This is a genomic window from Sphingobacterium suaedae (assembly GCF_042684625.1).
GTDB lineage: Bacteria > Bacteroidota > Bacteroidia > Sphingobacteriales > Sphingobacteriaceae > Sphingobacterium > Sphingobacterium suaedae.
This window is the reverse complement of sequence record NZ_JBHULR010000005.1, coordinates 1-57,671: the sequence shown is the minus strand read 5'-3', so window position 1 is coordinate 57,671 and position 57,671 is coordinate 1. Positions and strand designations below refer to the sequence as shown.

54 protein-coding genes (1 of these 54 running past the window's edge) are annotated in these 57,671 nt (G+C 41.4%); 26 read left to right on the top strand and 28 right to left on the bottom strand.

Translation table 11 applies throughout. The annotated features are described in order from the left end of the window. Both proC and ACFSR5_RS13035 read left to right on the top strand, forming a co-directional pair. On the top strand, positions 1-80 hold the 3' end of the coding sequence (gene proC / locus ACFSR5_RS13040) for a pyrroline-5-carboxylate reductase (RefSeq protein ID WP_380904473.1). 721 nt of this gene lie to the left of the window's left edge; the window shows 80 of its 801 coding nt (coding positions 722-801); the start codon falls outside the window, past its left edge; its stop codon occupies positions 78-80. After that, positions 73-1,140, top strand: a complete 1,068-nt coding sequence (locus ACFSR5_RS13035; RefSeq protein WP_380904471.1) for a M20 family metallo-hydrolase — start codon at positions 73-75, stop codon at positions 1,138-1,140. Before proC ends, ACFSR5_RS13035 begins: the two co-directional genes overlap by 8 nt. A 42-nt stretch (positions 1,141-1,182) precedes the next feature. On the opposite strand, the gene ACFSR5_RS13030 is transcribed toward ACFSR5_RS13035, so the two are convergent. Next, positions 1,183-1,653: an Lrp/AsnC ligand binding domain-containing protein gene (locus tag ACFSR5_RS13030; RefSeq protein ID WP_380904469.1), complete on the bottom strand. Its 471-nt coding sequence runs from the start codon at positions 1,651-1,653 to the stop codon at positions 1,183-1,185. 412 nt (positions 1,654-2,065) lie between these two features. On the opposite strand from ACFSR5_RS13030, the gene ACFSR5_RS13025 reads away from it, so the two are divergent. Further along, positions 2,066-3,112, top strand: coding sequence for a hypothetical protein (locus ACFSR5_RS13025; protein ID WP_380904467.1), 1,047 nt, complete (start codon positions 2,066-2,068; stop codon positions 3,110-3,112). Here ACFSR5_RS13025 and ruvC read toward each other — a convergent pair. After that, positions 3,109-3,672, bottom strand: a complete 564-nt coding sequence (gene ruvC / locus ACFSR5_RS13020) for a crossover junction endodeoxyribonuclease RuvC (protein WP_380904465.1) — start codon at positions 3,670-3,672, stop codon at positions 3,109-3,111. The two genes, ACFSR5_RS13025 and ruvC, sit on opposite strands and share 4 nt — an antisense overlap. 208 nt (positions 3,673-3,880) lie before the next feature. On the opposite strand from ruvC, the gene ACFSR5_RS13015 reads away from it, so the two are divergent. Further along, positions 3,881-4,855 carry a hypothetical protein gene (locus tag ACFSR5_RS13015; protein WP_380904463.1) on the top strand — a complete coding sequence of 325 codons (975 nt, stop codon included), beginning with the start codon at positions 3,881-3,883 and terminating at the stop codon, positions 4,853-4,855. A 16-nt stretch (positions 4,856-4,871) separates the two neighbouring features. Then, positions 4,872-5,972 carry a glycosyltransferase gene (locus ACFSR5_RS13010; protein WP_380904839.1) on the top strand — a complete coding sequence of 367 codons (1,101 nt, stop codon included), beginning with the start codon at positions 4,872-4,874 and terminating at the stop codon, positions 5,970-5,972. Here the strand turns inward: ACFSR5_RS13010 and ACFSR5_RS13005 are convergent, their stop codons facing one another. Beyond that, on the bottom strand, positions 5,973-6,710 hold the full coding sequence (locus tag ACFSR5_RS13005; protein WP_380904461.1) for a lysophospholipid acyltransferase family protein: 738 nt from the start codon (positions 6,708-6,710) through the stop codon (positions 5,973-5,975). Positions 6,711-6,897: 187 nt separating this feature from the next. On the opposite strand from ACFSR5_RS13005, the gene ACFSR5_RS13000 reads away from it, so the two are divergent. Further along, positions 6,898-8,262 carry an alpha/beta hydrolase family protein gene (locus tag ACFSR5_RS13000; protein ID WP_380904459.1) on the top strand — a complete coding sequence of 455 codons (1,365 nt, stop codon included), beginning with the start codon at positions 6,898-6,900 and terminating at the stop codon, positions 8,260-8,262. A gap of 40 nt (positions 8,263-8,302) precedes the next feature. Here ACFSR5_RS13000 and ACFSR5_RS12995 read toward each other — a convergent pair whose 3' ends face one another. From ACFSR5_RS12995 to ACFSR5_RS12985, 3 genes are read right to left on the bottom strand one after another with little or no spacing between them, the layout of a single operon-like run. Next, positions 8,303-9,013 carry an SDR family NAD(P)-dependent oxidoreductase gene (locus ACFSR5_RS12995; RefSeq protein WP_380904457.1) on the bottom strand — a complete coding sequence of 237 codons (711 nt, stop codon included), beginning with the start codon at positions 9,011-9,013 and terminating at the stop codon, positions 8,303-8,305. Positions 9,014-9,017: 4 nt separating this feature from the next. Beyond that, complete coding sequence (locus ACFSR5_RS12990; protein ID WP_380904455.1) at positions 9,018-9,932, bottom strand: lysylphosphatidylglycerol synthase transmembrane domain-containing protein; 915 nt, start codon at positions 9,930-9,932, stop codon at positions 9,018-9,020. 50 nt (positions 9,933-9,982) lie between these two features. Next, a complete protein-coding gene (locus ACFSR5_RS12985; RefSeq protein WP_380904453.1) occupies positions 9,983-10,297 on the bottom strand; it encodes a hypothetical protein in 315 nt (104 codons plus the stop codon). A 57-nt stretch (positions 10,298-10,354) separates the two neighbouring features. Here ACFSR5_RS12985 and ACFSR5_RS12980 point away from each other — a divergent pair, with 57 nt between their 5' ends. The 3 genes from ACFSR5_RS12980 (at position 10,355) to ACFSR5_RS12970 (ending at position 13,241) form a co-directional block, all read left to right on the top strand. After that, complete coding sequence (locus ACFSR5_RS12980) at positions 10,355-10,921, top strand: hypothetical protein (protein ID WP_380904451.1); 567 nt, start codon at positions 10,355-10,357, stop codon at positions 10,919-10,921. Positions 10,922-11,037: 116 nt separating this feature from the next. Continuing rightward, a complete protein-coding gene (gmd, locus tag ACFSR5_RS12975) occupies positions 11,038-12,189 on the top strand; it encodes a GDP-mannose 4,6-dehydratase (RefSeq protein ID WP_380904449.1) in 1,152 nt (383 codons plus the stop codon). Between the two features lie 98 nt (positions 12,190-12,287). Then, positions 12,288-13,241 (top strand): hypothetical protein, encoded by a 954-nt coding sequence (locus ACFSR5_RS12970; protein WP_380904447.1) that lies wholly within the window; start codon positions 12,288-12,290, stop codon positions 13,239-13,241. 77 nt (positions 13,242-13,318) lie between these two features. On the opposite strand, the gene ACFSR5_RS12965 is transcribed toward ACFSR5_RS12970, so the two are convergent. The 5 genes from ACFSR5_RS12965 to ACFSR5_RS12945 form a co-directional block, all read right to left on the bottom strand. After that, positions 13,319-17,065 carry an ATP-binding protein gene (locus tag ACFSR5_RS12965; RefSeq protein ID WP_380904445.1) on the bottom strand — a complete coding sequence of 1,249 codons (3,747 nt, stop codon included), beginning with the start codon at positions 17,063-17,065 and terminating at the stop codon, positions 13,319-13,321. A 166-nt stretch (positions 17,066-17,231) separates the two neighbouring features. Further along, a complete protein-coding gene (locus ACFSR5_RS12960; protein WP_380904837.1) occupies positions 17,232-18,011 on the bottom strand; it encodes a succinate dehydrogenase/fumarate reductase iron-sulfur subunit in 780 nt (259 codons plus the stop codon). Between the two features lie 54 nt (positions 18,012-18,065). Next, positions 18,066-20,000, bottom strand: a complete 1,935-nt coding sequence (locus ACFSR5_RS12955; protein ID WP_380904443.1) for a fumarate reductase/succinate dehydrogenase flavoprotein subunit — start codon at positions 19,998-20,000, stop codon at positions 18,066-18,068. A 48-nt stretch (positions 20,001-20,048) separates the two neighbouring features. Then, entirely contained in the window at positions 20,049-20,822 is a 774-nt protein-coding gene (locus ACFSR5_RS12950; RefSeq protein WP_380904441.1) for a succinate dehydrogenase cytochrome b subunit, read from the bottom strand. Between the two features lie 183 nt (positions 20,823-21,005). Beyond that, positions 21,006-21,596: a porin family protein gene (locus tag ACFSR5_RS12945; RefSeq protein WP_380904439.1), complete on the bottom strand. Its 591-nt coding sequence runs from the start codon at positions 21,594-21,596 to the stop codon at positions 21,006-21,008. Between the two features lie 65 nt (positions 21,597-21,661). Here ACFSR5_RS12945 and ACFSR5_RS12940 point away from each other — a divergent pair, with 65 nt between their 5' ends. The 5 genes from ACFSR5_RS12940 to msrA all read left to right on the top strand — a co-directional run bounded on the left by ACFSR5_RS12940 (position 21,662) and on the right by msrA (position 24,128). After that, positions 21,662-21,877 (top strand): hypothetical protein, encoded by a 216-nt coding sequence (locus ACFSR5_RS12940; protein ID WP_380904437.1) that lies wholly within the window; start codon positions 21,662-21,664, stop codon positions 21,875-21,877. Positions 21,878-21,879: 2 nt separating this feature from the next. Then, on the top strand, positions 21,880-22,221 hold the full coding sequence (locus ACFSR5_RS12935) for a tRNA-binding protein (protein WP_380904435.1): 342 nt from the start codon (positions 21,880-21,882) through the stop codon (positions 22,219-22,221). Between the two features lies 1 nt (position 22,222). Next, complete coding sequence (locus ACFSR5_RS12930; RefSeq protein ID WP_380904433.1) at positions 22,223-22,699, top strand: nucleoside deaminase; 477 nt, start codon at positions 22,223-22,225, stop codon at positions 22,697-22,699. Between the two features lie 94 nt (positions 22,700-22,793). Further along, positions 22,794-23,402: a superoxide dismutase gene (locus ACFSR5_RS12925; RefSeq protein WP_380904431.1), complete on the top strand. Its 609-nt coding sequence runs from the start codon at positions 22,794-22,796 to the stop codon at positions 23,400-23,402. Positions 23,403-23,468: 66 nt separating this feature from the next. Continuing rightward, the gene (gene msrA / locus ACFSR5_RS12920) at positions 23,469-24,128 is read left to right on the top strand and encodes a peptide-methionine (S)-S-oxide reductase MsrA (protein ID WP_380904429.1); all 660 of its coding nucleotides are present in this window, start codon (positions 23,469-23,471) and stop codon (positions 24,126-24,128) included. Between the two features lie 119 nt (positions 24,129-24,247). On the opposite strand, the gene recA is transcribed toward msrA, so the two are convergent. The 3 genes from recA to ACFSR5_RS12905 all read right to left on the bottom strand — a co-directional run bounded on the left by recA (position 24,248) and on the right by ACFSR5_RS12905 (position 27,951). Further along, positions 24,248-25,273, bottom strand: a complete 1,026-nt coding sequence (recA, locus tag ACFSR5_RS12915) for a recombinase RecA (RefSeq protein ID WP_380904427.1) — start codon at positions 25,271-25,273, stop codon at positions 24,248-24,250. 75 nt (positions 25,274-25,348) lie between these two features. Next, entirely contained in the window at positions 25,349-26,002 is a 654-nt protein-coding gene (gene nth / locus ACFSR5_RS12910; protein WP_380904425.1) for an endonuclease III, read from the bottom strand. Positions 26,003-26,328: 326 nt separating this feature from the next. After that, positions 26,329-27,951, bottom strand: a complete 1,623-nt coding sequence (locus tag ACFSR5_RS12905; RefSeq protein ID WP_380904423.1) for a S8 family peptidase — start codon at positions 27,949-27,951, stop codon at positions 26,329-26,331. Between the two features lie 113 nt (positions 27,952-28,064). Here ACFSR5_RS12905 and ACFSR5_RS12900 point away from each other — a divergent pair, with 113 nt between their 5' ends. Next, positions 28,065-30,215 carry a S9 family peptidase gene (locus ACFSR5_RS12900; protein ID WP_380904421.1) on the top strand — a complete coding sequence of 717 codons (2,151 nt, stop codon included), beginning with the start codon at positions 28,065-28,067 and terminating at the stop codon, positions 30,213-30,215. Between the two features lie 37 nt (positions 30,216-30,252). On the opposite strand, the gene ACFSR5_RS12895 is transcribed toward ACFSR5_RS12900, so the two are convergent. Beyond that, positions 30,253-30,501 (bottom strand): hypothetical protein, encoded by a 249-nt coding sequence (locus ACFSR5_RS12895; RefSeq protein ID WP_380904419.1) that lies wholly within the window; start codon positions 30,499-30,501, stop codon positions 30,253-30,255. Positions 30,502-30,993: 492 nt separating this feature from the next. Here ACFSR5_RS12895 and ACFSR5_RS12890 point away from each other — a divergent pair, with 492 nt between their 5' ends. From ACFSR5_RS12890 to argC, 4 genes are all read left to right on the top strand, one after another. Beyond that, positions 30,994-31,710 carry a GNAT family N-acetyltransferase gene (locus ACFSR5_RS12890; RefSeq protein ID WP_380904417.1) on the top strand — a complete coding sequence of 239 codons (717 nt, stop codon included), beginning with the start codon at positions 30,994-30,996 and terminating at the stop codon, positions 31,708-31,710. A 36-nt stretch (positions 31,711-31,746) separates the two neighbouring features. Continuing rightward, positions 31,747-32,937 carry an argininosuccinate synthase gene (argG, locus tag ACFSR5_RS12885; RefSeq protein WP_380904415.1) on the top strand — a complete coding sequence of 397 codons (1,191 nt, stop codon included), beginning with the start codon at positions 31,747-31,749 and terminating at the stop codon, positions 32,935-32,937. After that, complete coding sequence (locus ACFSR5_RS12880) at positions 32,934-33,380, top strand: GNAT family N-acetyltransferase (RefSeq protein WP_380904413.1); 447 nt, start codon at positions 32,934-32,936, stop codon at positions 33,378-33,380. Before argG ends, ACFSR5_RS12880 begins: the two co-directional genes overlap by 4 nt. Positions 33,381-33,461: 81 nt before the next feature. Beyond that, entirely contained in the window at positions 33,462-34,481 is a 1,020-nt protein-coding gene (argC, locus tag ACFSR5_RS12875; RefSeq protein WP_380904411.1) for an N-acetyl-gamma-glutamyl-phosphate reductase, read from the top strand. Positions 34,482-34,541: 60 nt separating this feature from the next. Here the strand turns inward: argC and ACFSR5_RS12870 are convergent, their stop codons facing one another. The 5 genes from ACFSR5_RS12870 to hemA all read right to left on the bottom strand — a co-directional run bounded on the left by ACFSR5_RS12870 (position 34,542) and on the right by hemA (position 40,837). Then, positions 34,542-35,360 (bottom strand): hypothetical protein, encoded by an 819-nt coding sequence (locus tag ACFSR5_RS12870; protein ID WP_380904409.1) that lies wholly within the window; start codon positions 35,358-35,360, stop codon positions 34,542-34,544. A gap of 71 nt (positions 35,361-35,431) precedes the next feature. After that, positions 35,432-36,742, bottom strand: coding sequence for a glutamate-1-semialdehyde 2,1-aminomutase (gene hemL, locus ACFSR5_RS12865; protein WP_380904407.1), 1,311 nt, complete (start codon positions 36,740-36,742; stop codon positions 35,432-35,434). 129 nt (positions 36,743-36,871) lie between these two features. Continuing rightward, entirely contained in the window at positions 36,872-37,849 is a 978-nt protein-coding gene (gene hemB, locus ACFSR5_RS12860; RefSeq protein ID WP_380904405.1) for a porphobilinogen synthase, read from the bottom strand. A gap of 51 nt (positions 37,850-37,900) precedes the next feature. Beyond that, on the bottom strand, positions 37,901-39,490 hold the full coding sequence (gene hemC, locus ACFSR5_RS12855; RefSeq protein ID WP_380904403.1) for a hydroxymethylbilane synthase: 1,590 nt from the start codon (positions 39,488-39,490) through the stop codon (positions 37,901-37,903). A gap of 105 nt (positions 39,491-39,595) precedes the next feature. Then, positions 39,596-40,837 carry a glutamyl-tRNA reductase gene (gene hemA, locus ACFSR5_RS12850; protein ID WP_380904401.1) on the bottom strand — a complete coding sequence of 414 codons (1,242 nt, stop codon included), beginning with the start codon at positions 40,835-40,837 and terminating at the stop codon, positions 39,596-39,598. Positions 40,838-41,127: 290 nt separating this feature from the next. Here hemA and ACFSR5_RS12845 point away from each other — a divergent pair, with 290 nt between their 5' ends. Continuing rightward, positions 41,128-41,556: a hypothetical protein gene (locus ACFSR5_RS12845; protein ID WP_380904399.1), complete on the top strand. Its 429-nt coding sequence runs from the start codon at positions 41,128-41,130 to the stop codon at positions 41,554-41,556. A 56-nt stretch (positions 41,557-41,612) separates the two neighbouring features. On the opposite strand, the gene ACFSR5_RS12840 is transcribed toward ACFSR5_RS12845, so the two are convergent. The 4 genes from ACFSR5_RS12840 to rbfA are packed head-to-tail and all read right to left on the bottom strand — an operon-like array spanning position 41,613 to position 44,394. After that, the gene (locus ACFSR5_RS12840; RefSeq protein ID WP_380904397.1) at positions 41,613-42,260 is read right to left on the bottom strand and encodes a hypothetical protein; all 648 of its coding nucleotides are present in this window, start codon (positions 42,258-42,260) and stop codon (positions 41,613-41,615) included. Continuing rightward, on the bottom strand, positions 42,250-43,350 hold the full coding sequence (locus ACFSR5_RS12835) for an aminotransferase class V-fold PLP-dependent enzyme (RefSeq protein ID WP_380904395.1): 1,101 nt from the start codon (positions 43,348-43,350) through the stop codon (positions 42,250-42,252). The genes ACFSR5_RS12840 and ACFSR5_RS12835 overlap by 11 nt, the downstream gene beginning before the upstream one ends. Beyond that, positions 43,328-43,996 (bottom strand): leucyl/phenylalanyl-tRNA--protein transferase, encoded by a 669-nt coding sequence (gene aat / locus ACFSR5_RS12830; RefSeq protein ID WP_380904393.1) that lies wholly within the window; start codon positions 43,994-43,996, stop codon positions 43,328-43,330. The genes ACFSR5_RS12835 and aat overlap by 23 nt, the downstream gene beginning before the upstream one ends. Before the next feature lie 26 nt (positions 43,997-44,022). Continuing rightward, positions 44,023-44,394 (bottom strand): 30S ribosome-binding factor RbfA, encoded by a 372-nt coding sequence (gene rbfA, locus ACFSR5_RS12825; protein WP_380904391.1) that lies wholly within the window; start codon positions 44,392-44,394, stop codon positions 44,023-44,025. A gap of 512 nt (positions 44,395-44,906) precedes the next feature. On the opposite strand from rbfA, the gene argH reads away from it, so the two are divergent. Next, a complete protein-coding gene (gene argH, locus ACFSR5_RS12820) occupies positions 44,907-46,238 on the top strand; it encodes an argininosuccinate lyase (protein ID WP_380904389.1) in 1,332 nt (443 codons plus the stop codon). A gap of 35 nt (positions 46,239-46,273) precedes the next feature. On the opposite strand, the gene ACFSR5_RS12815 is transcribed toward argH, so the two are convergent. Beyond that, positions 46,274-47,338 carry an aldose epimerase family protein gene (locus tag ACFSR5_RS12815; RefSeq protein ID WP_380904387.1) on the bottom strand — a complete coding sequence of 355 codons (1,065 nt, stop codon included), beginning with the start codon at positions 47,336-47,338 and terminating at the stop codon, positions 46,274-46,276. A 241-nt stretch (positions 47,339-47,579) separates the two neighbouring features. Between ACFSR5_RS12815 and ACFSR5_RS12810 the strand changes: the two genes are divergently transcribed. The 4 genes from ACFSR5_RS12810 to ACFSR5_RS12795 are packed head-to-tail and all read left to right on the top strand — an operon-like array spanning position 47,580 to position 52,605. After that, complete coding sequence (locus ACFSR5_RS12810) at positions 47,580-48,926, top strand: deoxyguanosinetriphosphate triphosphohydrolase (RefSeq protein WP_380904385.1); 1,347 nt, start codon at positions 47,580-47,582, stop codon at positions 48,924-48,926. Between the two features lie 53 nt (positions 48,927-48,979). Next, on the top strand, positions 48,980-51,103 hold the full coding sequence (locus tag ACFSR5_RS12805) for a type IA DNA topoisomerase (RefSeq protein ID WP_380904383.1): 2,124 nt from the start codon (positions 48,980-48,982) through the stop codon (positions 51,101-51,103). Between the two features lie 58 nt (positions 51,104-51,161). Further along, the gene (locus ACFSR5_RS12800; protein ID WP_380904381.1) at positions 51,162-52,145 is read left to right on the top strand and encodes a hypothetical protein; all 984 of its coding nucleotides are present in this window, start codon (positions 51,162-51,164) and stop codon (positions 52,143-52,145) included. 40 nt (positions 52,146-52,185) lie between these two features. After that, entirely contained in the window at positions 52,186-52,605 is a 420-nt protein-coding gene (locus tag ACFSR5_RS12795) for an energy transducer TonB (RefSeq protein ID WP_380904379.1), read from the top strand. Between the two features lie 72 nt (positions 52,606-52,677). On the opposite strand, the gene lat is transcribed toward ACFSR5_RS12795, so the two are convergent. Beyond that, entirely contained in the window at positions 52,678-53,964 is a 1,287-nt protein-coding gene (gene lat / locus ACFSR5_RS12790; RefSeq protein WP_380904377.1) for an L-lysine 6-transaminase, read from the bottom strand. Positions 53,965-54,028: 64 nt separating this feature from the next. Next, complete coding sequence (gene amaB / locus ACFSR5_RS12785; RefSeq protein ID WP_380904375.1) at positions 54,029-55,558, bottom strand: L-piperidine-6-carboxylate dehydrogenase; 1,530 nt, start codon at positions 55,556-55,558, stop codon at positions 54,029-54,031. Positions 55,559-55,657: 99 nt separating this feature from the next. Here amaB and ACFSR5_RS12780 point away from each other — a divergent pair, with 99 nt between their 5' ends. Continuing rightward, the gene (locus ACFSR5_RS12780; protein ID WP_380904373.1) at positions 55,658-56,836 is read left to right on the top strand and encodes an acyl-CoA dehydrogenase family protein; all 1,179 of its coding nucleotides are present in this window, start codon (positions 55,658-55,660) and stop codon (positions 56,834-56,836) included. Between the two features lie 647 nt (positions 56,837-57,483). On the opposite strand, the gene ACFSR5_RS12775 is transcribed toward ACFSR5_RS12780, so the two are convergent. After that, positions 57,484-57,671 (bottom strand): hypothetical protein (locus tag ACFSR5_RS12775; RefSeq protein ID WP_380904371.1); only part of this gene is annotated, 188 nt, incomplete at its 5' end.

Sequence of the window (57,671 nt, the reverse complement as noted above, 5' to 3'; positions counted from 1 at the left end):
AGCACAATGGATTCAGCTCTGCCTTCATAAAAGGTATCAAATTGTCCGCAAAAAAAGCTGGAGGATTGTACAATGATTAGAGACATCGGCAGTTTATATGCAGACGCATTGGAGCTGTTGAAACAATTGATTGCTATACCTTCGTTTAGTAAGGGAGAGAGTGACACAGCAGATTTGTTGTGTCATTTTTTTGAAAAGCGGGAGATCCCATATCAGCGTATTGGAAATAATATCTGGGCCTATAATAAACATTTCATTGAAGGAAAACCGACTATTTTACTGAATTCTCACCATGATACTGTCAAACCGAATGCTGGTTATACGCGCGATCCGTTCTTACCCACGGAGCAAGAAGGAAAGCTTTTTGGACTAGGAAGCAATGATGCTGGCGGCTGTTTGGTATCCTTAATTGCTGCCTTTTTGTTTTATTATGATGAGGATCATCTAGCGTACAATATTTGTCTGTTAGCCTCAGCCGAAGAGGAAATTTCGGGAAAGAATGGGGTAGAAAAGGCTTACCCACAGTTAAGGACAGTCGATTTTGCGATAGTAGGAGAGCCTACTTTACTGGATCTAGCTATTGCTGAAAAAGGTCTTATGGTATTGGATTGCAAAGCTCATGGTTTAGCGGGACATGCGGCTCGGGAGGAGGGGGAGAATGCCATCTATAAAGCGCTTGAGGCTATTGAGTGGTTCAAAACATTCCGTTTTCCAAAAGAATCTGCGTTTTTGGGGCCTGTTAAAATGTCTGTGACGCTTATTCATTCGGGATCGCAACATAATGTAGTTCCGGCGTCATGTACATTTGTGGTCGACGTGCGCACCACTGATGCGTATACGAACCAGCAGGTGCTTGACGTGATTCGACAGCATGTGCAAGTCGACGTTTTTCCAAGATCGACGCGACTTAATCCATCGGTTATTTCGATAGACCACCCTGTTGTACAAGCTGGAATATCGTTGGGAGCGAAAATATACGGAAGTCCGACAATGAGCGACCAGGCTCTATTGCCTATTCCGTCTTTGAAAGTGGGGCCTGGCGATTCAGCACGATCTCATTCAGCAGACGAATTTATATACCTACATGAAATACAGGATGGAATCCGATTTTATGTAGACCTCCTTGGCAAGATTCTTTAAAAAAACAAGAAAGGCGATAATATTATCGCCTTTCTTGTTTTTTTAAAGTGTTATTTGTCGTTTTATACTTTCTTCTAACGATATAATCGTTTCTGTACGTTGTATTCCTGTTAAAGCTTGTATATCTTCGTTCAAAACTTTGCGAAGATGTGCCGTATCACGGCATACAATTTTGGCAAACATACTATATTGTCCGGTACAATAGTGCAATTCGACTACTTCTTTTATTTCCTGTAGTTGTTTTACGGCGTCGGAATATTGTGATCCCTTCTCGAGATAGATTCCTAGGAAGGCAGTAATATCAAATCCGACCCTTTGGGGGTTTATAATTAACTCAGAACCTTTGATTATTCCTAATTCTTCCATTTTTTTCATGCGAACATGAATGGTTCCTCCTGAAACTATTAGTTTTTTTGCTATTTCTGTGTATGGAATTGATGCGTTTTCCATTAAAATAGACAAAATTTGAATGTCTAAATTGTCTAAATCGTAATTTGAATACTTTTTATCCATAAAAATGGTGTTTTGTGTTTAATTTTCTTGCTATTTTTTGTAAAATAAATAAAAATCAAATAAAATTTGCAGTTTTTTTATAATATATATATGTTTGTATTAACAAAACGGGGTAAAAAATGAAAGTTTTGTTAAAATTAGCATGTTACTTCCCTCAAAATAACATAGGTTTATAATTGGTTAGCGTAGAAGCTCCTCGCCCGGGGAGCTTCTTCCTTTTTATGGCTTTCCAATATCCAACCAGCGTCCATGCAAAATTTATTTTTTTTGTAAAATTACTAAGTATTTTTGGAATATGATTTTACGATTTGTAATAAATAATCTATTTATTGTAAATGTTTCATTTTTGATACAGTAGCTGAACGGCGTTTTGTGAAATTGGAATTTGATTACCTTTATGCGAGGAGGAATTATGGAAAAGATTGACGATGTAACGATCTCAAGGAAAAAACCTATTTATCCGGTAGGAACCGGGTTGAGCAAATATTTGCGTATTTATCAACGAGATGCTAAATTACCCGTGAGGTATGGCGATCTACTTGAATTTACGGAGACTGTACCTGTAATGGACAAGAATGGAAATGATACTTTTTGGGAAACTCCGCTCTATCCTCCCCACCTGTTAGACCAGTTGTATGAGGGGCTGAAGGTGGTTTATGCCATCCTAAAGGCATCAGGGAATACTCGCATTGTGGAGCACAAGATTATCGATCGTATTGAATATTGCGCCTTTGGTAATACCAAACCCTTTCGTGTACGCATCATTAATAGATTGAATGATGTATACGATTATTTTTATATCAAACAGGCGGATGCTTCTCGGATTTATGGTTTGGAGTTGGAAGAAATCTTATCGCCCAATCAGGTTAATTATTTAGTAGATCGCGATACGTTAGTGGAAGAGCATATCGTCGGTATCCCAGGAGACGTGTTTAGTAAAGGTGGGATCTCAAATCCTGACTATAATCAGACACGTATAGCAAAAGAATTTGTGAAGTTTAACGAGCGGTGTATTATATCGTTGTTAGGAGATATGCGTTCCTATAACTTCGTGATGCAGATTACACCTGATTTCGACGATTTTCAATTTCGGATCCGAGCTATCGATTTTGATCAGCAATTTTATGAGGGGAACCCGAAGGTGTATATGCCACAATATTTTAAAGAGAATTTGCCTTATGTTAAACTTGCCATGGGGCATTTAAATGAAAAAACAGTGCTCCAATACCAACAGGAGGAACGATCATCCATTGTGCATCGTGTACGAAGCGAACGCCATCGGATCAAAGATTTGCGGGATGCTTCCCAGTTGCAGGCACTATCTACTGCCGAAAATATTGATCGACTACGCGACGGATATGCCCGCTTCTATGAAAACGAAGCATACTACCGTTGTAAGACCATGACGGATATCGTGGAATTAAATGTAAAAAATGTAATTCGACAAGTAAAGCTTTAGCGGATACGTTTCTGGTTGTCTTTTACGAATGCTTCCCAGCCGGAATAACTCTTGCTATTTGTCGATGTATTTTGTTGGAAGGCATGACACACAGCTACGGCAAGGCCATCAGTAGCGTCGAGAAATTCAGGGGTCTCGTTAAATTGTAGTATGGTTTTTAACATGGCAGCGACTTGCTCTTTGCTTGCATTTCCACTGCCTGTGACGGATTGTTTAATCTTCCGTGGTGAATATTCGAATATAGGGATGTCTAAACTCAACGCTGCGGCCATTGCAACCCCCTGAGCTCGGCCTAATTTTAGCATGACCTGAACGTTTTTACCGTAAAATGGGGATTCTAACGCTACGCAGTCTGGCTTGTACTCATCCATCAGAGCCGCTGTTTTTTTAAAGATGCGCTGCAGCTTCAAGGCATGATCATCTAGGTGACCCATCTTTACTACACCAAGAGAAATCAGTGTTAGTTTTTGTCCAACCTGCTTCACAAGACCATAGCCTAAAATGACTGTTCCAGGGTCTATTCCTAAAATAATCCGCTCTTTCGACTTTTCACGCTGCATACTGCAATATTACGATTTTAAGACGGGAATATCATGAAAGAGCACTGGTGCGGCATTCGCATATTTGTCGTTACATTATCATACTTTAGCGCGAGCCGGTTTTCGTTATATATGGAGATAAGTCAATTGAGAAAGGCAGAGATTATAGACCTTTTCGCCGTTAAGATTTCGTTAAAAATTAGTAACATTGTGCTTTTATTTTACATAATTGACAAAGCAGCAAAAGAAATATTTGAATCTCGGAATCAAACTAGCCATCGTTGGACTGGCGATGTGGTTCATTTTTTCGAAAGTCAATAATCAGAAGAATCTACTAGAGTTTAAGTCTCTTATTCAAGCTATCCAACCCTGGGTTGTGCGCGCTACATTGTCGGCTGTAGTGCTGATGATGTTACTGAATTGGGCGGTGGAGGTTATAAAATGGAAATATCTGAGTAAACGTATTGAGCAAATTAGTTGGTGGACAGCAATACGGTCGGTTTTTTGCGGTTTGACATGGGCTATTTTTACTCCAAATCGCATTGGAGAGTATGGAGGAAGGGTGCTGCTATTGAAGCCGCATAACAGGGCATCAGGCGCGGTAGCCATGGGGGTAGGACTTTTCGCCCAGTTAGTGTTGACGAGCGTCTTTGGCGCACTCAGTATTGCTTGGTTTGTAGCTACGTTTCTTCCCACGCCGGCTGCGGTTAAATTTGGCATCTGGCTCTTGGCAATCATTTATGCTTTCGCTTTTCTTATTCTTTATTTTAATGTGCAATGGGTGGACTATCTCGTTGGAAGATTTCGTTTTCTGCAAAAGATTCGACCTTTTTTTACCATTTTAGAGGACTTTACAGCACAGGAACTCTTCCATGTATTAATGTTATCTTTGGCACGCTTTGCGATTTTTACGTCACAGTATATCCTTTTAATGATAGTGTTTCTTCCAGAAATGCCGTTCTTATCTATGGTTTTAATGATTTTCATATTATTTTTTGTTCAATCTGCTGTACCATCCTTAGATATTTTTGATTTTAGCGTCCGAAGTTTCGTTGCGAGCAATTTATACAGTTATATTACAACGCAGGATATTGCAGTAATGGCTATCGTCTCTTGTATCTGGTTTGTTAATCTTATTTTACCTGCTATCGTTGGTTCTGTTTTCGTTTTTAATGTAAATTATGTCGGTGGTAATAAGTCTTAACATTTTTTTGATTGTGATGATGCTCGTGTATATTGTGCTCGTTTTGTATATGCGAAACGGCTGGTATAAGATTAAGTCATTTGACAGGATGCAACATGCGGTGCATACGAGAGTGTCCGTGCTGATTGCAGCAAGAAACGAAGGAGACAATATCGGCAGAACACTGGATTGCATTATAGAACAGAACTTTCCCAAGGACTTGCTGGAAATCATTGTTGTCGATGATCATTCGACAGATGATACAGCAGCTGTAGTCCGCGCGTATGCGGATAAAGGAGTGGCACTGTTGCAGCTTAGTGAGGGGGATAAACTGAATTCGTATAAGAAACTCGCCATTACAAAGGCGATAGCGAGGGCCACGGGGGAGCTGATCGTGACTACGGATGCCGATTGTCGGATGGGGAAAGAATGGTTGGGTACCGTGGTGTCTTACTTTGAAAAAACAGACGCATACATGGTGTCTTCACCGGTAGTTTATTCAGAAGAAAGTAAATGGTTTGAACGCCTACAAACGTTGGAATTTCTGTACCTCATTGGACTTGGTGCCGCTGGTATAGGAAATGCCAGTCCAACAACTTGTAATGGGGCAAATCTCGCCTATCGTCGCGATATTTTTTTTGAGATGGGGGGATTTAACGGCATTGATAATCTAGCGTCAGGAGATGATGAATTATTTCTGCACAAGGTTGCGCAGCGATTCTCGAGTAGGATCAAATTCTGTAAGTCCAAAGCCGCCATCATTTATACGGATGCAAAACCAACGCTTGCTTCCTTTATCAGTCAACGCCGACGGTGGGCCTCAAAAAGCACCAAATACAAGGATAAGCGCGTTGTTTGGTTAGGTATCAGTATCTGGTTGTTTAATGTCGCGCTGCTTAGTGGTTTGGTTATTTTTTTCGTCGATTTGCCAGACGTACATCAATTGTTTTTAACAGCTTTAACGTTGAAAATAATTGCAGAATATATTTTTATACGTCCGTTGTGTGTGTTTGCGGGACGAAAAGAGTTGTTATGGAATCTTCCTTTACTGTCACTGGCTCATGCCATATATCTGGTGTATATTGGCGTGGCTGGCAATGTGGGCAAATACGATTGGAAAGGAAGAAAGGTAAACTGATTACCCTTCGACTCTCTGTTTAATCACTTCTTCTGCATATTTAACAATTTCCTCGACATTCAATCCCGATGTGTTTATCGGATCTAATACCTCCCAGCTCATGGAAGTAAACGGACGCAAGGGGAACATCCCATATCGTACCATGAGATAAGACCCCTTGATAGCTATTGGAACGACTAGCGCCTCCGGATTTTTCTTCAGTAACGTGGCTATACCGCCAACAGAAAACGGTTTCATCTTACCTGTTTTCGTTCTTGTACCTTCTGGAAAGATAAATGCTGACCAATTTTTGGTTTTCATGTTGTTTGCCAGTTTTAATATCTCAGCAATGGATTGTTTCGCATCTTTGCGGTCGATATTGGCTGCACCGCCGTGTACGAGGTTAAACGATATGCTAGGGATGCCAGCTTTTGCCAATTCAATTTTTGAAATAAATTTGCCGTGATATCGCCGTAAAAAATAGATCATCGGAGGGATATCGAAAGTACTTTGATGGTTTGCCACGAAGATGATTGGCCGGCCGGCGGGAATGTTTTTGTTGTCAATGAATTGTGTACGGTTAAATAGGGTATAATTGCAAGCGACTAAAAAACCATTGAGGAGATCTACGCTCTTCTTGTGCGCCTTATAGCCCCCAAGCTTGAGACAGAGCCATTGTAAGGGATGAAAAAGCAGAAGCGACAGCGAAAAACATATGTAAAAAATGGGCGATAAGATAAAGCCAATAAGTTTTCTCATATTTTAAAATTTGGCAAATATACGATTTATGAAATTATGGTTCTAGTCTTTACAGGCAGGTGAGCCACCTTTTGTTTTATTGTTGTCTTTCATAAAGATAGGCAGTTTTAATGAAACCTTGGCATAGGTGGACAAAACATCTGTACTTATTGGTATTAGTTTTGTATAATACTGAATAAAAGATAAAATGACGTATATAAAGGGGGCGTTCGTTTTTGTGTTCGCATTATTTCAATCGTGTTGGGGATACGGGCAATTGTTAAACGAAAGCTGGAAAGGACATATTAACGTGCAACAAACACAATTACCATTGATTTTTCATCTAAAGCAGAACCAAGGCCGGTGGAGCGGTACGTTAGTGAGCCCTGCGCAGTCTTCTGGTCATATAGCGTTGGATGATGTTTGGGTAGAGGGGGATTCGATCCGTCTGACGGTACGAAAACTTGGCTTATCATTTACAGGGAGACGTACAAAGGAAGCAACGATCGAAGGTGTTTTTTCCCAAGGCGCATTGCGTAGCACCTTGATATTGGATCGCTTCATCGAGAAAAAACGGCTGCGCCCCCAAACCCCCGAGCCACCATATAGCTACGACACGATTAATGTGCAGTTTAAAAATAAGTTTGATGAGACACGACTAGCCGGTACTATCTCTAAACCGAAGGGTAGAGGTGTTTTCCCTGCTGTTGTTTTGGTTACCGGAAGCGGGCCGCAGGATCGCGACGAAACAATTGAGGGGCACAAGCCGTTTAAAGTGATTGCGGATTACCTGACCAAGCGTGATATTGTCGTTTTGCGTTATGACGAACGGGGGGTGGGACAATCGGACGGTAACTACACACTGGCAACTATTGGCGACTTTAGCAAAGATGCAATGGCGGCTGTAGAATTTCTTCGTAAACGGAAAGAGGTAGATGCCTCAAGAGTGGGTATTGTAGGGCATAGCGAAGGCGGACTTATAGCATTGCTTATTGCGGGACAATCTTCCGTTAAAGTAGATTTTATAGGTCTTCTGGCGGCACCAACAATCCCCATCGATTCATTAATGCTGCTGCAAGCCTATGAGATTGGCCGAGCATCGGGAATGTCTAGGGCCGAATTGAACCGCGCAAAAGTAATTAATAGACGAAATTTTACAACGGTAAAAAGTAATTTAAACGACCAGCAGGCATATGAACAAATTTTGGACAATATGTCGTCGATTTTTCCAGAACCATCGCAACATCAAAGGAATGAGTTTAAGATGCTTGTTTTACCTTCCTATCGCTACTTTATGCGTATTGATCCAGTGCCTTTTATCCAAAAAATTAGGATACCTGTATTTGCTGCTTTTGGAACGAGAGATGTACAGGTACCGTTTGCTCCAAATTCAGAAAGTTTAACGGATAACTTGCCTGAGGGAACTGCAAAAGAGCTTAAGGTATATACGGGATTGAATCACCTTTTTCAGCATGCACAATCGGGGTCAGTCAATGAGTATGCAGAACTAGAAGAAACATTTGATACCGATGTCCTGGAGGATCTGGGAAGATGGATCCATACATTAAATTAGGAAATGCCTCCGGTACCGTTAGATAGAGAGGCATCTTAAATTAGGGCGTCGTGTTTGCTACAGGTAAAATCTTACCGTTATAATATTTGTGTCCATTCTGAGCAAACTCAGCAACATAACGCCCCATCTCAAATGCAAGCGTTCCTGCTTCTACGCCTGGAAAAGCTTCTTCAAACATTTCGGTTTGTGACGATCCGAGCGCAAGACAATTCACGCTGATGTTCAAATCACGGAATTCTTCGGCAAGGCATTCGGTTAAAGTGGCTAATGCACCTTTGCTTGCCGAATATGCAGCTAGTCCCGGGAATTTCGCTGAACCTTGAAAACCACCCATACTTCCGATATTAACAATATGCCCACCATTTTTCATCAAAGGTACAATATGTTTTATCATGTTGACTTGCCCTAGAAGGTTTGTTTGAAATACTTCTGCAAAATCTTCTAGTGTTGTTTCTAGGAAAGGTTTATTGATTAACATGCCGGCGTTATTGATCAAGATATCTACGGTTTCAAATTTGGATTGAATGAACGGAACAAGTGAATCTGCATAATTATCGTAAAAAATATCGAATTGTGCTGGATAGAGGGTTCCCCCTTCTGGATTTAGTGAGGTTGAGATTTCATGAAGCTTTCGCAATTTGTCTGCCGAGCGAGCGAGCGCGATCACGTTATTCTCTTTTTTTGCGGTCAGATCTAAGACGCTTTCGAAGCCTATGCCGCTGCTTGCGCCGGTAATGATAATATTTGCCATGGATTTATTCTTCTTTTTCTAGTTCTTCTTCTACTTCTGTAGCGGAGGGCAACTTGTCTGTGCCTAGTCGCTGCGGCCTGATTATATAATAAACGCCGGACGACGCCACTAGTAGAGAAATCACATAAAATGTTATGCTAACAAGTACAGCTAGATGGGCATCGAGTTGAAAATATGTCGCGCCGAATGTCATCATCGATTCGCGTAAGCCCACACCTCCCAAAATGGAGGGGACAATTGCTACTAAAGATGATAACAGGAATATTAATAGATACGGTGAGAATTTTCCTTCGAAATTTAGCGCGTATAAAATGGATATGGCACTTAACGTTTGAAAGCTCTGAACAGCCAAGGCTTTAATATGTGTGCGAATAAACTTCGTGATAAACTCCCTAAAAAACAGGCGTAAAAAGTAAAGGTAAGAGGCGGTGCCAACAAGCAGTATACCGATGGTGACCGTATTGGGTATGGCTAGTCGCGGCATAAAAATAATCAAGCAGCCGGTTATCATGGCTAGCGCCCAAAGTCCACTCAGCCTATCAAAAAAGACGGCACTCAGAACCCGCCTACCCTTAACGGGATAGTTCTTTTTTAGGAAGTAAATTTTATATCCATCACCGCCTATGCCACCTGGCAAAAAAAAGTTATAAAGTAGTCCCAACTGATATAGTCGAAGATTATAGCGCTCAGATAGGTTCAGGCCAATAACATTCAGAAAGCTGTTTAAACGCGAAGAAGCTATAACTTGAGAGATCATGTAGCACAGCATGGCCAATAAGAGATACATTGGGTTGGAAGTTTGCCAAGCTTCTTTCAATTCGTGGAGAGAGATCTTTTGGGAAACCCAGTACAACGCGCCACAGGTGATTATAATCTTGAGTGCGTGTTTTAGGATTGACCAATATTTATTTTTTTTCATGATGTTGTAATGGTACGGCAAAATTTTCTGTCAGCAAAAATCAATGAAGGCTAAAAAATCGATAGAACGCGGGTGTAAAATAGGATCAAGTAAAGACAGACAAATAAGCCTGATAAGGTCAGCAGCCAGTTGTACTCGATTTTTGTATACCTGTTTTTGAGGACTACAACCAGTAGTACTAGAAATGTCAAAAGAAGGAGAAGTGGGGCAGCGATTGCCCAAGGCGAAGAGAATGAAACCTGCTTGCTCATGATGGCAGAATTTGTAAAATAAATAATAATGGGTAGAGCAAGGAGAATAATGGTGATCCTAAAGACGGCCTTGGCGACAATTTTGCTTATGGTATGATTTTTGGATGGACTCATCAACGCAAAGTTTTATATTTGCGAATATACTCAAAATCGAAAACTAAATTTTACATTATGCGAAAACATATCTTATCCGTATGCACACTGTTTGCTTTGGTCATGTTACTGGCTTCTTGTGGAGCTCAGAAAAAATCGGGAATGGGAACGAATAGTAGCGGATCAACTTCAGCCGGCACAGATGGGCCATCTGCCTCTCAATGGAGAAGCGGCTTAAAAGGGAAATGGGTGTTGAATTCCGTGGATAGAGAGGATATTCCGGCAGCTTATACCATAAAAAACATCTTTGATGAAGCTCCTGTAGATTGTTTTCTGGGTAGTGTGTGGACGCTTCCGGGAGGTAACTACCGCGGTAATATAACGTTTAACGCTGCAGGGACACTTTGTGCGGATGGGGCTGTAAGAACGATCGTATGGTCTGTTTACGATTCAAAAGCAAATGATCAGCATCCCCAATTCCAATTTAAAAAGATCTACTCGGGCGAGAAAGCTGCAAATGTAACAAGTGGTTACCGATTGAATCTTTCTTATTCTGATGGACAATCGTTGGTTATGCGAATGCCGATACCCCTTGATAATGGTACAGGTAATTTAGTGTTTAACTTTACGCGCGTGCAGGAGTAATTATCAGAATATAGTCTAACGAAAGCTACGGTAACGTAGCTTTTTTTGTTTTGCGGTACCGCAGATAATTGCGCCAAAAAACTTAAATATTTCTAAATTTGCCTAATATTGAAAATATGGACACAAACAAACCGAAAATAGCGTTCGTAACAGGTATTACCGGGCAAGATGGTGCTTATCTGGCAGAATTCCTCTTAAGAAAAGGGTACATCGTGCATGGTCTGAAAAGACGCTCATCTTTGTTCAATACGGACAGAATAGATCATTTGTACCAAGATCCGCACCTCAGCCATCGTAATTTTATTTTGCACTATGGTGATTTAACCGATTCAAGTAATCTGATTCGCATCATCCAAGAAATACAACCAGATGAAATTTACAATCTAGCGGCTCAATCACATGTTAAAGTGAGTTTCGATACACCTGAATACACAGCAAATGCAGATGGTATTGGTACTTTACGCATTTTAGATGCGGTTCGTCTACTTGGGTTAGCGAAGAGAACGAGAATTTATCAAGCATCGACATCGGAGCTGTATGGACTGGTTCAGGCGGTGCCACAAACTGAGACGACCCCGTTTTATCCCCGTAGCCCCTATGCGGTCGCTAAACTCTATGGTTACTGGATTACGGTAAATTACCGCGAAGCTTATGGCATGTATGCCTGCAACGGTATTCTTTTTAATCACGAGAGCCCCGTGCGTGGGGAAACTTTCGTGACGCGGAAAATCACGAGAGCGGTGGCCAAAATAGCTTTAGGTCTGCAGGATAAATTGTACTTAGGTAATTTGTCGGCACAGCGGGACTGGGGACATGCGAAAGACTATGTAGAGGCTATGTGGCTGATTTTGCAACAGGAACAGCCGGAAGATTTTGTAATCGCTACGGGGGAGACAACGACGGTTCGCGACTTTGTGAGGATGGCGTTTGCGGAATTAGGGATTGACGTTGAATTTAGTGGAAAAGACACTGCAGAAAAAGGGGTAATTATAGACCGTGATGAAGAAGTGCTGCGTCGCCTTAATATCCCTGCGGAAAATATTAAATTAGGACAAACGGTCGTTAAAGTCGATCCTCAATATTTTAGACCAACGGAAGTGGATTTGTTAATAGGCGATCCCTCAAAGGCGAAAAACAAGCTGGGTTGGACGCCCAAATATACATTATCAATGCTTGTAAAAGATATGGTTGACAGCGATTTACAATTAATGCGGAAAGAAGAATATCTTAAAAAAGGCGGTTTTACTACACTGAATTATTTCGAATAATTTCTCATTTTGTTGAAGATGAGACTTGGAATAGTTTTTGTAGTAGTAACGTGTTGTTAATATTAATGTTACGTTGCCGTACATATGATTAGAAGATAATGTATAAACAGGAAGATATAGAGAAGGTGGAATCATCCAGTTCAGCGAAAAAATATCAAGAAGAGCCGTTGAAACGAAATAATTCGAAGGTGTATTTCTTCATCATCGCGATCGCAGCTTTACTTGCCACGAATATTTACTTTTATGTAAAGTACAGATCATCCGGTGAAAAGCTATATACAATGGCGATTCAGAAGCAAGATTTACAAATTGAAATTGACCGGATTGAAGCAGAATTGGATAACCTGGTCGCCTTAAAATCGTCCGATGTAGATGCATCTTTGGAAGCTTCCGAAGAGCGGGCTCGCGAAGCAATAAGTGGTCTGCGGATGAAGCTAGAGAACCAAACTGTTACGGAAGCGGATATCTTGGCAGCAAAAAAGGAAGTTGCTCAGTTAAAAGGTGATGTGTCGGTATTACGTACTAGCTTAAATGAGCTAAAAATGCGAAATGAGCTCTTACAAAGGGAAAATATGGATCTTAGCGACCAAGTTTCGACGACAGGTAAGAAGATAGACGCATTGTCTCAAGAAAACAACAACTTAAAGGACAAGGTTATTGCTGCATCGGCATTAAAAGTTTCAAATATTCAGGTCAACGGTATTTCAGTTTCTAAGAAAGGCAGTATCGAGACCGAAACGAGAGCAAGACGCGTAGATCAGCTGCAAATTTTATTCTCTATTGCAGACAACACTTTGGCAAAAGGGGGGAATAAAGAAGTTTTTATTCGGGTTATTGACCCTTCCGGTAATCTCTTTGGTGATGCCAATAATATCTTTTACGTACATGGGGAGAAGCTTCAGTATACATTTAAAGATGTTATAAATTTTACGAATAATGGTGAAGAATATCAATTCTTATGGCCGTTAGACAAATTTAAGAAAGGCGCGTACACGGTTTTGTTATATAATGATAATGCCATTATGGGACGAGCCGGAGTCGTGTTGAAATAAGTAAACTATGTAGAAAAAGAAACAGCGACCAAAGTCGCTGTTTCTTTTTTTAGCGTATGATAGAAATTATATAGTAATCAAACTCCCCGATAAATAGGTAACGTGATGATAAATGTGGTTCCCATATTCGCTTTGGTAATGAATTCAATTTTACCGCCTATGCCCGTTACTGTTTGTTTGACAAATGCTAGTCCTAAACCCGTTCCTGAGCTTTTTGTCGTAAAATTCGGCTTGAAAATGTTTGGAAGGACATCCTCTGAAATCCCATATCCATTGTCTTGTATAAGTACTTGTACAACATTTTTGCTTTCATAGCTCAGGGCCACGTTAATTTTTATTTTTTTTCGGCCCATGCTGGCTTCAATCGCATTTTTAAAAAGATTGTTGAAGGACCGTAATATTTGATCCCGGTCACCCAGGATTTGAATATCTTTATCGTCTGTTTCATTCGTCAAGACAATAGAGGTATTGGATGATGTATTGAAAAGGTTCATGACTTTCAAAATCTCTGCTACCAAATTTATCTTTACCAAATTTGTTTCAGGCAATTTTGCAAACGCAGAAAACTCTGTCGCGATTTTTGATAAACTATCTATTTGTTCAATAATTGAATTGGATATTCGGTGGAACCTTTCCGCAAATCGAGCGTCTCCTTCGTTATGTGAGCGAATCAGTTGCTGGATACCTAATTTCATCGGTGTAAGGGGATTTTTTATCTCGTGGGCAACCTGCTTCGCCATTTCTCGCCATGCTTTCTCCCGTTCGGCGTCCCGAAGCTGCTTTGCGCTTTCCTCCAACTTGATCAACATATAGTTGTATTCTTTAATGAGCATTCCTATTTCGTCGTTTCGTTCCCAGTATAACGGTTCGTTGATCTTGTTGGATAATTGTGTTTCGGCAAGTTTTTGACGAACAATATCTAATGGCTTGGTAATTTTACTAGACAATGCAACTGCGATAAATCCAAAAAGGATAATAATAAATGTGTAGATATTCAGAATGGTATTAAGTAACAAGTTTTTGCTGGCCGTAGCATCTTTTTCTGTCGTATAGTAGGGTATATTTAAGTAAGCGATGGTCTTATATTCCTCATTTTTTATCGCGGCATAAGCCGATGAAAATCTAAAGTTGGAAATGCGCTCTTGTTCATATGCCTCGGACTTACGCAGGACGGCAAGTTTGTTGAGCGCATCCGGATTGATATATTCCGAAATTAGTTTCAGATCGAATATGCGAGGTTGGGAAGAGTAAAGCAGCTTACCATTTTTGTCATACAGATTGAAATTGGTCAATGTCGAAGGGGCCATCTCTTTCAACATACTAATGATGGTCATGCCAAAATCGTCACGGATACCCGTAATGCTGTTTTCCAATTTTTTTGTTACTTCCGCGATCTCCTTTAGCCTATTGGCGGATGTTGTTTCTTCAAGCTGACGATTGATACTTATAAATGCGATAGCACCGGAGATAAATATACCAAGCAATACAGACATAATAACTAATGTCTGGATACGCGTACTATATTGTATACTGTTAAAAAGCATGCGGAAATGGTATCGGATCCTATTCCAGCGAAACGATTTGTCGAAGATGGTTTTGATCAGATAATTGGTTACATTGAATACGCCGAAAAAAACTAATAGGATGATAAATACAATGGATGCTAAAGCGAGGTATTCCCAGAGCGTAGTCTTTTGCTTGCTAAGTACGATCGTCGTGTATTGATCAGGCTTAAATGCAAGATGCAAAAAGCGCTCATTGCCTTTTATGTTGATATATTTCCCCAGCTCGTTAGGGATATCGAGATCATTCTCCGGATAGTTGTAAGTGCCGTATTGCGTCACCAAGTTATGACCTTTGTACAGGGCATAAGAGTTATTCTGAAAAGCGTCAAATTGCCAAGCTGACCCTTTGTTGTCCGAAAGTACATCTGGATAGGGTAATAGCGTGCTGTACGAGAGATTCTTCAGGTTTAGATAGATGTGAAAAAACTTATCGGGATCATTTTCATAGGGAATGGAGAGATGGGTGAAGTATTCGTGCGTACCCAGTTCACTTCTTAACCGATAGAAATTGGTTGTAAATGGGATTTTAATGGCACTCTTGATCACCTTTTCGCGGTATTCAGCAGCTTTATCCGAGATATAGTTTTCTAAAGGTCGGCCTTCGTTATCGTAATAGTAGACTTGGAATTCGAATTTTGATAAATAACCGCTTAGATAGCGTGTCTTGATGTAGTCAGTTATATAAGATATATCGTTTCCCCCCCTGTTCAAATTTAGCAGCTTTTCTAACTTATAGTCGATGTTGATATTCTTTTCAACATCGATGAATAAGGATACTGCGTTCACATCATCCTCTGCTAATAGATGAGAAACAGACTGTTTCATGCCGTCAATCTTTTTTATCCGGTTATAGTGGTTGTATGAGATGACCGAGATGGCTGATAGCAATAAGATTGTAGTAATAAATATGGAGAGTCTATACGGCGTGGAAAAATTGTAGGTCTTGTAAGTTCGAAGAAATATCAGAATGCCAAATAGTATGCAGAAGAAGACGCTGAATCCAATGACGGCAGTGACGATCAATGCGACTACCAAACAGATCAGTTCAATGTTGAGCATGATCGTAATATCCTTCAGGAAATAACGCACCATCTGCACTATGCTGTCGGCATACAGGATGAGGGTGGTGACATTGAAACAGAATAGAAGAATACACAGCCAGCCGTATAACCCGAGATTCAAAATCTTCGTAAAGTCATTTTCATAAATAGGTGAATGTGTCAGCAATGTTCCTAAAAAGTAAAACATGATTTGTGAGATCACATAAATGCTGGAAATACCTAATATGGAAACAATGATAGAGCAATTCCTGCGTTGGGCACAAGCCGGGACAGGCAGTTTTTTTTGCACAACTTTTGTAAAGCAGATAAGCCAGAAGATACTACCTGTCGTCATGAGATAGGACCAGATGTTTGGCAGAAACTCATTATAGGCATAGTATTTTGGGTCGAAAAGTTCGAGGCTCGAATGCACAGAAAGCCAGTTCGATTTAAGATCAATGAGTCTTACTAATATTAAGATGGCGGCAAATAATAGAATTCCCAACCAAGCGCGGCCATTTTTTGCAAAATGGAGACAGATGCTATTCGTCAAAATGATTAAGCAGATCAACGCGGAAACCCAACAAAAGAATTGCAAGTTGATATAGATGTTGTCCTTTTTGCCGCTCCTTAATTTAACGGAGAATAGATAGTTGTTGTCTTTACTGTAAATATTTCTAATATTGTCGTTGTCATCGTATTGTGCGATTTCTATATTTCTAACGTCGATAGAGGATAAAAAGTTATTGGAAAGATATTCATTGGTTGTTTCAAAATTACGTTTGATTGGAACCAATGCAACGACAGATATACCATGATTTAACTCCTTCTTCTTTACCAAAAAGGAACGATTCTCCGATTGGAGATAGGAGGTGTTACTACGTAGGCCTACGTCGCTTACGGGCACATATATATTTGTAGACCAATGAACAAGCTGGTTCTCGCGGTAGACATAAAAGAAAATAGCTTCTTTTGAGATATCATCTGTTAGTTTAGCTACCTGAACTGGATACTTTTCAACGTTTTGAAACGTTTTGAGTGTAAGACTGTCACTCCATATCTCGTCGATTCTGTCTTCGAACCCATGAATCTTTCGAGTTAGTTTCCTTTCATCGAGCTCGAGCATATCGTCATCCGTAATGGTGAAGTGGATGGTGATTGCAGTACCGATCAAAGAGAGGGTTAAAATTAATAGTAAGAATCGAATCTTTGTTAACATGTACGTCTCTTTACGCAAAAGTGTAAACTTAGATAAATTTAGCTTGATATACAATATAATCGGTGGTATGCATATCAAATATTGAGCCATCTGGAGTCAATAGCTGCAAAAAGAAAAAAGCCCCGTTAACAAAAAATAACGAGGCTTTCTTTATACCGTAAGCGATTTAGTTGTGTGTATGCACGTCTTCTTCGCGGAAAAATTTTGCGGTAAAATACTCACGATTCATTCTCGCGATATTTGATAATTTAATACCTTTAGGACATTCAGCTTCGCAAGCTCCGGTATTTGTGCAGTTTCCAAATCCTTCTGCATCCATTTGATCCACCATAGCTTGTGCACGTTCATAACGTTCGGTTTGTCCTTGAGGAAGTAAAGCAAACTGTGAAATTTTTGCCGAAACGAATAACATGGCTGATGCATTCTTACAAGCGGCAACACATGCTCCACATCCAATACACGTTGCAGATTCAAACGCTTCGTCTGCAATTCGTTTTGGAATCGGGATTGTATTAGCGTCGGGAACTCCTCCTGTATTCACATTGACGTAACCACCAGCCTGTTGAATACGATCGAAAGCCGTGCGGTCCACTGCTAGATCTTTTAAGACCGGAAATGCCGCTGCTCTCCAAGGTTCAATAACGATCGTTTGTCCATCGTGAAAAGAACGCATGTGTAACTGACAGGTGGTAATACCATATTTTGGTCCATGCGGACGACCGTTGATGACTAATGAACACATGCCACATATACCTTCACGACAGTCGTGATCGAAGTAAATGGGGTCTTCTCCCTGGCGGGTTAGGTCTTCGTTAACGACGTCGAGCATCTCTAAAAAAGACATATCATCAGCAATGTCTTTCGCTTGAATAGTCACGAATTGACCTTTGGATTTATCATTTTTTTGACGCCAAACCTTTAGCGTTAAATTCATATGTTGTGCCATGATAATATTATTAAGCAATGATGAGCGGGCTTTATCCAAAACCCACTCCATATACTATTTATAACTTCTTTGTGTTAATTTGACGTTTTCGAAAACTAACTCCTCTTTATGCAATGCTTCCGGTTGGTTTTCACCTTTAAATTCCCAAGCCGAAACGTATGCAAAGTTCTCATCGTCCCGTTTTGCTTCGCCCTCTTCGGTTTGAGATTCCAACCGGAAATGACCTCCACACGATTCGCTGCGGTTTAACGCATCGTCTACCATCAATTCACCGAGCTCTAAGAAGTCTGCCACACGTCCAGCTTTTTCCAAAGACATGTTTAGCTCCTCATTTTCCCCCAGTACTTTGGCGTCTGACCAAAACTGTTTTTTCAACTCTTGAATTAATCCTTTGGCTTTTGTTAAACCATCTGCTGTACGCGCCATACCGCAGTACTCCCACATAATCTTACCAAGTTCTTTGTGGATATCATCCACCGTTTTTGAGCCTCTTAAGCTTAATAGTGTGTTGATCTTACCCTCAACTTCTTTACGGGTTTCTTCGAATGCAGGGTGATTTTTATCAACAGGAGCGAAACTACCCAATTTTGCTAAGTAATCGCCTACGGTGAACGGTATAACAAAATATCCGTCTGATAAACCTTGCATTAATGCCGACGCGCCTAAACGGTTTGCGCCGTGGTCGGAGAAGTTACATTCGCCCAAGGCATATAGTCCAGGAACAGTCGTCATTAAATTATAGTCAACCCAAACACCACCCATGGTGTAGTGAACTGCTGGATAGATACGCATGGGTTGCTCATATGGATTCTCGTCTGTAATTTGATAATACATATCGAACAAGTTGCCATACTTCGCTTCTACAGTATCTTTACCTAAACGCTTAATAGCGTCCGCAAAGTCTAAGAATACTGCAACGCCTGATTTTCCGACGCCACGTCCGTCGTCAACCATTTCTTTGGCATTACGAGATGCAACATCACGAGGTACTAAGTTACCGAATGACGGGTATTTTCTTTCTAAGAAATAATCGCGATCTTCCTCTTTAATATCAGCAGGTTTCAACTCTCCTTTACGTAATTTAGCCGACACTTCTTGAGTTTTTGGTACCCAGACGCGCCCATCGTTACGCAACGACTCAGACATTAATGTCAATTTGGATTGGTGATCACCTGTCACCGGAATACATGTCGGGTGAATCTGTGTGTAGCAAGGATTAGCAAAGAAAGCGCCGCGTTTGTGAGCTCTCCATGCCGCCGTTACGTTACAGCCCATGGCATTAGTAGATAGGAAAAATACATTTCCATACCCTCCTGTACAAAGCAACACAGCGTGTCCTTCATGTGCTTCCACTTTGCCCGTTACTAGATCGCGGGTGATTATACCGCGTGCATGTCCGTCGATCTTCACTAAATCCAGCATTTCATGCCGCGTATACGATTTTACTTTTCCTTTCTTGATTTGACGGTTCAGCGCAGAATAAGCTCCGAGTAACAATTGCTGTCCTGTTTGACCACGGGCATAGAATGTACGGGATACCTGTGCTCCACCGAAGGAACGGTTGTCTAACAGACCTCCGTATTCACGTGCGAAAGGTACACCCTGCGCCACACACTGGTCAATAATATTGACAGAAACTTCAGCAAGACGATAGACATTCGCTTCACGCGCACGGTAATCTCCTCCTTTTATGGTGTCGTAAAATAGGCGAAACACAGAGTCTCCGTCATTTTGATAATTCTTTGCCGCATTGATGCCTCCCTGAGCAGCGATCGAGTGCGCGCGGCGAGGGGAATCTTGGTAACAAAATGTCTTAACATTGTAGCCTAGTTCTGCTAAGGAAGCGGCTGCTGAAGCTCCAGCCAAACCCGTACCCACAACAATGATCGTGAATTTACGTTTGTTCGCTGGATTTACCAACTTCATCTCAAATTTATGTTTTGACCATTTCTCGGCTAAGGGGCCTGCTGGTACTTTTGAATCTAACATATTTTAAATAATTTATATTTAACAGATATGAACACTATATCTTAAATATTATTTAACGAAATAAAAATATAACGGCATTAAAGCAAATGCGATTGGAATGATAACACCGAATACCCACACACCTAAAAATTCAATAATAGGTACATATTTTTTATGCGATACTCCAATTGTTTGGAACGCAGACTTAAATCCGTGGATTAGGTGGAATGCTAGAGCAGCCATTGCAATGACATATAAAATAACTAAGCCGACATTTTCGAACGCGAAATCTACTTGCCTGTATAAATCGCGAGCTTTTACGATTTCAATGTTGTTTTCCACCGTTACTTGGTAGTCGTGAAAATCGTTAGCCTGTAATTCTTGGGACGTGGTTTTTCCTGTTGCTAAGTCCGTGCGATATTCAATGTAAGGGACTTGATCGTTATGGTATTTCCACCAGAAGTTTTGCATATGCGTCGCCAAAAAAACCAAAATGACGGTACCTAGAATCCCCATATTACGTGAGTTCCATTTGCTATTTGCTTTCCCGTCATATTGTGCATAACCGACAGGACGTGCCGCTCTGTTTTTTAATGTTAAAACCAGCGCATAAATGGCGTGGATAACAATGGAAGCATAAAGTAGGTAAGAAACTACTTTAATTGGGGTGAAGTGCGTCATAAAATACGCATAGTTGTTAAAGGCGTACCCTTCGTCGTTTTTAAATAACTGCAAGTTACCAATCAGGTGAACTATGAGGAATGTACATAGAAAAATCCCCGTTAAGCTCATGATTAGTTTTCTTCCCAGTGAAGAACTTAAAACTGGCTTTGAATTACTCATTATCCTTGATATTTTATATTGATTCGCAAATCTATTTATTTGTTAACAGAAATCTGACAATCCACAATAAAATCGAATAATTTAGAACAATTCTAATCAAAAAAAACCTTGCTGGGTAATACAGCAAGGCCTTTGTAAAAATTTAAGTAGGGAAAATTAAAGTTATACCTAATATTTAGACTCTTATAAGAATGCAAATCCGACACCAATCGTCCACATTCTGATTTTTTGATCATAGTTACTGTTTTCGTTCAGGTTGGTCAAGCCATGTTCATAACGTAAGTCTACAGTAAATTTACTGATATCTGCTCCGATACCTCCAATAATACCCGTAGAGGTCTTTTTATATTTGTCCCAATCCGTCGCCGTAGTGAAGTTTACTTTGCCATCTTGGGCAAATGAGAATACAGGGCCGGCTTGAATACGGAAACCAATAGGACCTAATCCGATCTTGGTACCTAGCAAAACAGGCACATCGAAACTCTTGAACGTCGCATCGCCATCTTCTCCTTCAGCTTGCGTGTATTCGATTCCCACTTTCTTACTTGCATAATATGCTTCCGGTTGTACGTGGAATCCAGCGATACCAACACGTCCCCATAAACCAAGCTGGAAACCAGTCTTTGTGTCTGAGTTGAACATCTTCCCTTCTGAACTTAAGCTGGAAAAGCCAAGTGCGCCTTTTACACCCAGTTTAAACGTTGGGAGCAATTGTGCTTGCGAAAAGCCAACAGCAACAAGCAAACAAATTAAAGTAAGTAGAGATTTTTTCATTTGAAAAATATTTGTTTATTTTATTACATTACAATAATAACGTATTTATTTTAATATTCGGTATAATGAGTTCACTAAAAATATCTGCCGCGGATTGGGATATCCTGAAGATTAAGTTGCAGCGAAAATATAACCACTTGACACCAGATGATCTAATGTATAACCCGGGAGAAGAAGATGCTTTGCTAACTAGGCTGGCAAAACGTTTGCGGCGTAGTCAAGATTACATCATCTTCACCGTCTCGAAAGAGTTGGCAGATTTGTCCTCTAATCGGTTATAAAAATGGGGGAAGAGATTACATGGACGGATTTTGAAAAAGTTGAATTGCGGGTAGGCACCATTTTGGCCGCGTTCGACTTTCCAAAAGCTAGGAAACCCGCCTATCAGCTACATATTGATTTTGGAGAAGCATTTGGTGTTTTAAAATCGAGCGCGCAAATAACACATCATTATAGGAAAGAAGATCTAGTGGGGCGTCAGATTGTGGCTGTGGTCAATTTTCCAAAAAAACAGATCGCTGATTTTATGTCGGAGTGTTTGGTTACCGGGTTCGCAGATGAGGACGGACATATCGTATTAACCGCTGTCGACAGAACCTTGCCGAATGGCGCAAAGCTAATGTAAGATGCGTGTATATCATTTCGAAGAGAGCGGAGCAGAATTTAATGATACAGATGTAGATGTATCGTATATGCGTGAAGCAATAAAGCTTGCACAAAAAGCCTTTGATGCAGATGAGGTGCCAATCGGGGCTATAGTCGTCAGTCAAGGAAAGATTATCGGTAAGGGATATAATTTAACTGAAAGATTACATGATGTGACTGCACATGCAGAGATGCAGGCCTTTACCGCGGCGTCAAACTTTGTAGGAGGTAAATACTTGAAAGACTGTACATTATACGTGACAGTTGAACCTTGTGTTATGTGTGCGGGGGCGTCATATTGGACGCAAATCTCGCGCATTGTATACGGCGCCTCTGATGAAAAGCGCGGATCGTCGAAGTACGGAAAGCTATACCATCCCAAAACGGAAATAGTATCGGGAGTCTTGGCTGAGGAATGTGGTGATCTCATAAAATCATTTTTTCGTAATAAAAGGTAGAAAAATGCTGGATTTAATGATTTCGTAAAACCTAAGCTATATTGAAATTGTTATATTCGTGTTATTAATTGTACTAGTAATAAAAATAAATATTATGGCATTTGAATTAGAAGCATTACCATACGCAAGCAATGCGTTGGAACCACACATTGACAAAGACACCATGGAAATTCACCATGATCGTCATCACCAAGCTTATGTTGACAACCTGAACAAAGCGATCGCGGGTACAGATGCTGAGAATTTATCCTTGGAAGAGATCAATAAGAATATTTCTAAATATTCCGCAGCGGTTCGTAACAACGGCGGAGGGCATTTCAATCACAAATTGTTTTGGTCTGTATTGGGCCCTAACACTGGAGGTGAGCCGACAGGTGAGTTGGCCGACGCTATTAATGCTACATTTGGATCTTTCGCGGAATTGAAGACACAGTTACAAAATGCTGGTGCGACTCGTTTCGGTTCTGGCTGGGCGTGGTTGGTAGTAAAAGCAGACGGTCAACTTGCTGTAAGCTCTACTCCGAATCAAGATAACCCCTTGATGGATGTTGCAGAGGTACATGGCACGCCGATTTTAGGGATTGACGTATGGGAGCATGCGTATTATTTGAAATATCAAAACAAGCGTCCCGCATATTTAGAAGCTGTGTTTAACGTAATTAATTGGGATGCAGTGGCAAAGCGCTATCAAGAAGCGAAGTAATACACAATGATGTTGTTCAGGCAGGCGATGGTGATTACTATCGCCTGTTTTAGTTTTTAGAAAAGTATGAAAAATTTAATTCTATATTGGATTCGATCCATATTTGTGTTGGCTAGTGTGTATATTTTTGTGGCTTGTGCACAACCCGCGCCAAAGACAAAGCACATTGGAGAACTCCCCGAACGCACCATTTCAGGTTTGGATACGGCAACGTTCGGAGCGGGGTGTTTCTGGTGCGTCGAAGCGCAGTTTGCTACGCTCAAGGGGGTGCATACGGTGCTATCTGGATATAGTGGAGGGACCGTGGCTAATCCAACGTATAGTCAGGTCTCGAATGGAACCACCGGCCACGCAGAAGTTGTACAAATTGTTTTCGATACAGCTCAGATTTCTTTCGATGAGCTACTTGAAGCGTTTTTTATAGCACACGACCCTACGCAATTGAACAGGCAGGGAAACGACGTTGGAACACAATACCGCTCCGTCGTTTTCGTTCATTCGGAGGAACAATATGCAAAATGCACATATTATATTGATAGGCTTAATCAAACGAAAGTATATGATAAGCCCATTGTGACCGTCGTTGAACCGTTTACTATATTTTATCGGGCAGAAGATTATCATCAACAGTATTATGCAAAGAATGGAAAAGATCCTTACTGTACTTACGTAATTAGGCCCAAGATGGAAAAATTTACAAAGGTTTTTAAAGAGAGGCTAAAATAATTAGCTCAAGTTTATTATTGCATAGCACTTGCATGATTAAATGTCTCTAGAAAACAAAAAAGAGGCTGCCACTCGTCGTATGGCAACCTCTCAACAGTATATTATTACGTGTGGATACGCTAATTTTCGTCATTAAAGGCATGTTGGTCGATATCAACTCCGCTTACTTCTGCTCTGATTTTTGCTTCCAGTTCATCGCTTAGATCTGGGTTATCCAATAAGAGCGATTTTACGGCGTCGCGACCCTGTCCCAACTTGGTATCACCATAGCTGAACCAAGAACCTGATTTCTTAATAATACCATACTCTACTCCAAGATCAATGATTTCTCCGACTTTAGATATCCCCTCTCCGAACATGATATCAAACTCTGCAATACGGAAAGGAGGAGCAACCTTGTTCTTGACTATTTTTACCTTCACGCGGTTCCCAGATACTTCATCCGAATCTTTGATTTGTGAAGTCCGGCGTATGTCAAGACGTACAGAAGCGTAAAATTTCAGCGCGTTACCGCCAGTCGTTGTTTCAGGGTTCCCAAACATCACGCCTATCTTCTCACGAAGTTGATTGATGAATATGCAGCAACAGTTGGTCTTGGAGATAGTTCCAGTAAGTTTGCGCAATGCCTGAGACATTAATCTCGCTTGAAGTCCCATCTTTGAATCTCCCATTTCTCCTTCAATTTCTCCTTTAGGAACCAAAGCGGCAACAGAATCGATAACAATAACGTCAATAGCGCCAGACCGAATAAGATTATCGGCGATCTCAAGCGCTTGCTCACCGTTGTCTGGTTGAGAGATGAGCAAATTTTCTACATCTACGCCCAGCTTTTGAGCGTAGTATTTGTCAAAAGCATGTTCCGCATCAATAACTGCGGCTATTCCGCCCTTTTTTTGCGCTTCGGCAACAATGTGAGTGGCCAACGTGGTCTTACCGGATGATTCTGGGCCATAAATTTCGATAATACGACCTTTCGGTACACCGCCAATGCCTAATGCAATATCAAGACCTAAAGATCCTGTAGAAATAGCTTCTATAGGTTCTACCGCTGAATCACCTAATTTCATAATGGTTCCCTTACCATAGGATTTCTCCAATTTATCGAGTGTAAGCTGTAGTGCTTTTAGTTTATCTGTGTTGCTCATATTTTTAGTATTGTTCTGTCAAAAATACAATATTATTTTAGATTACAAAAATTATATTACTAACAATATTAGTTTTTATATTTCTTCCGCTCGGTAGTTCTTTTCAAAGTAGCGACAAAAATAGGTTATGGGGCATTCTTCACATTTGGGCCTACGTGCTAGGCAAATGTAGCGACCATGTAAGATTAACCAATGGTGTGCCACAGCGATCGTTTCTTTGGGAAGGTATTTCACGAGCTGTTTTTCGACCGCAAGGGGTGTAGTTGCGCGGCTTGTTAACCCCAATCGGTTGGCAACGCGGAACACATGCGTGTCCACCGCCATGGCTGGTTGGTTATAGACAACAGAAGATATCACGTTCGCTGTTTTTCGGCCAACCCCGGGAAGTTTGGTTAGCTCTTCAACCTTGTCCGGTACGATGCCTCCGAATTCTTCAATTAACTTTTTCGCCATACCAACTAGATGCTTGGCTTTGTTATTTGGGTAACTAACAGAGCGAATATACACAAATACTTCATCTGCTGTACTGGCTGCGAGAGCGTGCGCATCGGGAAAGCGATCAAAAAGCGCTGGCGTGACTTGGTTGATTCTCTTGTCAGTGCATTGCGCGGACAAAATTACGGCCACAAGAAGCTCATAAGGATTACTATAATTGAGTTCCGTTTGCGCGTCTGGATTATGGGTGGAAAAATAGGCGACAAACGCGTGATATCTTTCTTTTTTTAACATAAAAACAAAGATATTCAAAAGGCATCATAAAAAACAAAGTCTCTAATTTAATTAGAGACTTTGCCATTTTTACTTCCTTAAGCTTTTCGAGAAATTTAAAATATTCTCGATTGTACGCGGACTTGGCTCTTTTACCAATTTCGTAAAACTGGATTTTATGTTTTCTTCAAATATTTCATCTATTTTATCAACCATTGTCACTTGCGCCTCGCTTAATTCTGTATCATGTTCATTCTTTGTAAAGTATTCTACCATAAGCGTTTTTGTTTGTAAGTATATATTAAACGCAAGATAGAAATTTATAGTATATAGAATTTAACATTTTTTTACTTTTTTATTTGAATATAGCGTTCTGCCTCTTCTATGGCTTGTTTCGCATTAACGATTCCGCCTGTAACGCTGATTTCATCGAGGTACACTTTTTTCGTATTCCCGTCTTCTTTAATTTTTACTTTTTCGTCAACTTTGGTGACAGATTTCAAAATGATAGCCTTTACTTCTTTGGCCGATAATGCAGGATAGTACGAGCGAATCATTGCTGCCAAACCAGATACTACTGGTGCGGCCATACTTGTTCCATCCTGTTCTTTGTAAGTAGATCCTGGCATGGTTGAATTGATCTTTACACCAGGCGCAAAAACATCGACCGACTTATATCCATAGTTAGAAAAGCTAGCAAGCAGGTTGTCGTCTAATCCGGACGATGTCGCGCCGACCGTAATCCAGTTACTGGCTTCACCCACAATTGCTTCTAAGCTGTCCGTGTAGTATTTCATCGGATAGTTCTTCACAACGTCGTTATCCTTCGAATCGTTTCCCGCAGCATGTACCAAAAGCACATCTTTCTCTTCGGCGTATTTGATTGCCTCATCCACCGTTTGTTTATTATATACGTACCCTTTGCCGAAACTCATGTTAATGACTTTAGCACCATTGTCTACAGCATAACGAATCCCATTGGCAACATCTTTGTCCCGTTCATCGCCATCTGGAACGAGACGGACAGCCATGATCCGTACATTGTCGGCAACGCCATTGATGCCAACTCCATTTTCGCGTTTTGCTCCAATGATACCGGCCACATGTGTGCCATGATCAGCATCAGGACCTTTAACATCCGGATTTCCATAGTGACGTTCGCTAGCATCGTCATAATTATCGCCGACGATCGAACGGGAATCGTAGTTCTTGTTGAGGTGATATTCTGCCTGAGCACTAAAGTACTTGACTCCCTCTTCTAAATCTTTGTAGAATTTTTCAAATGTCGTCTCTCCCAATTCGCGTTTCGTCATTCGAATAGCCATCTTTTGGCGGTCGGAATTTGGGGTGTAGTTGTCGATGTCGGCTTTCGTAATATCTTTCGGTTCTTTACCTATTTTTTTAACCATGATATCGACTTCCTCTTTGAGTCGTCCATAATTTAGGTTTCCAAAGTTCGCCTGGTCTAGCTTATTTGTGTAGTCACTGATCATCTTTTGATAGGCCACGAACTCTCTTCTTTCCGATTCGCTAAGTGGAGTAGACGGCAACACTGAAATGTATTTTGGCTCATAAATACGGATTAAACGGGTTACCTCCAAATTATCGTACTGCACATTTTCTCCCCGCGCGTTTCCTAGAAAGTTCCATCCATGTACGTCATCTATATATCCGTTGTTGTCATCGTCTTTTCCATTGTTCGCGATTTCTTTTGGATTTGTCCACATGATGTCTTTTAAGTCCTCGTGATTATAATCAACACCACCATCAAGTACGCCGACGATTACCGGAGTCGATTTTTTACCAGCTAAGAGTGGATAGGCCGTTTCCGTACTTATCCCGCGAACGCCGTCCGCCTGGTAATCCAAATTATACCAGTTTTCAGGGTTAGCAGTTTTCGATTGCGCATTCCCTAAAAACGGGACAATACTTAAGCCCACAAGAGCACAAAGTTTCCATGTTCCAATCATATATGTTTTTGTTTCGTCAATAACAAATATAGTGCAACTCTACTGCAGATCTTGTTAAAAAAAGATAAATCCCATACTTTTTACATTAACTTTATAAGTAAAACCAGTTTATTATGCATAAAAAATGGAACTATATGATTATTATTGGAGCTATGATAATATCATGTTCTGATAAGACAGGGAAGCATCAAGTCACATGGCCAGATGCAGTTGCTCCGGTTGCGGAGCGAAAATCGCATTTGCGGATCATTCATGGAGACACAGTTGCGGACGACTATTTTTGGTTGAACGACTATTTTAAGAAAGGACCGGAGTCAGGAAACGTCGTATCTTATTTAGAAGAAGAGAATACCTATACTTCAGCGATGCTAAAAGATACCGAAGGGCTGCAACAGTCGCTGTTCCAGGAAATGAAGGACCGCATTAAAGAAAAAGATGAATCTGTGCCTTACCTGAAAAATGGTTACTATTATTATACACGTACGGAAGAAGGAAAACAATATTATAAGTTCTGCCGTCGGAAAGGTAGTATGAACGCGGCGGAAGAAATTTTGTTGGATGTAGATGTGCTGGCGCACGGATATCCCTACTATGCAGCGAACGGTTTTTCGGTTAGTCCGGACAATAAATTGTTATCTTTTGGCGTAGATACGGTATCCAGAAGAGAGTATACTATCTATATCAAAAATTTGGAAACTGGGCAACTTCTGCCGGATAAAATTGAAAAAACAACCGGGGACGCAACTTGGGCAAGTGATAATAATACGATATTCTATACGGCCAAAAATCCGGCAACCCTTTTGACCGAAAAAATTAAACGGCATCGTTTAGGCACAAGCCAAGCGACCGATGTTATCGTATATGATGAAAAAGACAATACCAATTATATTAGCGTTGGCAAGTCTAAAAACGACGAATATATTATGATTTATTCGGGTGGTACACTGTCTTCGGAAGTGCTCTTCCTAAAGGCTGACGACCCATTGGGCTCCTTTACTTCTTTCCAGCCGCGGCAGAAAAATGTTCTTTATTCTGTTACACCTTTAGCCGATCGTTTCTTAATACTGACCAACGATCAAGCAAAGAACTTTAAAGTGATGCAATGCCCATTGGATAAGACGTCAAAAGCACATTGGAAAGAATTTATCCCTCACCGTGAAGATGTGTTGATTGCCGAAATCGATGAATTTAGAGATTTTCTGGTTATTTCGGAGCGGAAGAATGGGTTAACCCAAATGGCTGTTCGATCGTTACGGGACGGTGTGCAACACTATTTGGATTTTGGAGAGCCAGCATATACAGTGTATCCGAGTACGAATGTAGAGTACGACACCGATGTCGTTCGCTACGGTTACACTTCGCTGATAACTCCATCTTCCACGTTTGATTATCACATGCGCACGAAGAAAAAAGAGTTAAAGAAACAACAGGAAGTAATTGGAGGGTATCAACCAGAGGATTATCTTACGGAAAGACTATTTGCGACGGCCAGTGACGGCAGCCAAATTCCAATTTCGCTGGTCTATAAAAAAGGGCTAAAAAAAGACGGTACTGCGCCTCTTTTGCTGTATGCGTACGGTTCGTACGGCGTTTCGATGGATCCGGCGTTTAACACCTCCCGATTAAGTCTACTGGATCGCGGTTTCGTGTACGCGATTGCACATATTCGTGGAGGTGAAGAGATGGGGCGACAATGGTATGAAGATGGTAAAATGATGAAGAAGAAGAATACATTTACCGATTTTATTGATTGTGGAAAATACTTGATTGCTCAGCAATTTACTAGTGAGAAGCACCTTTACGCTCAGGGGGGAAGTGCTGGCGGTTTGTTGATGGGAGCTGTCATTAACATGGCGCCAGAGATATGGAATGGCGTAATTGCCCAGGTGCCTTTTGTAGACGTGGTAAATACAATGCTGGACGAGACAATTCCGTTGACGACGAATGAATATGATGAATGGGGGAATCCCAATCAGGAACCTGCATATGCTTATATGAAATCATATTCCCCTTATGAAAACATCACCGCTAAGGAATACCCCAATTTGTTGGTTACAACTGGGCTACATGACAGCCAAGTTCAGTACTTTGAACCTGCAAAATGGGTCGCAAAATTGCGAGCAACAAAAAAGGGTTCAAATGTAATTTTATTGAAAACCGATATGGATTATGGTCACGGTGGTGCCTCCGGACGGTTTGACTATTTAAAAGACATAGCATTGAATTACGCCTTTCTATTTAAACTGGAAGGAATTCTGAAATAGGGTAGGATAAAATAAGGGCTTGGAGATATCTGAGCTCTTATTTTTTCTTAAGTGAATCTTGTCTATTTTCTTTTTCGATTTCGCGGGCGTCAATTTGGTGCTGTTGATAATTCTGAATAGCAACTTTACTTGCTTTTTGCGATACGATGATACCTATAATCGCGATAATAGTAACGACAGCTAATCCCCAGGCATATTTCTTTTTGTCCTGCTTGACCAGCCAATACATCACGAAGATATAGGGTACTGCGAAAAAAATATAAAATATAATACTTGGCCCTACCATAGATGCTGACTTTGAAATGCAAAAGTACCGAATTAAAAAGATATAAAAAACTATACCGGATACCGTGACAAGAAGTTGACAACTTTTAAACCTTTTAGCGAAATCGGCGTCCTATTAGTAGATTGATGATAAGGCGGATAGCTTAATGTTTTTTTAATAAAAAAACTACGAGGCTATTGCATAAAAGAAAAAAATATTTTTATACTTTTGCGCTGTCCTACAATAATAGACAAACAGAAAATGAACTACGGAACGCTGCATATTCAAATACCCGCACAACTTCCCCAGAAGTTAGCTTGGGAATTTATGTATGCGATGCATACGTTCAACTGTCCTATTCTCCGATTCCGACGACCTATTCTGCCTCGAGCTTGATTCGGAGGCAGGCTACTTCCATTTTTGATTATCATCCAGCTCGGTGATTCCTCAATTGTTAATTAATCAAGGTTTATTGCAGCACTTCGGTGCAAATTATTAGGTCGACATCAACAGATGACACTTTCAGATTTTTCAATTATTCCAGCTACATCTGCACACATAACATACGCAGAGACCATTTGTGACGAAATGTTTGAGTCCGCCAAGGCGCGTGGCACAGGCATTGCACGTCGGAAACCCGAATATGTGGCTCGAAAGATGGAAGAGGGTAAAGCAGTCATTGCTTTGCACAAGGACGGCCGGTGGGCAGGGTTTTGTTATATAGAGACCTGGAGCCACGGCGATTATGTAGCTAATTCTGGTCTTATTGTAAATCCGGAATTTAGAAAAGTTGGATTAGCAAAAGCTATTAAAAAGCGTGTTTTCGAATTGTCGCGCGAAAAATATCCAAACGCCAAGATCTTTGGTTTGACCACTGGACTGGCTGTTATGAAAATCAATTCGGATTTAGGATACGAACCTGTGACATATTCAGAACTGACACAGGATGAAGAATTTTGGAAAGGTTGCCAGTCGTGTGTAAACTATGATATTTTAGTGAGCAAGGAGCGGAAGAACTGTATGTGTACCGCGATGCTGTGGGATCCTGTGGAGAAAGAACGTGAATTGAAGGAAAAGATTCAGCGACGGGCAGAAGCGAAGGAGCGGTTGGACCGTATCGTTAAAAAACAATCACTGTTAAAACGTATCGAAGCAAAGCTCTGGAAGTCGTCAAAAAAAATGATTGCAGCTGTGCTCCCTGTGGGAACCGGCGCAGTTAAAGGAATATAATTTGTAGATTTGAAGCTAGAAAAATAAATTATTCGGATGAAAAAAGTAGTATTAGCGTTTAGCGGAGGATTGGATACGTCTTTTTGTTGTATCTATCTAACGAAAGATTTAGGTTTAGAAGTACACTCTGTAGTTGTCAATACTGGAGGTTTCTCTGCAGAGGAGCTTCAGGCGATCGAGAGAAGAGCCTATGAATTAGGAGTGAAGTCACATAGTGCCATTGACGAGACAGAAGATTACTACCGCAACACGATTAAATACTTAATTTTCGGAAATGTCTTAAAAAATGCGACTTATCCTCTTTCCGTATCTGCCGAACGCGTATGTCAAGCTACGGCAATAGCCAACTACGCTAAGCAAATTGGTGCGGAGTGCGTTGCGCACGGTTCGACTGGCGCTGGAAATGATCAAGTACGTTTTGATATGATTTTTAATACGCTCATTCCAGGGGTAGAAATCATCACGCCAATTCGTGATCTCAAGCTATCCCGTGAGCAAGAAATAGAATATCTTGCCAAACACGGTGTTGAGATTAATGCAGACAAAGCCAAATACTCGATCAATAAGGGGCTATGGGGAACCTCTGTAGGCGGAGCCGAAACTTTAACTTCCAGCCAGTACCTACCAGAATCGGCTTGGCCTACACAGGTAACCTCTGCAACCCCTCAAACTGTAACGATAGATTTTGTACAGGGCGAGCCTGTGGCCTTAAATGGTGCACAAATAGGCCCTGTCAAGGTAATCCAACAGCTTCAGGACTTGGCTCAACCATACGGGATTGGTCGCGATATTCACGTAGGAGATACCATTATCGGAATCAAAGGTAGGGTGGGATTTGAGGCAGCAGCCCCGCTGATTTTGATAAAAGCACATCATACGTTGGAAAAACATACACTTACGAAATGGCAATTGTCTTGGAAGGATCAGATTGCTGCGTTCTATGGCAATTATATGCACGAAGGACAAATGCATGATCCGGTTATGCGGGATATTGAAGCTTTTCTCTGCTCTTCGCAGCAAACGGTTACTGGACGTGCTATCGTAGAACTGCATCCTTATCGTTTTATTGTTATCGGAATTGAATCGGAACACGATTTAATGTCTAACAAGTTTGGAAGTTATGGGGAAATGAATAAAGGTTATACAGGTGACGATGTGAAAGGGTTCGCTAAGATTTTTGGAAACCAAACTATAATCTGGCATAAAGTTAACGCAAAAGAGGGATGATTAAGCAGGCAAACGTTGCGGATCTAGAGGATATCATATCGTTATTCGAAGCTTATAGAACATTCTATCGGCACCCCAGCGATCTGCAAGGTTGTCGGAAGTTTTTAACCGAACGTCTGGCCCATAAAGAGTCTGTTATTTTTATCGTATACTTGGAAGGAAAACCGGTCGGTTTCACACAACTTTATCCTAAATATTCGTCGGCTCGCCTCGCAAAAAATTGGATATTAAATGATTTATTTGTCGATAGCGATGCTCGGAATAGAGGCTTGGGTCAGCAGTTAATTCAGACGGCGGTGGAGTTTGCGCAAATTGACGGCGCGACGTTTGTTCAATTGGAGACGCAAGTAGAAAACGTGATTGCGCAATCCTTATACAAAAAAATGGGATTTGCGTTGCAAGAGCCGGATACGGAGTTCTTGGTGTTTAAAAAACAAGTGTAAACGGCGTTGCGGGCAATAAACATAGAGTTGCCAAAAATTTCTCTTTTTGTTTTTTACCCGTGAGGCCTAAAGATATGTATTATGAGTAAAATTAAAGTGGGTATTGTGGGATCGGCAGGCTATACAGGCGGTGAATTGTTGCGTGTATTAATTTACCATCCAAAGGTTGATATCGTCTTTGCAAATTCTGCCTCAAATGCAGGGAATAAAGTGTACGAAGTTCATAGCGATCTTTTTGGGGATACTGAACTACAATTTTCTTCCGATTTTCATTGCGACATCGATGTGCTCTTCTTATGCGTGGGACATGGTGACGCGCGAAAATTTTTAGAGACTACCCCTGTCAATCCTGCGGTGAAAATTATCGACTTATCTCAAGACTACCGTCTGACATCCAATACTATTTACCAGGGACAGAAATTTGTATATGGTCTTCCTGAACTGAATAAAGAATCGATTACAGAAGCACAATACGTGGCTAATCCGGGATGTTTTGCGACCAATATTCAACTTGCTTTGCTTCCATTGGCACATAAAGGAATGTTACCGTCGGAAATACACGTAAATGCGACTACGGGGTCTACTGGAGCTGGCCAAAAGCCCGGCGCTACCACACATTTTTCGTGGCGCAACAATAATTTATCTGCTTATAAATCTTTCGAACATCAACATCTTCAAGAAATTTCAGAATCGTTGAATCAGCTACAGCCAGGTTTTTTGGCGCCATCTGAGAAATCACTTTTGGGGCAAGCTGCCGAAAAAATTCATTTTGTACCACAGCGCGGAGCATTCGCTCGCGGTATTTTTTCAGCGATTTACGTGGAATCCACTTTGTCAAATGACGAAGCATATGCGTTGTATGAAGATTATTACAACGATCATCCATTTACGCACGTAAGTCGGTCAAACATCGATTTGAAGCAAGTCGTAAATACCAATAAAAGTATTATGCATCTGGAAAAACATGGCAACCAGCTTTTGATTTTGAACGCTACAGACAATTTATTAAAAGGAGCGTCCGGACAGGCGGTGCAAAATATGAATTTAATGTTTGGGTTAGATGAGCGTGAAGGTCTAAACTTAAAAAGTGTCGGATTTTAGTGAAAGTAAAGGGCTTGCAAATCTGCAAGCCCTATTTCATGTTTATTAAGCCTTCCGCAACTATTCTGCAGAAAGATTTATTTTTCGTTCCACAGTAACATTATCTCCTGTTACTGCATTACCATCCTTGTCTACCAGCGTAAGTTTCACTGTATTTTCACCCATAGGTAAGTTCAAGATCTCGTAAGGGACCCATTGATCCAATGTGAATTCTTGACCGTTGATATCTGCCTTAACTTTGTTTCCGTCGGCTCCCAATGTGCCATTTGCTACAAAGAAATCTAGTAATAAGGCTTTTGTGTCTTCACCTTTGTAATCTCCTTTGGGGCGGCTGTAAAACAACGAAAGCTCAGAAGGAGCTGGAAGTTCTTCGATTTTTCCATCCGCAGTAACTTTGAATTTAATCAACTTTGAAGCCTCTGCTGTTTTAATCGATTCATGATACGAGCGAGACAGAAAGGACATCAAATAATGTTCTGAATTGAGTGCCACGGTAACGTTATGCTCTGGTTTATACAACGCCGCATAAGGTTTATTGTCAAGTATAAAATGGATATGTTGACCTTCATGTGAGTTAGCCATATGATGTTCGTGCTCGGTCTGTGCCGTCAATTCAAAATTGGAAACGTCGTATTTAACCGTTACTTTCGCAGAGTCGGTGCCTACTTTTTCAGAGGTAATAGAAGCAATTTTTAACGTTGCCCCCGGGAATTCCTTAGAATGCTTTAATGGATTTACAGCAATGGCACCAACAGAATCTGACAATGCGGTAGAATCTTGTGTGTCTCCATCGCTGTTTTTTGTCGAGGGATTACAAGAAGCAATTGTTGCAGAAACGGCAAGGAGTGCTAGAGCCGTCTTTAAAGGGTTCATTTTCATATCTTTTGATTTTAAATGATGGTAATTATTAACCTGATATCTAACAAATATACTGGAAAAAAGTTTTCGACTTATTGAAAAACAATATCTAACGCTATTTTTACAGCCGCAACCGTTGTGTCTAAGTCGGATTCCGTATGTGCACTGGAGATAAAACCTACTTCGTAGCCGGAGGGACCAAAATAAATGCCTTGGTTCAATAATGCGCGATGCATGATTTTATAGTTCTCCATGGATCGTGGATCGATATCGTCGGCACGTTTAATACTTGATTGAGTGGTAAAGGCAAACCAAAATATAGAGCCTACCGTAAACAATTGGACTTCATAACCTTTCTCTGCAATGTATCTACGGATCGTTTCCACAAAACGTTTTGTCGTTTCCTCTTGCTTTGTATAAAAATCAGGTTGCACAAGGATTTCTAGCGCCGCAATACCGGCCGCCATGGCAACTGGATTGCCGGATAGCGTTCCGGCCTGATATACACCGCCATCGGGGGAGATATATTTCATGAGCGCCTTCGAAGCGCCATAAGCGCCGACCGGCATTCCGCCGCCAATAATTTTACCATAGGTGATGATATCCGGTTGCACACCATAATAGCCTGCTGCGCCTTCAAATCCCAACCTAAATCCCGTAATCACCTCGTCAAAAATAAGCAATGTACCGTGCTGCGCTGTGAGTTGGCGCAAGAAGTGAATATACTCCGAATCCTGAATTAAAAGCCCATTGTTAGCAGGAATTCCTTCGATAATTACAGCTGCTATTTCATTAGGGAAGGAAGTGAACACTTCTACTAGCGCTTCTTTATCATTGAGTGAAATAACAATCGTTTCATCCGCAAATGCTTTTGGAACACCAGCCGATGACGTTTCACCAAATGTTACCAAACCGGATCCCGCTTTGACCAATAGGGAATCAGAATGTCCGTGATAACAGCCATCAAATTTTACGATTTTATCTCGTTTCGTAAATCCTCTGGCTAACCGAATAGCCGACATGACGGCTTCTGTACCGGAACTGACGAAACGGATCATTTCTATATAACTGTTGCGACTTAAGATAAGTTCGGCCAGCTCGTTTTCTAAGCGGGTGGGAGCTCCAAAACTTAGTCCTTTGTACAATTGGGCAGCGACAGCTTCGCGGATTTGGTCGTTGTTATGACCCAAGATAAGAGGGCCCCAGGAACAACAGTAATCGATAAATTCGTTCCCGTCTGCGTCCCAAATTCGGGCTTTATCTCCTCTTTCGATAAACAGAGGAGTACCATAAACTGATTTGAAGGCGCGTACCGGCGAATTTACGCCACCCGGAAAGTAGTTTTTTGCCTTGTCGAAAAGTTCTGCAGACTTTTCACGTGAAATATCATGGAGTTGTGTCATAAGCCTAATTAAATTACGCGAAGTTATCCAATTTAAATGTAAGGAACCTCATTTTATGGTCAGTATTTCGGCTCGGATAATAAGAAAAGCTCAGCAGAACATACTGAGCTTTTCTTATAGAATCAGAATTTATGCTTTTAACCAGCCTTTTTCCAAGACCTCTTTTGCATGATACGTGAGGATGGAGGTTGCTCCTGCACGGCGAAAACTGAGTAAGGTTTCCATGATCGATCGTTCTTCATCTAGCCATCCGTTGCGGATCGCCGCTTTTAACATGGCATATTCACCTGAAACATTGTACGCCGCGATAGGCAGGTCGAAGTTGTCGTGCAACAGTTTGATAATATCAAGGTAAGGCAATCCTGGTTTGACCATCAGGAAGTCTGCCCCTTCTTCCATGTCCAACTGTGCCTCAATTAGCGCTTCTCTGGAATTGGCAGGGTTCATTTGGTAGGTTTTTTTATCCCCGGCCTTAGGAGCTGAATTCAACGCATCACGAAAAGGACCGTAGAATGCTGAAGCATATTTTGCAGTATAAGACATTAGTGACACCTGTTTAAATCCGTGGGTATCTAATAATTCGCGTATATAGCCAATGCGTCCGTCCATCATATCGGATGGAGCGATAATATCTGCTCCTGCCTCAGCATGTGCTAAAGCCATTTTCCCTAAAATTTCCAATGTTTCATCATTGAGTATTTCTCCGTTTTCAACGATACCATCATGTCCATCGGAACTGTAGGGATCCATCGCAACATCGGTGACAATGCATGCTTCAGGAAAGTTCTTTTTTACCTGCTCTATTGCTCGCAGATACAGATTTCCTTTCTGATGACTGACAGAAGCATACTTGTCTTTTAAACTCTCTTCAATATTTGGAAATAAGTCGAAAGCTTTTAGTCCAATATTCAGACAGCTCTCCACTTCTCTTAGTAGATTGTCAATGGAATACCGAAAAATACCGGGCATAGACGATACTTCGGTCTTCTGTTGATGTCCTTCTACGATAAATAACGGAAATATCAAATTGGCCGCGGATAGATGGTTCTCTTGAATCATGTCGCGAATAACCGCTGATTTTCTGTTTCTTCTTGGACGTTGTAACATAGTTTATCGTTTTTAAAATAGAAGGGAGCTAATGAAGCTCCCAGCGTACATTTAGTAGTCTAATCCGAAAATAGCTTCTGCCAGGCCGATTTCATCCGGTGTAAACGGCAATGCGTAAGGGAGGCCCATAGCCTCAATGGACTTCGCCGTAGAGTGTCCAATACAGATGATCTGTTGCCCCGGATCAACGAGATTCTCACGGAAGTAAGCTTCCACGTTACTAGGACTGGTAAAAATCAATACTTCAGCATTCGTTTTATCGACATTTTCCTCGAGGACAGTTTCATAAATAGGCATGTCAATCACCTTAGTATCTGCGGTAAGCGCGTTTTGAATAGACATAAGCGAATCTTTCGCGCGAGGGATAAAGACCGTCTGTCCATCTACGAGCTTGGCGAATTCTTTAGCAATATCTTCAGTTTTAATACCTAGGTTATCCCCAGAGAAATCTGCAATGCGGTCATATTTCCGCAATGCGTCCTCAGAACCTCGCCCCAGAACAGCTAACTTGGTTTTCTTTAAAATTAATGGGTCTAGCTTAAAGAAATGGTCGATGGCATTTTTACTGTTAAAAAATATCCAATCAGCCCGCTTTAAAATGAAGGAATCCAACTTGTTAATCGTGGGATATATACGGATTAGTGAGCGAGCGTCGGCTTGAATCTCATGTTTTGCAAAATAGCGGCCTAGATAGGAATTTTCATCAAGCTCGCGCGTAATAAATATGCTGGATGGGAGTTTCCGATCTTTCTGAAACTTAGAAAAAATGCGTTCTGCCATTCCTTCTGTCGTTGAAGATTGAATATACAGGCGATCTGGGAAATCTTCATTGTCCTCGGCAATAGAGGTCCATGCTTCATAAGATCCGCTATCTGTTCGCCGGCAGTAGCTGCCCAGCGGAGCATGGCAGCCGGCATCAAACATATTCAGCACTTTTCGTTCAACCGCTATGGTATCCGCAACGCTGTTATCATGTATCCGTTGTAGTAGTGTGAACAGTTCGTGGTCGGTTTCCCGAATCTGAATGGCTAAGACTCCTTGTGCGGGAGCCGGAATAATCTCTATCGGTGCAATTTCTTCGATGTGAAAATCCGAAAGATCCATGTCGATACGTGAGACGCCAGCCTTTGCCAATACAATGGCATCGTATTGCTCTTCCCGAAGTTTTTGGATGCGTGTCTGTAAATTCCCGCGGAGATCCGTAAATTCTAAGTCAGGTCGCAGCGACAGAAGTTGCGCTTTTCGTCTATTGGATGAGGTGCCTACCGAAGCGTTATGTTTCAAGGAAAGCCTTTTCTTTATATCAACGCAATCCTTATGAATGATGAGCAACTCAGATGGATCTTCGCGTTCGGAGACTGCCGCGATAATGAGCCCTGGAGGGTTTATGGTTGGCAAATCTTTATGAGAGTGAACAGCGAGATCAATTTGCCCATGTAGAAGCTCTTCCTCTAACTCCTTTGTGAAAAATCCCTTACCTTCCAGTTTATCCAAACGAAGGTGCTGTACAATATCGCCTTGGGTTTTGATAATTTTTAGGTCGGATTCAACACCAATTTCTGCCAATCGAGCTTTTACGAAGTTCGCTTGCCATAATGCGAGTTGACTGCCTCTAGTTCCGATAATAAGTTTTCTGTTCACTATAGATGCTTTATGGTTGAAAATGCGTACAAATTTAACCAAATAGTCATATAATCCCGACAACCATTGTCAGAATTAGGCTAAATTTTGGATGAAACGTAGAGACTAGTTACTTTCTGATTGTGAATTTTTTACCAGAATTTCTTTGGCCATTACCATGGGAACTTTAATGTATTTTTTCTCCATGTAATTGATTACCTTTTCTAATACTTCGCGGGCTTGCGGGTCTAGTTTTTCCACTTCTTGTGCAAAAACTTCATTTAAGGCAAACGATTTTATTTCTTTAATCTTCTCAGGAACTTCCCGCATAGCAACTTCTACGCGACGTTGTTTCAGAAGGGGTAGGAACTCTTGGATGTTGTCCTGAATAATCGCATCGGCACTAGCCAATTCATTGTATCGATCTTGCTTATTCTTTTCGGCTATAGCTTGCAGGCTACTGACTTCAATATATTGAACAGGAAATTGTGCAACCACATCCGCATCCACATCATTAGGAACTGCTAGGTCCACGATAACCTTTTTATCGATTTCACCATTCAAAAGCATACGATAGAGATTAACATCGATAATGGCTTCTGGCGAACCTGTACAAACAATCATAACGTCAAATCCTTTTTTATAATTGCCCAGTTCGGATAACGGATATGCTTCCGCATTTAGTTCTGATGCTAACTTTTGCGCATTTTTAAGGGTGCGGTTAAAAACCACAAAATTCGAAAGTTGGTGTTTCTTTAGGTATTTGGCTAAATTCTGATTCGTCTCTCCAGATCCAATAACTAAAATACGTGCATTTTGCGGCAATTTGGTTTCCTTCAGCTTGCGGTAAGCTAAAGAAACGACAGAAATAGGGTTCCGGGATATATTCGTGTATGTATATACCTCTTTTGCCGTTTTGACCAATCTGTCCATCACCAAACGAAGGTAGTCTCCCGTAAAACCTGCTTCACGACATTTTTCATAGGCACGACGAACTTGGGCAAGAATTTCTTTTTCTCCCACGACCAGACTTTCCAACGAACATGACATACGGAAAAGGTGGTTTAGGGCCTCCATGCCCGAATAACGGGTTACTTGACCAAGATAACACTGCAGACGCTCCGCGGGAACACAAAAGTTCATCCGATGCATAAAATTTGCGATAAATTCATCGTTCAATTCATGTGCGCCACAGAATACAAATTCCACACGATTACATGTTGCGATATAAAATATCTCAGGAATATCTAAGCTATTTTTTAGGTTAATCAAGCGATCTTCCAATTCTTCATTGCAGATGACCAAATTTCCCAAGTCTTTTAATTCGACATGTTTGTGGGTAAATGCTATAACTTTTAAATTCTTCAAAGCCTATCTTGCTCAATAATTTTCTCCTGCAAATGTAGATGAAAAGGAATGCTTTTCTGTCAAAAATCTGTCAATACAAAGAATTTAGAATGATTTTAAATAATGTTAAATAATTGTTAATCAATTGTTTTTCAGGTAGTTGTGTTTGATGGTGGATTTAAGTTTGCAAACAATCATTTGTAGAAAAATGAAATAGTGATTTTAGCTACAAATTTTCCATTTATTTTTTCCAAAACCTATCAATAATATGCTACGTTTTATAAATATTTGCAAACAAAAATAAACATCATATGTACATCCTTCGAAAGCCTTTATGCCTATTTGGTATTTTTATCTCTGCGCTAGCCCCGGTTTTCTCGCCCTTTTTGCGAGTACCGGTCAAAGGGAACTGGAATCTGTACCAAACAGATGTTAGTCTGTTTCTCATTACCTATGCATTATTGGGGCTATGCGTATTAGGATTTTTCATGCGAAAGGTGTCTCTTTACAGGCTCTTTACCAGAATCTATCTCGGTTGGTGTATCGTAGCCTTTGCGGCCGTATTTTTTAAGGTTAACAATTATTTTGGCATGCGACTGCTCGATGGACTCATGGCGAAGACAATTGATTTGAAATGGGGCTGGCTCATTCTGTTTATTGGAGCTCTATTACTTGCAATCAGTGTCAAGAAGCTTCAACCCATAGTAGGGGAATCGACAGAAGGAGACACGCAATACTGATCGTGGATAGGGAAGGCTTCTCCGATTCTGAAGAAGCTTCCCGTATGCTTTAGCGGTTACCTTTGCTTTGGACGGTGCGATATAAAATGATCTGCTAATTTTTCCAAGCCGATATTTTCTTCAGGTTTATCCAGTTCGAATTTCCATACTTTTTTTTCAAGGAGATCATCGGTTTGTTTCGGTTGAATGAGATCCATCGGTTTCACGCGAAACTCGCGACGGATCGGATCCGTTGGTTGATGAGGTTGTGTACTGTTACGCAGTATTTGAATCTCAAAATTCGGCCACTTTCCAACGTTATTGAAATTCGCCGAATAAAACGTGAGAAAATCCCGAGCAGAGATTTTCTCTGCAAATATTCCTGTTCGTTTGTTACCATTTACCTCACTAATAGTAGCTAGTATTGTAAATGATGTATGATTGATAAGGTGAAATTTGGCTAGGCCATCCTTTTGCTCGCCGTCCACACCGACAAATATACCCCGGTCGATAAAGGGTAGGTTCGAAGAGGGGGTGTGTTCTGTGATTTCGTCATCCTCTCGCTTCATATTCCCGTGTACACGTGTTATTTTAGTGATCTGCACGGGTATCTCGAATCCCGAATCATCGGTTACTCCAACAATGTCATTTTGTTGAAATGAGGTGATGTGTCCTTCTATTGGCTCGTCTACGAAACGAACTAAATCTCCAATTTTAAATTTCATAGTTGCCTTGTATATTGTAGGTGTCTAAGATACCCAATAATTTTTCGATATCCCAGTGCGTGTTATAAAGATGAAGCCCAATCCGGATTCCTGTTCCTCTTGGAAAGCATTTTATATCGTTCGCCGTAAGATCTGTATAGTGTTTGGGAGCGATTTGTATATTGATTAAGGACGACCTGACAGACCTGCCGACCACCGCAGGAAGAAGTAAATTTCGTTTAGCGAGCTCTTCGTGCGCAAACGCTGATATGGAGTGAATATGTTTTTGTACGTTTTCTAGCCCCGTCTCCTGTAAAAATAGTATAGATTGCTGTAATGTGCCATGGCTTAGTGTGTCTTGATGTCCAGGTTCAAAAAAAGTTTGCAACATGCTTTTTGACGCCCACATAGCTTCTTTTGGGGAAGGACGATCGTGTAGTTCTTCGTTCATCAAGTTTGTAAGGTGCTCACTTAATAGCATAAAACCGTTGCCAAATCCGGCCATTAACCATTTGTATCCGCTGGTTCCAACGGCATCAAAACCTGACTGATCGAAGTGAAAGGGTTCTGTTCCGAGAAACTGGGTGCCATCGGCAATAATTATAAGCTTTGGATTATCTTGTTTAAGTTGACGGATGAATGCTAAATCTATTTTAATACCCGTAATATATTGGACAATACTGAGAAGTAACACATCAGGTTGGTACTCTCGGATCGCTTTTAGGATGTTTTGCTCGAGGTGTTCATCGATTTTAACCGTTTTATAATTCAGATTACGATTGACGATTGGGTAATTGAGTGATGGATAGTCCTCGTCTAATAGTAGATATTTATAGGAAGAAGGGAGCCTATCTAAAAGTACATTATAGCCAAATGAAAAATTAGGTGTACAGAATACCCGAGTTGTACAAGCTTTGAAAATTTTTCCAATGTCTTCCCGGACGCTTTGTATAAAAGCGGGCTGCTGGTCACGGAGATCGCCATGAAGGTCGAAGAACCGTCGCTCGCGTTCCTCTCGCCAACGGCGGTTAGATTTTGGTAATATACCATTGCCAGGCGTATTGAGATAGGTAATGGACGACGGTATATCAAAAAGATGTTTGAAAGGCATAAGGTTTTAATGTTTGCTGCTGTAAGAATTTGTAGTACGCATCACCTGACAAGTATGTCGCTCCAAGAGAGGCCAGATGATCCGTATAGACCTGGCAATCGATCAGTTGGATGTCAGGCTGTTGACACAGATAAATAAAAGCTAATTTAGAGGCGTTGGATACTGAGGTAAACATACTTTCGCCACAAAATACGTGGCCTACTTGTACGCCGTACAACCCACCAACAAGCGTACCATTTTCGTCGTAAGTTTCCACACTATGTGCATAGCCTTGCTGATGCAGTTCTACATAGGCTTCTTCCATTTCCTGTGTAATCCAAGTTCCGTCTTGTCCGTGCCTTTGTTTTGTCGCACAGCTGCGGATAACTTCACGGAAGGCCCGGTCGCAGGTAACCGTTAGCCTTGTTTTCCGCAAGAATTGCTGCATACTTTTTGAGATACGTAGCTCTTGAGGTGCTAACACAAATCTTTCCTGAGGAGCGTACCATAATATAGGACTTGTTTCATCATACCATGGAAAGATGCCGTGTTGATAGGCGAGCAAAAGCCTTTCCGTACGTAAATCGCCGCCAATAGCAAGAAGACCATCGTCATCAGCAAGTGACGGATGAGGAAAAGTCAAGCGCTCGTCCAGTTGGTAGGGCATAATCTATGCGAAAAAAAACCAGATGATTAATCTGGCTGTCTAGGTTCCTTACTTATTTCCTCGAAAAGTTTATCCATATGTTCCACATATTCATTCGTGTCATCCAGAAAAAACTCCAGCTGAGGCACAATACGAGCCTGATTCTTAATTCGTGTGCCAAGTTTGTAGCGTATTTCGTTTGTTTTGCTTTGTATGTTCGCTAAATCATCCTTCGCAGTTTTGGTATTTAAGAAGCTCAAATATACGCGTGCAATAGCAAGATCCGGTGTAACCCGTACTTTTGTCACGGTGATAAAAGCTCCAGGTGCCCACGAATTACCCTCTCGCTGAAATAGCTCTGCTAAATCCTGCTGGATTACTCCTGCAAATCGTTGTTGTCTTTTACTTTCTGTTCCCATAATAATATGCTGTTTTATCGTTCGTATGAAGCGAACAGGGTACACACAAAGGTACTAATAAATAACGAGTCTTAGATGTGATTACAAAAAAAGCGTATCACAGGTCGAGATACGCTTCAGAACAAAATTAGTTTATAAATGGTTAGTCGTATTTTTTTAAGATTTAAGACCTTCGTCTATCAAATTTAGTTTGTTTAGCCTTGGGTGAAATAAAGTGTGAGTATTAACTCACTTGCCTTCATTTCGATTTTTCCATTTCCCCTTTACGCTTACAAACATATGGATATAAATTATTCAAGCAAAGATATTTTTTAAAAAAAAGTAAGTGATCACTTTTTATCATGATAACACACTTACTTGGAGCCCGCCTCTATATTCGGAACAAACATCAGCAGGAAAATACGGTAAATGTGCCGTTAATTGCAGAAGAATCGATAAATTTGTTACGAAGAGAATACTTCGTAGGATGTGGTCCAGATTGCGGGCCCTAAAAGCTGTTTAAAAAAAAGTACATGAAGATTTGGCAAAAAAATATAGATGTAGATGCGTTCGTAGAATCATTCACCGTTGGGAATGACAGAGCAATGGATATGCATTTAGCGGCGGCAGATGTGCTCGGTTCGTTGGCGCATACCCGAATGCTACATCATATCGGCCTTTTGGACGCTCAAGACTTGGCGCTAGTGCAGCGAGAATTAAAATCGATTTATCAAAATATTCAGGCAAATGAATTTGTGATTGAAGACAGCGTAGAAGATGTGCACTCCCAAGTAGAGATGCTGCTCACTCAACGAGTGGGAGAGCCCGGTAAGAAAATCCATGCAGGTCGGTCAAGAAACGATCAGGTTTTAGTGGACCTCAAGCTGTACTTCCGCTCGGAGATCCAGCGGTTGGTCGACGGGATTGATCAATTGTTTTATAAACTTATTGAGCTTAGTGAACAACATAAAGCGGTTTTGTTGCCCGGATATACACACTTGCAGATTGCTATGCCGTCTTCCTTTGGATTATGGTTTGGGGCTTATGCGGAAAGTTTGGTAGACGATTTGGAATTGCTTAAATCAGCATGGAAAATCTGCAACAAAAACCCATTAGGCTCCGCCGCAGGGTATGGAGCCTCTTTCCCTTTAAACCGGAGGATGACGACGTCGCTCCTTGGGTTTGATGATTTAAACTACAATGTTGTGTACGCCCAAATGGGACGGGGCAAGACAGAACGTATCCTTGCTCAAGGAATGAGTGCTGTTGCAGCTACATTGGGCAAGTTCGCCATGGATGTGTGTTTATTCATTAATCAGAATTTCGGTTTTATTTCGTTTCCTGCTCACCTGACGACAGGCTCAAGTATTATGCCGCATAAGAAGAATCCAGATGTCTTCGAGTTGATCCGTTCGCGGTGTAATAAAATACAAGCATTACCAAACGAAATCGCATTGATGACTACTAATCTACCATCGGGATATCACCGTGATTTGCAACTTTTAAAAGAAAATTTATTTCCGGCATTCCAATCCTTGGCAGACTGTTTAGAGATCACAGCGTTCATGTTGGAACATATTTCAGTAAAAGAGAATATCCTAGACGATTCGAAATACGATTATCTATTTAGCGTTGAGGTTGTTAATAATGAAGTGTTAAACGGAGTTCCTTTTCGGGAAGCTTACCGAAACATCGGATTAGCCATAGAGAATGGTACGTTTCAACCCCAAAAGGAGGTGCATCATACCCATGAAGGTAGTATAGGAAATCTATGCAATGATCAAATTGTGCGCATGTTTGAAGAAGTAAAGGCTGCTTTTCATTTTGATAAAGTAGAGAAAGCTCTTCGGGAGCTTATTAAGTAGCTATATCATGAGCGTGTTATAAAAAGGAGATTGTTTTACATCTCCTTTTTTAGGCTAAAGCGATAGATTGTTTCGGATTCAAATACTTCTCCAGCTTCCAAAATGACAGACGGAAAGCGAGGTTGGTTTGGACTGTCTGGATAATGTTGTGTTTCAAAGCAAAATGCGCTACGCGGGGTGTATTTTCCGCCGGATTTGCCTGTGTCATTTCCAGATAAGAAGTTTCCAGTATAAAGTTGTATACCCGGTTCTGTTGTAAAAACCTCTAGCTGTATGCCCGAATGTTGTGAGAAGGCTGTCGCGGCGGCGGTCGAAAAAGGCTGAGTATTCACGTAGGTATGATCATATCCATTTGCTCTTTTTAGCTGTATATTCTCTTTTTCGATATCGGCTGATATCTTCTTTGGGGTTCTGAAGTCAAAGGGTGTGTCTGTCACCGGTGTTTCACCGCCTTTTGGGATCAAGTTTTCATTCACAGGCAGATACTGGTCAGACGGAATATGTAAGATATGATTTAATATATCGCTGTGCCCTTCGCCGTTCAGGTTGAAGTATGCATGATTCGTTAAGTTTAATACCGTCTTTTTGTCGGTTTCCGCTTTGTATCGTATCACGATTTCATTAGCTTCGGTAAGCTCAAAAGACACGTTGACTTTTAAATTTCCCGGAAATCCTTCCTCACCATCAGCAGAAACATAATAGAAGTCTACTTTCTTTTTAAATGACACTTGTCTGTCCCACACCTTGGTGTGAAAACCGGAAGGCCCGCCATGTAGCGAGTTATTTCCATTGTTTTTCTCTAACCTATAGGTATTCCCGTCTAAAGCAAATTCTGCATTAGCGATACGGTTGGCAAATCGGCCAATTGTCGCACCATGATATTGCTCATCGGCTTGTATATATTTGTGGATAGAGTTAAATCCTAATACGACATCGCGGAGATCGCCATATTTATCTGGTACTAAGATACTGACAATGCGGGCTCCGTAATCAGTAAAGGCCACTTGCATACCTGTACGGTTTCTCAATAAGATTAAATGGGTATTTTTACCATCAATATTATATTCAAAGTCTTTTGGGAGAGGTAGTTGGTAAGTCATTTTATTTAAACTAGTTATTTTATAAAAATACGCATTCACGCGGATAAGCGAAAAGAAAGTGACAAAAGTCTTTTTTTTGATGAATATCGGTTCCCGATATGATTTCTTTTCGAATAAAGAAGATAAAGCATATGGCTCTTACCTAATGTCTTACCTTTTTGTATCCTAACTGAACAAAATTCTATTCCTTGCCTCAATTTTAGAAATCTTATATTTGCGATAAAGCACATATACATTGTACATGAACTGGAAACAATTGCTTTCTGCAAAGCGTTGGGGGTATGAATATCGGGAGGTGAGTGATCATCTAGACGCGCGTTCTGAGTTTCAACGAGATTACGATCGCCTTATTTTCTCTTCGCCATTTAGGCGTTTGCAAAATAAAACGCAGGTCTTTCCGTTACCGGGAGCTGTTTTTGTCCATAACAGGTTGACACACAGTTTGGAAGTGGCAAGCGTAGGACGATCATTAGGGCGCCTGTTTTATAATCTGATGAAAAAGGAAAATCCGGATATCGATGAAGATTGTCCGTTCTTACAAGAGGTAGGAAATATTATCTCTTCGGCGTGCTTATCACATGATCTTGGTAACCCCGCTTTTGGCCATTCCGGCGAAGCGGCCATTTCGTCCTATTTTACGGAAGGCGAGGGGCGTAAATATCAAGAACAAGTTACTTCTAAGCAGTGGGCAGATCTTACTAATTTCGAGGGGAACGCGAATGCGCTACGGATTCTCACCCACCCATTCAATGGGAAAGATGAGAAAGGATATGCGTTGACGTATTCAACACTGGCCTCAATCGTTAAATATCCTTGCGCGGCGATCGATGGACATATTAAGGGAAACCATCACCGTAAAAAGTATGGCTTTTTTCAATGTGAATCGGAGGCTTTTGAACGAATAGCGCATGAGTTAGGTCTGCAAAGAGATCCGACAAATCCTAATGGCTACCTTCGTCATCCGTTGGTCTATTTAGTAGAAGCAGCGGATGATATTTGTTACAATATTATAGATCTGGAAGATGCTCATCATTTGAAAATTCTGTCCTATCAACAGGTTGAAGAGCTGTTGTTGCCGTTGTGCGGAGGTGAAGACCTGCGCGCACGTTTAGATAGCCTGCAAGACACCGGGAGCCGGGTTGAGCTTTTGCGCGCGAAAGCCATCAATACGTTGATACACGGTTGTGCAGATGTTTTTGCCAGACATCAAGATCAATTCCTCTCTGGAACATTCCAAAGCGCCCTTATGGACGCTTTAGATGCACCGATCGTCGAACAGATGAAAAAGATCTCCGCGATATCTGTCGCCCAGATTTATAATGCACCAACGGTCGTTCAGATTGAGATTGCAGGTTACAAAGTTATGAATGCATTATTAGAGGAATTTGTTCCGGCATATTTGAAAACAAATAAAACTGTGTTCGATAACAAACTGGTTGCGATGATGCCCGCCCAATTCCATACGCATCAACAAGATACCTATTCAAAGATACGAGCGGTATTGGATTTCGTTTCCGGAATGACGGACGTGTATGCTGTTGAGCTCTATAGAAAAATTAAGGGAATTTCAATTCCTTCGTTGGATTAGCGCAGTCGGTATGGACGCGAGACTGTGTAGTATTTTACCTTTTTTGGTGTTTGATGAAAGTAGTAATAGCGGAAAAGCCTTCGGTGGCAAGAGATTTGGCTCGGGTGATGGGGGCCAAGGACGTAAAAGATGGGTACATTGCAGGCAACGGTTATGCATTTACCTATGCATTCGGTCATTTGGTACAGTTGTGTACGCCGCAAGCCTACGGTTTTACGAACTGGGCAATTTCCAATTTGCCGATTATCCCGCAAGAATTTAAATTAGAAGCAAAGAAAGTCAAAAAAGATGGGAAGCAAATCGATGATGCCGGAGCGATCAAACAGCTAAACACGATAAAACGACTGTTGGACGAGGCTGAGGAGATTATTGTGGCAACGGACGCCGGACGGGAAGGTGAATTAATTTTTCGAAATATATACCGCTTTTTAAATGCACAGGTGCCATTTAAACGTTTGTGGATTTCTTCCCAGACAGATAAAGCCATCAAAGACGGTTTTGCTAACTTAAAAGAAGGGACAGAATACGACAGTTTGTATATGTCTGCCCGTTCGCGTTCCGAATCAGACTGGCTGATCGGAATTAATGCCACACAAGCGTTAACACTAGCAGCGGGGAACAAAGGTTTATTGTCATTGGGGCGAGTCCAGACACCGACATTAGCCATGATATGTTCACGCTACATAGAAAATAAAGACTTTAAACCGCAGGCTTTTTATAAAATTCAGGCTGGATTTGAAAAAGATCAGATCAAATTTAAGGCGACATCTAACAAGATAGATAAAAAGGAGGATGCGGAACAAGCGATCTCAAAAATAGTAGTCGGATCTAACGCGAGAGTTGTCAACATAGAAGCCAAGGAAACCAAAGAACCGCCGCCCCTATTGTTTGATCTGACATCGTTGCAACAAGATGCAAATAAGAAATTTGGATTCTCGGCAGATCAAACGTTGAGTATAGCACAGACCTTATATGAGAAGAAAGTTATTACCTATCCGCGAACAGGCTCCCGTTATATTGGTGAAGACGTTTTTGAGAATATACATGATTTATTTAAACATTTAGCCGATACCGCAGAGGAGAGCATAGCAACCATCAGTAGGAATCTCATCGATGCGAAATTGAACAAGCGGTCAGTAGACGATAAGAAAGTCACCGATCACCATGCGCTGTTGGTTACCGACGAAAAACCTGGTCCCATGCCAAAAGATCAGCAGCAGATTTACAATATGATAGCGAAGCGGATGGTAGAGAGTTTTTCTGAGGTTTGTCTGAAGGATATTACTACTGTCACCATTGAAACACAAGGAGTGGAGCTTATCGCAAAGGGAACCGTAATCAAGCAGTATGGCTGGCGTTTGTCAGCAGATCAGGTTGAATTGCCAGATGAGGATAAAAACACGGATGATCAGGACAATGAAAACGCCCAATTGCCAAAGTTGGTACCCGAAGAGTTGTTGGAGATACTGTCGTTGGATTTGACCGAACGTTTTACAAAGGCTCGACCTATTCACACAGAAGCTTCTTTATTGAAAGCTATGGAAACCTCGGGAAAGGAGATCGAAGATGAAGAGATGCGTCAAGCTATGAAAGATTGTGGATTAGGTACTCCTGCCACGCGGGCCGCGACTATTGAAACGCTGTTTCAACGGGATTACATCAAGCGGGAAAAAAAGAAACTTATTCCCACGGAAAAAGGCTTAGCTGTTTATTATTTGGTAAAAGATCGGTCTATCGCAAAGGTGACGTTGACTGGTAAATGGGAACAGAAATTAGAAGAAATGCGGGCGAATCAAGTATCATACGATGTTTTTATGAGACATATTAAAGATTATACCGCCAAAATCACGAAAGAACTGTTACAATTGCGCATTGCTATACAACATGAAGAAATTAAGCCGCAACAAAAAGGAAAAATAAAGTGTCCGAAATGTGATTCGGGAAATGTACAATTGTATGTGAAGATCGCTCAATGTGACCATTACGCGAGAGGGTGTGATTTCAAGATATGGAGAACGCTCAACGGAGTGTTTTTAGAGGAGAAGGAGATGAAGAATTTGTTGGAGAAAGGTAAAACGTCCGTATTAAAAGGAGTTAAAACCAAGGCAGGGCAAACCGTCGAATCTGCGCTTGTTTTTCAGGATTTTAAAGTGCAAATCGCGGAAGCTACTTCATAGTACAGAATTGACTTAGGTTTAACAGAAGGTCAGTGCAAAAATAATATCTTTGCCGACTATGACAGCAAAACTTTATAATCCATTTCAGGATTTCAAATTTGATAATAAAACATGCTTCTTGTCTGGATCTCCTCTACAATCTCTGGATGAGCAAATGCAGGTCTTCCCGCTTTGGATGATGCGGTCATTTGACCTGGAGGAAAAGCCATTTAAGATGCTGGACGAGAATATGGTGACCTACAAATCCTTAAAATTACCTTGCTCTCCGCGCGTGGCTGATTTATTTGCTGTATTGGAACAGGATATCGAGCGTGCCATGACGAGTGGGTATGAGGCAGTACGGAATCTTTCTGAAATCCAATTATTTCAATGGGTAGCCAAAATTCTATACGGTGTAGTTTTTAACGAAATTCAATCCGGTATTAGGCAGGCGTTCATAAGTGGAGAAGACCTGAATTTTTCACAAGCGCTTGTTCACAAATTCCGCAATCTACACTATATGTTGCAGTCGATAATGCAACCTATGGAGTTTGAACATAAGAATCCTTTTTCTATATGTGTTCTACCGGTTGATAATGCTCCGGATACATTTAGTTACAGGGACGAAATCAATACACTTGTATTCTCTTTTCGGATGCGTGATTTCGCGATTCTCGCTACCTTGCAGGATAATGGTGTTCACGCTATTTACCACGAAGACGTCATGAATGCAATCGTTGGAAGAGTGTTGCATCCCATTCAATTTGAAGAGATTTGCGCCCGATACTTCTACTCCGCCTATCTTTTCAATAGGCTTCCAGAGTATACCTATATGGAAACTCCTGAATGTATCTTTGTCGAGCCGATGCCATTGAACGATTGGACTTTAAAGCCAATTTTTGATCACTGGCAGGTGAAAACCTATGGGCAAGTATTGGAAAACTTTTGGAAACCGTGGGGATACACTCTATTTGAAATCATCAAAGACCCAGAGCTCCCCATGACGTTCATTTTGGATAGACACGGGGAGTTTATAACCGATATTCATTTGGCAAAAGTCTAAATCTTCGGTAAATTTGGAAAAAGGTTGAAGGGAGGCAGTTATGAAATTCGTGTTGTTCGCAGGTTTTTTTTTGTTGGCATTTTCAAGTTTGTCGGCCCAACAGGCGCGGGACACTGCATCTGTTAGCCTGATAGATACCTATCCTCAGTTTAAGGGAGGACTACAAGGATGGAACAGATTTGTTCAACAAGAGATGAATTTACGTAAAGTGGTGAACGCAATGGATAGCGCCGCCTACGTTGATTATGGGTTTAGACAGACTGCTCTTTTAGAATTTACGGTCTGCGAAGACGGTACAGTCTGTGAAATTGATATTGTAAACAAAGATAAAATCAGCCCCGAATTCGCAGAAGAAGCCATCCGCATAATGAAGCGTTCTCCGAAATGGACACCGGCATCGAAAAACGGAAAAGGTATTAAAACACGATTTAAACAATCGATCGTGGCTGTCTTAGACTAAACGGCTCGCAAACTATGTAAAAGTACGCAGAGGGCCACCCCACTGCGTACTTTTTGGCGTGCCAGAAAATTTCTAGAGACAGTGCTGCATAATGTTTATCGCTTTATCGATCTCGGCTCTAGTTGCTGTCAAATGAGGTCGGAATCGAACGCTCCTTTCACCACAACCCAAAATGATCAATTTATTATCCATTGTTTTCTTTAGGAAGGCGTCACGCTGTGTGTCGGTTTCGAAATCAAATGCAGCCATCAGTCCAAGTCCTCTGGCACTAGACAAGGTCGGATGATGATCTGTTAATCCCCTCAATTTATCGAGTAAATAAGTGCCCGTTTTTTCCGCACGCTGTACCAATTCTTCCTGTTCTATAACTTCTAAAATTAACTTAAAACGTAACATGTCAATGAAGTTACCGCCGAATGTCGAATTTATTCGGCTGGACTCTCGAAAAACGTGATGTTCCACCTGATCAAATTTGTCTCGGTTGGCGAGGATCCCACACACTTGTGCCTTTTTTCCAAAAGATATGACATCAGGGACGATTTCGAAATGCTGGTAGGCCCACATTTTTCCCGTCATTCCTAGTCCAGTTTGAACCTCGTCAAAAATGAGAAGGATTTCATGTTGGTCGCAGATTTGTCGTAATTTTTTAAAAAATTCCTTTCGGAAATGGTTATCCCCACCTTCCCCTTGGATGGGTTCAATAATAATACAGGCTACCTCATGTGGTAACCGATCAAGGGTTTCCTCAATTTGGCGAATGGCAATTTCTTCCTCTTGAATCGTTCTACGGATAGATTCTTCGGTTATCGGGAAATAAAGTTTAGGATTCGGAATACGTGGCCAATCGAATTTAGGAAAGTACATGTATTTTCTGGGATCTTTTGTATTCGTCAATGACAACGTATAGCCCGATCGACCGTGAAAAGCCTGTTTAAAATGTATAACCTGTGATGCTTCCTTTTGAATTCCGTGGGATATATTCAATCTTGTTTTCCAGTCGAATGCCGCTTTTAGTGCATTTTCTACCGCTAATGCTCCCCCCGAAATAAAAAAACAGTAGGATAGTTCCTTGGGAATAGCAACACGCGCAAATGTTTCAATGACATCGGCATATTGGAATGGATAGGTGTCGGACATGGCAGGTTTATTCACGGCCATCCGTCCTAAAAAGTCATGTTGCGCTACAATATGCGGATGGTTATAACCAATCGGTGAAGAGGCGAACATCGAAAACATATCCAAATACGTATCTCCGTTTCTGTCTAAGATGTACGATCCGTGAGAACCTTCTAGGTCTAGTTCAATGGGAAGGCCATCTGCCAATATATGTTTGCTTAAGATTTTATGTAGTTCTCTCATTTTTTCGTTCTTTAATACGGTGTAATATCGAGGCGTCGTTTTCTCGTTCCGACGCCTTTAATAGTTAAAAATCAAAAGTGATTCCCTGCGCTAAAGGTAGGCTAGTGCTGTAGTTGATTGTGTTCGTTTGTCTACGCATGTACGCTTTCCAGGAGTCGGATCCAGACTCGCGTCCACCGCCTGTTTCTTTCTCTCCACCAAACGCTCCGCCGATTTCCGCTCCTGACGTTCCAATGTTTACGTTGGCAATGCCACAATCTGAACCATTTTGGCTCAGAAAAACCTCCGCTTCTCTTAAATTTGTCGTCATGATCGCAGAGGATAACCCCTGAGGGACGGCATTTTGAAGAGCAATGGCTTGCGTAATATCTCCTGAATATTTAATGAGGTAAAGAATCGGAGCGAACGTCTCCCTTTGAACGATTTCCCAGTGATTTTCAACTTCGGCGATAACTGGTTCGACATAACAGCCACTTTCATATCCATGTCCCTTCAAGACGCTACCGCTTACTAAAAAACTACCTCCCTGATCCTTAATATTTGCCAATGCCTCTTGATAGGTGCGAACAGCTTGATGATCAATTAGTGGGCCCATATGGTTTTTACTATTCAAAGGATCTCCAATTTTAATCTGTTTATAGGCTTGAGATAAAGCGATTTTAACTTGTTCATAGACGTCTTCATGTACGATCAAACGGCGCGTGCTGGTACAGCGTTGACCAGCAGTACCAACGGCTCCGAATACGGCGCCAATAATGGTCATCTTTAAGTCGGCGTCGGGGGTGACAATAATCGCGTTATTGCCCCCAAGTTCCAGGAGTGATCGTCCCAATCGGTTCGCGACAGTAGTGGCCACTTGTCTTCCCATACGGGTCGATCCGGTGGCGGATACCAACGGAATACGAACATCTTCAGCAAGCCAGCGTCCTACTGTGGCATCGCCCGTGATCAACGAAGAGATGCCTTCTGGAAGTTGGTTCTTTTGAAGCACTTTCGCTAATATCTTTTGACAAGCGATGGCACAACATGGGGTTTTTTCACTCGCTTTCCAAATGATTACATCGCCACATACTAACGCCAGAGCCGCATTCCAAGACCATACGGCAACAGGAAAATTAAAAGCAGATATGATCGCGACAATACCGATAGGATGATATTGCTCATACATGCGATGAAGAGGACGTTCTGAGTGTATGGTTGCACCGTAGAGTTGTCGAGACTGTCCGACCGCAAAGTCACATATATCAATCATTTCTTGGACTTCTCCCATGCCTTCTTGATAAGACTTTCCCATTTCGTAAGAAACCAATTTGCCCAATATGGGCTTGAGTTCTCGAAGTTGTTCACCGAACTGACGAACAATCTCTCCTCGTTTTGGCGCAGGAATCTCAGCCCATTTTTTTTTGGCTTGCTCAGCAGTTTTAAGGACAGTTTCGTAATCTTTCTTGGTGGTGGATACGACCTGAGCAATAGCTCGTCCATCTACTGGCGAGGTTGAGGTAACACGTTCACCCTGCGCAAACCAGTTGTCGCCGGTAGATGTTCCATCCATAATGTCGGTTATGCCGAGTGTCTGAAGTTCTTTATTTGTCATATTAAAGTTTATATTATTCGTTGTATAAATAAAAATAGTGAATAATATTTTATTTTTTTAAGATTTTGTGTGATATTTATTACATTGTGTGCACATAATATGAATATGACAGATACAACTCGAATAACTGATTACTATTTGTTGGACGATCTGCTTTCGGATGAACATAAAATGATCCGTGCCAGTATTCGGCAAGCGATTCGTAAGGATGTACGGCCATTCGTAGAAGACGCCGCGCAAAGGCACCAGCAGATTGATGGTTTGATGCAAACTTTAGGTGAAATAGGAGCGTTGGGTGCGTGTATTCCCGCCGAGTATGGTGGGGGAGGTTTAGATCAGGTGGCTTATGGGGTTATCATGCAAGAGCTCGAAGCTGTGGATTCGGCTGTACGTTCGGCGGCCTCTGTACAATCGTCGCTAGTAATGTATCCGATTTTTATGTACGGGTCGGAGGAACAAAAGAGAAAGTTTCTGCCAGAACTTGCATCTGGAAATTTGGTCGGTGCATTTGGTTTAACGGAGCCAAATCATGGTTCAGATCCAAGAAGTATGGAAACGACATTAAGAAAAGATGGTGTTGGATACCGTCTTAATGGTGCGAAGATGTGGATTACGAACGCGCCAATTTGTGATATGGCAGTCGTTTGGGCAAAGGACGAGGAAAGCCGAGTCAGAGGGGTGTTGGTTCAGAATGGTATGGATGGGTTTACGCGCAAGGAAACGTTGCATAAATGGTCACTGCGTGCGTCGTGTACTGGCGAGCTGATTTTTAATGAAGTGTATATTACGGAGGGCGATTTGTTACTGGGGGTTGACAACATGGCTGGACCGTTGTCCTGCTTAAATTCTGCACGGTATGGGATCTCGTGGGGTGTTATCGGTGCTGCGGTCGACTGCTATCAAACGGCATTAAGATATGCATTAGAGAGGATGCAGTTCGGAAAGCCCATCGCAAGCTATCAGCTGCAACAAAGAAAATTTTCAGAAATGTTGACGGAGATTACGAAAGCGCAGTTGCTTGCCTGGCGACTAGGAGTGTTGAAGGATGAGGGAAGAGCCAGCCCACAACAGATTTCTATGGCCAAGCGAAATAATGTGCAGATGGCTTTAGAAGTTGCTCGAGAATCGAGACAGATTTTAGGAGCGATGGGAATTGTAGGTGATTTTCCGATTATGAGACATTTAATGAATTTAGAGTCTGTTAGCACGTATGAAGGGACGCACGATATACACTTATTAATTACTGGGCAGGATGTAACTGGAATTAGTGCTTTCTAAGGAAGTGCTTGTGGATTATTTTTCGTGGATGCAGCGTAAAACCCATCTATCGTTTACGTGGATGAAATGTAAGCCACACTCCATTACACTTACATTGTGAATATTAACCCAGCGAAAGAATGTATTGATGAATTGTGTCAGGTGAAGCTTCACCTATTCAGGAGACGAAATAGCCATTTAGGCTGTGCGTATGGATTGCGAAGCTCACTCATCGCTTTGCTTGAGCAGGTAGTTCAGACTTATGGACGCTAGAGACGGTATTATAATTAGCAATTCCTTGCCCATCTCTATGGCAGACGAGGATGAGCTGTGATGCGAACAGCCTGTGACAATCATCCAGCGCAAGGATAAAACCAAAGGCAGCCCAAGGGTAGCCCTGGGTAATCACTTTGCCAGCCCCTGTTAAGGGAGGTCGCATAGCGGAAGCGGGCCTTTTTCTTTCCTTTGTGCGCTGCTTTCTAAAAAATATCGGCCAGGCTTACAGGCTGTTGCGGCGTATCGGCCAAAAAAAGGCCCGGGATGCTTGGAAGTAAGGGTGCGGAGTCCCTATCTTTGCACCACTCCGCGAGGGAGGGACAGCACTGAAAAGCGGAAAAAGGGGATTACGGCACGGCCGGATACCGGTTAAAAAAAAAGAAGCGCGGGAATTATTTTAAAATAAATTTTGCGGAACCGGAAAAACCTTTTACCTTTGCAGTCCCAAGCGAGACGAGGGAAACAAAAACGATAGTACGCCGGGCATTAAAGCCCGGAAAAAATAGTCGAAGCGCGATGCGGAGACGATAGGAGTTCTTTAAGAAAATGATCATGTAGCGTAACGAGTAACCGATTGGTG

Coding starts and splice junctions, on each gene's coding strand:
- ACFSR5_RS13035 (WP_380904471.1), top strand. CDS start 73: ATGATTAGAGACATCGGCAGTTTATATGCAGACGCATTGGAGCTGTTG.
- ACFSR5_RS13030 (WP_380904469.1), bottom strand. CDS start 1,653: ATGGATAAAAAGTATTCAAATTACGATTTAGACAATTTAGACATTCAA.
- ACFSR5_RS13025 (WP_380904467.1), top strand. CDS start 2,066: ATGGAAAAGATTGACGATGTAACGATCTCAAGGAAAAAACCTATTTAT.
- ruvC (WP_380904465.1), bottom strand. CDS start 3,672: ATGCAGCGTGAAAAGTCGAAAGAGCGGATTATTTTAGGAATAGACCCT.
- ACFSR5_RS13010 (WP_380904839.1), top strand. CDS start 4,872: ATGATGCTCGTGTATATTGTGCTCGTTTTGTATATGCGAAACGGCTGG.
- ACFSR5_RS13005 (WP_380904461.1), bottom strand. CDS start 6,710: ATGAGAAAACTTATTGGCTTTATCTTATCGCCCATTTTTTACATATGT.
- ACFSR5_RS13000 (WP_380904459.1), top strand. CDS start 6,898: ATGACGTATATAAAGGGGGCGTTCGTTTTTGTGTTCGCATTATTTCAA.
- ACFSR5_RS12995 (WP_380904457.1), bottom strand. CDS start 9,013: ATGGCAAATATTATCATTACCGGCGCAAGCAGCGGCATAGGCTTCGAA.
- ACFSR5_RS12990 (WP_380904455.1), bottom strand. CDS start 9,932: ATGAAAAAAAATAAATATTGGTCAATCCTAAAACACGCACTCAAGATT.
- ACFSR5_RS12985 (WP_380904453.1), bottom strand. CDS start 10,297: ATGAGTCCATCCAAAAATCATACCATAAGCAAAATTGTCGCCAAGGCC.
- ACFSR5_RS12980 (WP_380904451.1), top strand. CDS start 10,355: ATGCGAAAACATATCTTATCCGTATGCACACTGTTTGCTTTGGTCATG.
- gmd (WP_380904449.1), top strand. CDS start 11,038: ATGGACACAAACAAACCGAAAATAGCGTTCGTAACAGGTATTACCGGG.
- ACFSR5_RS12970 (WP_380904447.1), top strand. CDS start 12,288: ATGTATAAACAGGAAGATATAGAGAAGGTGGAATCATCCAGTTCAGCG.
- ACFSR5_RS12965 (WP_380904445.1), bottom strand. CDS start 17,065: ATGTTAACAAAGATTCGATTCTTACTATTAATTTTAACCCTCTCTTTG.
- ACFSR5_RS12960 (WP_380904837.1), bottom strand. CDS start 18,011: ATGGCACAACATATGAATTTAACGCTAAAGGTTTGGCGTCAAAAAAAT.
- ACFSR5_RS12955 (WP_380904443.1), bottom strand. CDS start 20,000: ATGTTAGATTCAAAAGTACCAGCAGGCCCCTTAGCCGAGAAATGGTCA.
- ACFSR5_RS12950 (WP_380904441.1), bottom strand. CDS start 20,822: ATGAGTAATTCAAAGCCAGTTTTAAGTTCTTCACTGGGAAGAAAACTA.
- ACFSR5_RS12945 (WP_380904439.1), bottom strand. CDS start 21,596: ATGAAAAAATCTCTACTTACTTTAATTTGTTTGCTTGTTGCTGTTGGC.
- ACFSR5_RS12940 (WP_380904437.1), top strand. CDS start 21,662: ATGAGTTCACTAAAAATATCTGCCGCGGATTGGGATATCCTGAAGATT.
- ACFSR5_RS12935 (WP_380904435.1), top strand. CDS start 21,880: ATGGGGGAAGAGATTACATGGACGGATTTTGAAAAAGTTGAATTGCGG.
- ACFSR5_RS12930 (WP_380904433.1), top strand. CDS start 22,223: ATGCGTGTATATCATTTCGAAGAGAGCGGAGCAGAATTTAATGATACA.
- ACFSR5_RS12925 (WP_380904431.1), top strand. CDS start 22,794: ATGGCATTTGAATTAGAAGCATTACCATACGCAAGCAATGCGTTGGAA.
- msrA (WP_380904429.1), top strand. CDS start 23,469: ATGAAAAATTTAATTCTATATTGGATTCGATCCATATTTGTGTTGGCT.
- recA (WP_380904427.1), bottom strand. CDS start 25,273: ATGAGCAACACAGATAAACTAAAAGCACTACAGCTTACACTCGATAAA.
- nth (WP_380904425.1), bottom strand. CDS start 26,002: ATGTTAAAAAAAGAAAGATATCACGCGTTTGTCGCCTATTTTTCCACC.
- ACFSR5_RS12905 (WP_380904423.1), bottom strand. CDS start 27,951: ATGATTGGAACATGGAAACTTTGTGCTCTTGTGGGCTTAAGTATTGTC.
- ACFSR5_RS12900 (WP_380904421.1), top strand. CDS start 28,065: ATGCATAAAAAATGGAACTATATGATTATTATTGGAGCTATGATAATA.
- ACFSR5_RS12895 (WP_380904419.1), bottom strand. CDS start 30,501: ATGGTAGGGCCAAGTATTATATTTTATATTTTTTTCGCAGTACCCTAT.
- ACFSR5_RS12890 (WP_380904417.1), top strand. CDS start 30,994: ATGACACTTTCAGATTTTTCAATTATTCCAGCTACATCTGCACACATA.
- argG (WP_380904415.1), top strand. CDS start 31,747: ATGAAAAAAGTAGTATTAGCGTTTAGCGGAGGATTGGATACGTCTTTT.
- ACFSR5_RS12880 (WP_380904413.1), top strand. CDS start 32,934: ATGATTAAGCAGGCAAACGTTGCGGATCTAGAGGATATCATATCGTTA.
- argC (WP_380904411.1), top strand. CDS start 33,462: ATGAGTAAAATTAAAGTGGGTATTGTGGGATCGGCAGGCTATACAGGC.
- ACFSR5_RS12870 (WP_380904409.1), bottom strand. CDS start 35,360: ATGAAAATGAACCCTTTAAAGACGGCTCTAGCACTCCTTGCCGTTTCT.
- hemL (WP_380904407.1), bottom strand. CDS start 36,742: ATGACACAACTCCATGATATTTCACGTGAAAAGTCTGCAGAACTTTTC.
- hemB (WP_380904405.1), bottom strand. CDS start 37,849: ATGTTACAACGTCCAAGAAGAAACAGAAAATCAGCGGTTATTCGCGAC.
- ACFSR5_RS12845 (WP_380904399.1), top strand. CDS start 41,128: ATGTACATCCTTCGAAAGCCTTTATGCCTATTTGGTATTTTTATCTCT.
- ACFSR5_RS12840 (WP_380904397.1), bottom strand. CDS start 42,260: ATGAAATTTAAAATTGGAGATTTAGTTCGTTTCGTAGACGAGCCAATA.
- ACFSR5_RS12835 (WP_380904395.1), bottom strand. CDS start 43,350: ATGCCTTTCAAACATCTTTTTGATATACCGTCGTCCATTACCTATCTC.
- aat (WP_380904393.1), bottom strand. CDS start 43,996: ATGCCCTACCAACTGGACGAGCGCTTGACTTTTCCTCATCCGTCACTT.
- rbfA (WP_380904391.1), bottom strand. CDS start 44,394: ATGGGAACAGAAAGTAAAAGACAACAACGATTTGCAGGAGTAATCCAG.
- argH (WP_380904389.1), top strand. CDS start 44,907: ATGAAGATTTGGCAAAAAAATATAGATGTAGATGCGTTCGTAGAATCA.
- ACFSR5_RS12815 (WP_380904387.1), bottom strand. CDS start 47,338: ATGACTTACCAACTACCTCTCCCAAAAGACTTTGAATATAATATTGAT.
- ACFSR5_RS12810 (WP_380904385.1), top strand. CDS start 47,580: ATGAACTGGAAACAATTGCTTTCTGCAAAGCGTTGGGGGTATGAATAT.
- ACFSR5_RS12805 (WP_380904383.1), top strand. CDS start 48,980: ATGAAAGTAGTAATAGCGGAAAAGCCTTCGGTGGCAAGAGATTTGGCT.
- ACFSR5_RS12800 (WP_380904381.1), top strand. CDS start 51,162: ATGACAGCAAAACTTTATAATCCATTTCAGGATTTCAAATTTGATAAT.
- ACFSR5_RS12795 (WP_380904379.1), top strand. CDS start 52,186: ATGAAATTCGTGTTGTTCGCAGGTTTTTTTTTGTTGGCATTTTCAAGT.
- lat (WP_380904377.1), bottom strand. CDS start 53,964: ATGAGAGAACTACATAAAATCTTAAGCAAACATATATTGGCAGATGGC.
- amaB (WP_380904375.1), bottom strand. CDS start 55,558: ATGACAAATAAAGAACTTCAGACACTCGGCATAACCGACATTATGGAT.
- ACFSR5_RS12780 (WP_380904373.1), top strand. CDS start 55,658: ATGAATATGACAGATACAACTCGAATAACTGATTACTATTTGTTGGAC.